We start from the raw sequence: 57011 nt of genomic DNA, 5'->3' as shown, positions 1-57011 counted from the left end.
CGCGCGTTCCCGACCTGGATCCGGCGGCCTCGGCCAGCGCCTGCTATCTCTACGTCGACGATGCCGACGCGCTGCACGCGGCGTGGCAGGCCGCCGGCATACAGGGGCGGCTGACCGCCGTCGCCGACACCCCCTACGGGCTGCGCGAGTTCGCCCATGTCGATCCGGACGGCAACCTGCTCCGGGTCGGCGCGCCCGCCGCTTCCCCCTCACGGTAGGGGCCGGCGGGGCGGCGGAGGACGGCGCCGGACGGGCTACCGGTTCCGGATGGGCGCGTCCGCCGCGCCGGCGGCGGCAAGCCCCGCGGCCCCGGCGCGCGCCGGGACGCGAAGCAGGCTCGCCAGGCCGCCCGCCAGGGTCAGGGCGGCCGCCACGGCGAGGCCGGTCCGGGGCGCGTCCACCGGGCTGGAAACCAGGGAAAAGAGCAGCGTCATGATCACCGCACCGGCGGTCTGCCCGACCAGCCGCGCTGTGCCCTGCATGCCGCCGGCCGCGCCGCTGCGCGCCTTGGGCACCGTGAGCAGCATGTTGCGGTTGTTGGGCGTCTGGAAGAGGCCGAAGCCGAAGCCGCTGATCACCATGAAGGCCAGGAGGGGCAGCGGGTCGCGCCCGAGCGGCCAGATCGCCGACAGAGCGAGCCCGGCGGCGAGCAGCACGCCGCCGGAGGCGCACAGCCAGCCGGTCGCCAGGCGATCGGAGAGCCGGCCGGCGATCGGTGCGGCGACGGCGGTCGCCAGCGGCCAGGGCACCAGGAACAGCCCGGCCGTGAAGGCGTCCTGTCCAAGCCCGTGCTGCAGGTAGAAGGGCAGCGCCACGGTGCTCGCCATCTGGCCGGTGAAGCAGAGGACGGACGCGACGACCGACAGGCGGAACGAGCGGTCCCGCAGCAGGTCGAGGGGGACCAGCGGCGCCTCCTGCCCGCGTTCCCGCCGGATCAGGCCGGCGAGGCACGCCGCCGCGGCGAGCATCAGCGCGGCGCCGAGCCCCAAGCGGGAGGCGATGGTCTCGGCCCCGATCACCAGGGCCGCGAAGAAGCCGGCGTTGAGGGCGACGCTGACCGGGTCGATGCGGCGCTCCATGCCCTCGACGGCCGGCAGGGCGCGGGCCGTCAGCAGCACGATGGCGCCGATCGGGATGTTGACGGCGAACAGGAACGGCCAGGGGGCGACCGCGAGGATGGCCGCCCCGACGGTCGGGCCGGCCGCCGAGGACAGCGCGATGACCAGGGCGTTCCAGCCGATGGCGGCCCCCAGCAGCCGCGGCGGGTAGACGAAGCGCAGCAGCGCGACGGCAAGCGCCATCACCGCAGCACCGCCGAGACCCTGCATCAGGCGCGCGGCGACCAGCCAGGGAAGGGTCGGCGCCAGGGCGCAGCCGGCCGAAGCGGCGGTGAACAGCAGCACGCCGCCGGCGAACACCGTCCGGTACCCCAGCCTTTCGCCGAGGGCGCCCGCCGGCAGGAGGGCGACCACGAGCGCCAACTGGTAGCCGGTGATGACCCAGACGGAGTCCGCCGGCGCGACGCCGAGGGTATCGGCGATGGTCGGCAAGGCGATGTTGGCGACGGCGCCGTCGAGGACGACCAGCACGATCGCCGTGAGGATGGACGCCACGGCCGCGATGCGGCGGCGGATCGGCAGAGCCTCCGACGGCGGGGAAGGGGGGGCGGCGGGTTGGGGCATGGCATGTCTCCACGGCTTGTCTGGAGGAAGTATGGCCAGCGTGGGACATGGCGGAAGACGCAGCCCATGCAGAGTATTCCTGCACCGGACGCCATGTGTTAGCGTTCGCACTCATGGCGGACCCCGATCTCAACCTCCTTCTGGCCCTCGACGCGCTGCTCGCGGAAGGCAGCGTGGTCATGGCCGCCCGGCGGCTCGGCCTCAGCGAGTCCGCCATGAGCCGCACCCTGGCGCGCCTGCGGGACGCCACCGGGGATCCGCTGCTGGTCCGGGCGGGGCGGGGGCTGGTCCCGACGCCCCGGGCCATCCTGCTACGGGAGCGGGTGCACGACCTTGCGGACGAGGTGCGTTCGGTGCTGCGTCCGGCCGCGGCGGTCGAGGTCGCCCGGCTGGAGCGCACCTTCACGCTGCGGGCCAGCGAGAGCTTCATCGAGGTCTTCGCCGCCCGGCTGGTGAGCCGGGTCACGGCCGAGGCTCCGGGCGTTCTGCTGCGGTTCGCGCCGCGGCCGGACCGGGACGTGCAGGCGCTGCGCGACGGGCGCATCGACCTTGAGATCGGCGCGCATGCGGAAACCGCCCCCGAACTGAAGGTGCAGGCGCTGTTCCGCGACCGGCTGGTCGGCGCCGTCCGGGACGGCCACCCGCTGTTGCCGGGCGACGCGGTGACGCCGGACCGCTATGCCGCCTGCGGCCATGTGGTCACCTCGCGCAGCGGGCGGGCGAGGGATCTGGCGGACGAGGCGCTGGACGCCCTCGGCCTCGCCCGCAGGGTGGTCGCGGTGGTGCCGAGCTTTCCGGCCGCCCTGGCGATCGTCCGCGCGTCCGACCTCGTCACCCTGGCCTCCGAGCGCCAGGTCGCCTCCGGGATCGCCGGGGTCACCACCTTCCCGCTTCCCCTTCCCATGGGCGAGGTCACGGTGACGCAGATGTGGCACCCGCGCCACGATGCCGACCCGGCTCACCGCTGGCTGCGCGGCCAAGTGCTCGCGGCCTGCCGCGGACCGGGCGACGGCGCCACGGACCTTCCTTCGGCCGGCGGCCTCAGGGGCGACTGAGCCCGGCCGGTCCGGCGGTCAGCCGTGCAGGCCCGGCGCCTCGTGCCCGGTGCGCGCCACATATTCCGTATAGCCGCCGCCATACTGGTGAATGCCGTCCGGCGTCAGCTCCAGCACCCGGTTGGAGAGCGCCGCCAGGAAGTGGCGGTCGTGCGACACGAACAGCATGGTGCCCTCGTAGGCGCCCAGAGCCGCGATCAGCATCTGCTTGGTGTCGAGGTCGAGGTGGTTGGTCGGCTCGTCCAGGACCAGGAAGTTCGGCGGGTTGAACAGCATGATCGCCATCACCAGCCGGGCCTTCTCGCCGCCCGACAGCACCCGGCACTTCTTCTCCACATCGTCGCCGGAGAAGCCGAAGCAGCCGGCCAGTGCCCGCAGCGAGCCCTGGCTGGCCTGCGGGAAATGCGCCTCCAGCGCTTCGAAGATGGTCTGGTCGCCGTCCAGCAGCTCCATCGCATGCTGGGAGAAATAGCCCATCTTGACGCTGCCGCCGACGGTGACGGTGCCGCTGTCGGGCTCGGTCGCCCCGGCGATCAGCTTCAGCAGCGTCGATTTGCCGGCGCCGTTGACGCCCATCACGCACCAGCGTTCCTTGCGGCGGATGGTCAGGTCCAGCCCCTGGTAGATGGACCGGCTGCCATAGCCCTTGTGGACGTTCTTCAGCACCGCGACGTCGTCGCCCGAGCGGGGAGCCGGGGGGAAGTCGAAGGTGACGACCTGGCGGCGGCGCGGCGGCTCGAAGCGCTCGATCTTGTCCAGCTTCTTCACCCGGCTCTGCACCTGGGAGGCATGCGAGGCGCGGGCCTTGAAGCGCTCGATGAACTTCAGCTCCTTCGCCAGCATCGCCTGCTGGCGCTCGAACTGCGCCTCCTGCTGCTTCTCCTTCAGCGCGCGCTGGCGCTCGTAGAAGCCGTAGTCGCCGGAATAGCTGGTCAGCGAGCCGCCGTCGATCTCGATGATCTTGGTGACGATCCGGTTCATGAACTCGCGGTCGTGCGAGGTCATCAGCAGGGCGCCCTCGTAGCCCTTAAGGAATCCCTCCAGCCAGATCAGGCTCTCGATGTCCAGGTGGTTGCTCGGCTCGTCGAGCAGCATGGCGTCGGGCCGCATCAGCAGGATGCGGGCGAGCGCCACGCGCATCTTCCAGCCGCCCGACAGCGCGCCGACGTCGGCGTCCATCATCTCCTGGCTGAAGCTGAGCCCGGCCAGCACCTCCCGCGCGCGCCCCTCCAGCTCGTAGCCGCCGAGCTCGTCGAAGCGCGCCTGGACCTCGCCGTAGCGCTCGATGATCGCGTCCATCTCGTCGGCGCGGTCGGGATCGGCCATGGCGGCTTCCAGCTCCGCCAGTTCCGCCGCCACGACGCTGACCGGCCCGGCCCCGTCCATCACCTCGGCGACCGCGCTGCGGCCGGACATCTCGCCGACATCCTGGTTGAAATAGCCGATGGAGACCTGCTTCTCGGTCGACACCTGCCCGGTGTCCGGCAGTTCCTCGCCCGTGATCATCCGGAACAGCGTCGTCTTGCCCGCGCCGTTGGGGCCGACGAGCCCGACCTTCTCGCCCCGGTTCAGTGCGGCAGACGCCTCCAGGAAGAGGATGCGGTGGCCGTTCTGCTTGCTGACATTCTCGAAGCGGATCATGTGATGCTGGGTTCCCGTGGCGTTGCCGGCCCCTTATGCCACAGGATGCGCGATGCGACAGAGTCCTGATCGGCCCGCCCCGGAAAACGCACGGCGTGCCCGGCACCACCGCAAAAATGGCGATCCGGGCCAATCCGCCGGCCGCCGCGCCACCTGTGGTGAGGATCCCGCATGGACGCGAGGGCGGCGGCGCTCCGGCATTTTCTTGCTTATCACAGCCTCGGATGCGCCTTCCCCGGTAAATAGCCGCGCGCTGCCTCTGGCAAGAGGTATGAGATATGTCATTCTCAATATAACCGGACCGGACCGCGCGCTTGACAGGACGTGGAAGGTCGGTTCTTGATCCTCTGTTTTCCCCGCCAGCGGAAATAATCAAGAATGCCCGCCATGTTTACGGACAAGAGCATGATCGACTCTCTCAGGTTCTTGGAAAATGGCGGGGAGATGAGCCGGCTGATCGCGGCGTTCGACTGGTCCTCGACGCCGCTTGGTCCGGCCGACCGCTGGCCGCACACGCTGCGCACCACCGTGGGCATCATCCTGCGGTCGCCGGTCCCCATCGTCACGCTGTGGGGGGAGGATGGCGTGATGATCTACAACGACGCCTATTCGGTCTTCGCCGGCGGCCGCCACCCGCGCCTGCTCGGCTCCAAGGTCCGCGAGGGCTGGCCGGAGGTCGCGGACTTCAACGACAACGTGATGAAGGTCGGCCTTGCCGGCGGCACGCTGTCCTACCAGGACCAGGAACTGACCCTGCACCGGACCGGCGCTCCGGAGCAGGTGTGGATGAACCTCGACTACTCGCCGATCCGCGACGGGCACGGGATGCCGATCGGCGTCATCTCCATCGTCGTCGAGACCTCGGCCAAGGTCCGGGCCGAACGCGGCCTGAACGCCGCCGTCGGCGCGCTGCAGGTGCAGACCGAGCAACTGCGCATCGTCAACGAGGCGGGCTCCGCGCTGGCCGCCGAGCTCGACGTCGGCCGGGTGACCCAACTGGTGACCGATGCCGGCGTGGCGCTCACCGGCGCGCAGTTCGGCGCCTTCTTCTACAACGTCCAGGACGAGGAGAACGGCAGCTACATGCTGTACACGCTCTCCGGCGTCGACGCCGCCACCTTCGCCGGCTACCCGATGCCGCGCAACACCGCCATCTTCGCGCCGACCTTCTCTGGCGAGTGCCTGGTCCGTTCCGACGACATCACCAGGGATCCGCGCTATGGCCGGAACAGCCCGCATGCCGGCATGCCGGAGGGGCACCTACCGGTGCGCAGCTATCTTGCGGTGCCGGTGAAATCGCGCGGCGGCGAGGTGCTGGGCGGATTGTTCTTCGGCCACTCCGAGCCGGGGCGGTTCGGGGCCGTGATCGAGGCGAGCCTGGTCAGCCTGGCCAGCCAGGCCGCCATCGCCATGGACAACGCGCGGCTCTTCCAGTCGGTGCAGCAGGAGAACCGCCGCCGGGCCGAGGCGGAAGCCGCCCTGCGCGACCTGAACGCCTCGCTGGAACAGGAGGTGGCGGAGCGCACCGCCGAGCGCGACCGCATGTGGAGGCTGTCGGCCGACATCATGCTGGTCGCCCGCTTCGACACCACCATCGCCGCCGTGAACCCGGCCTGGACGGCGCTGCTGGGCTGGGCCCAGGGCGAGCTGATCGGGCGGCCGCTGACGGATCTGGTGCATCCCGACGACCACGCCGCGACGCTGGCGGAGGTGCACAGGCTGAGCGACGGCAACACCACCTTCCGGTTCGAGAACCGCTGCCGCCGCAAGGACGGCGGCTACCGCAGGATCTCCTGGGCCGCGGTGCCGGAATCCTCGCACATCCACGCGGTCGGGCGGGACGTGACCGCCGAGAGGGAGGCGGCGGAAACGCTGCGGCGCACCGAGGCCGCGCTGCAGCAGGCGCAGAAGATGGAGGCGATCGGCCAGCTCACCGGCGGCGTCGCCCACGACTTCAACAACCTTTTGCAGGTGATCTCCGGCAACCTGCAACTCCTGTCGGCGGACGTCGCCGGCAACAGCCGGGCCGAGCGCCGGCGGGCCAACGCGCTGGCCGGCGCCCAGCGCGGTGCCAAGCTGGCCAGCCAGCTTCTGGCCTTCGGGCGCCGCCAGGCGCTGGAGCCGAAGGTCATCAACATCGGCCGCTTCGTGACCGGCATGGACGACATGCTGCGCCGGAGCATCGGCGAGGGCATCGAGATCGAGACCATCGTGTCGGGCGGCCTGTGGAACACGCTGGTCGATCCCACCCAGGTGGAGAACGCCCTGCTCAACCTCGCCATCAACGCCCGCGACGCCATGGAGGGGAACGGCAAGCTGACCATCGAGGTGGGCAACGCCTATCTCGACGACGCCTATGTCGCCCAGCATGCCGATGCCGTCGCCGGGCAGTACGTGATGCTCGCCGTCACCGACACCGGCAGCGGCATGCCGCCCGACGTGATGGCCCAGGTGTTCGAGCCCTTCTTCTCGACCAAGCCCGAGGGCAAGGGGACCGGCCTCGGGCTCAGCATGGTCTATGGCTTCGTCAAGCAGTCCGGCGGGCACGTCAAGCTCTACAGCGAAGCCGGCCAAGGGACGACGGTGAAGCTCTACTTCCCGCGGGCGATGGAAAGCGAGGACCGCATCACCGCGATCGACACCGGCCCGATCACCGGCGGGACCGAGACCATCCTGGTCGCCGAGGACGACGAGGCGGTGCGTGCGACCGTGGTCGAGATGCTGGGCGACCTGGGATACCGGGTGCTGCAGGCCAAGGACGCCGAGCGCGCGCTGGCGGTGCTGGAAAGCGGCGTCGCCGTCGACCTGCTGTTCACCGACGTGGTGATGCCGGGGCCGCTGAAGAGCGCCGAGCTGGCCCGCAAGGCGCGGGAGCGCCAGCCCGGCCTGGCGGTGCTGTTCACGTCGGGCTACACGGAGAACGGCATCGTCCATGCCGGCCGGCTCGATCCGGGCCTGGAGCTGCTGTCCAAGCCCTACAGCCGCGAGGCGCTGGCCCGCAAGCTGCGCCATGTGCTGGCGAACCAGTCCCAGCTCGCCCGGATCGCATCCCACGCGGCGACGCCCCCGGCACAGCCGGCGCAGGGACCCGCGCCGGTGTCCGGTGGCGCCGGGCCGAAAAGGGCAGGGCCGCAGGGGGGCGTCGCGGCGACGATCCTCCTGGTGGAGGACGATGCGCTGATCCGCATGAGCACCGCCGACCTGCTGCTCGACCTCGGCCATGCCGTGCTGGAGGCGTCGAGCGCGGAGGAGGCGCTGGCGCTGCTCCGGTCGTCGGCGGTCGACGTGGTGATCACCGACCTCGGGCTGCCGGGGATGTCGGGCGCCGAATTCGCCGGGCGGGCGCAGGCCCTGCATCCCGACCTCGGGATCGTCATCGCCACCGGCTCGGCCGAGATCCCGCAGCTCGGGACCGGCGCCGCCATGGTTCACCTGCTCAAGCCCTATGACAGCCACGGACTGGCGGCGGCCATCGATGCCGTGCGGGCGGCGCGCGCCGTCGCCGGCTAGGCAGGCGTCTCCAGGCCGGCGCTGGCCGCCGCCCCGGCAGCGGGGTTCAGGCCGCGTCCAGCGTCAGGATGGTTCCGCCCATGCGCTCAAGACCGGCCAGGTAGGCGGCCGGGTCGAGAAGCTGGTGGGGGAAATACAGCCCGGGCGGGGTCGGCGGCTGGCCGTCCAGCCCGGCCAGGCGGTCGAGCAGCATGGCGACGCCGAACCCGGTCAAGGGCATCTGGCCTTCGGGATGGATGACCGCGTGGCGGGTCCGGAGCGGCCGGCCCGCATGATCCTCCCCGGCGAGGTCGATGATGATCTCGGTCGACAGCGCCCCGCCCCGGCGGCGGCTGGAGCTCACCCCGACCGCGAGGTCGAACCGGACGTTCGGCGCGCCGGTGGCGTTCGCCAGGCCGAGGACGTCGTTGGGGGAGAGGGCCGACGCCTCCATCTCGGTGCCGTCGACGGCGCGGACCATCGAGCGGGCATCGTCGCCGGCCCGCCACAGATAGGCACCGTCACGGCGGGCGAGCGCGGCAGGCATCGTCCTGGTCTGCCGTTCCAGGTCGGCGGAGGCGGCCGGGCCGAAGGCGTCCTGCTCGTCCAGCACGGCGCCGATGGCGACGTCGCGAAGCCGGGCGAACCGCTTGGCGAATTCCAGCGCGGGAATGGTGGTGGCGCCGACGAGCCATTCGGTGCCGAGCACGACCGCCGAGGCGTCCGGGCGGTGGATGAAGCGCGCCACCTCCGGCCCGATCTCGATGAGGCCGGGAGAGATGCTGACATAGGGGACGCGGCGGGCCTGGGCGAAGCGCAGCCCGGCGACCCGCTCGTCGGTGAACAGGACGGCGACGGCGGCGACCGGGCGATTGCCGATGCCGAGGTCCTCGGCTGTCATGTCGATCGCCACGCCCTCGGCGCCGCCGATCTCCGCCGCGGCGCCGCGCGCCTTGGCGAGGTCGCGGCCGCCGATCAGCAGCGGCGTTCCGGGACGGGCGGCGCGGAGAAAGCGTGACGCCCAGCGGCCGACGATGCCGGAACCGCCGACGAGAAGGATGGGAGCCGATGACATTGCCGGGTCTCCTTGTCTCACTGCCCACGGTCCCGATTGCAGGGCCCGGTGTGCAGGGTCTTGATGTGCAGGGCGGCAGGCCGCGAGCAACCTACCATGAGTAGGTTTGAAATAGGCTACCGATGGTAGGTTTCAATGGCAGGGCAAGACGGCGCCCGCCGCGACGGCGTCCCGGCATCGGGAACGGCCATGCGCCGCCGGGGGCCTCCGGGGCCGCTGGAGGCTGCCACACCGGGGCTTCAGTTTTCCGCGTGCGTCCCCGGTCGGGCGATCACGCCTGCGCCGGTCACAATGTGGAGGGGGATTCGGTCCCGGGGGCCGCTGCCGGCAGGGCAAGGTGGCAGGCCCTGGGCTGGAGATGGGGAACGGCCGGCTTGCACTGGGCCTCCCGGTTCAGCAGTTCGGCGAGGTCGTCGGCCTTGTGGAAGGAAAGACCGTGCAGCGAGAGCCCGGCGGCCACGGCGACCAGATGGGTCCATCCATCGACCACCTGCCAGCCATCCTCGTCCTCGATGATGTAGTAGCGCAAGCCGATGCTCCCCGACGTCCGAGGAGGATCGTAGCAGCCCATGCAATCGACGGTCATCGATGAATTGGTGACACGATATTTCAGACACGAAACAATGCACCGCGAAGCGGCAAATCAAGGCGGCGGGCGCGTCTTGCCGTGCTCTGCCGCCGCCCGGCCGCAACTCCGAATACATCAAGACGCCGATGGTCGGGTGTTCGGATTGTGCCGTTCTTGGAATGACAAGAAAGATCGGGGCTGCCATACTTCTTTCGGTCAGGGAAAAGGGCTGCCGCCATGCTGGAATGGTTGAAGCGTAAATCGGCGGAACGGGCACAAGGGAAAACGGATTTCCAGGGGAAGCTGCGCGAGAACCGCGCCCGCGTGCGCGTTCCGGAATACCAGAAGACCAGCCAGTGGATGGCGGAAAAGGGCGGCACGACCACGTTCAACTGCACGTCCTTCGCGGAACTCCTGAACAAGGCGCGCTTCCGCCCCGGCCTGCGGGCACCCTTCCTCGCCAACCAGAACGACATCGTGCGCAAGCTTGCGCATGGCGGCGGCGAGGTCAGCTACCTGGTCGGCATGACGCGCAGCGACGACAGCGTGTTCGTCGTCTGGTGGGTCTGGCGCGACAAGTCCGGCAATTATGCCGGGCTCAAGCCTTATTACAGCCTCGGCGACGGCGAGAGCCCCAGCGACTACTGGGTCGACGCGCCGGACGCCATGTGAGCCCCGGCACCGCGCCGGGAATCAAGACCGCCTTCAGCAGGAAAGTCGCCGCCACATGCCGACAGTCGCGGACTTCACGTCCAACCCGGACAGCTTCCTCAAGAACAACATGTTCCTGCCGCTGTTCAGCCCGAACGATCCCGGTTACCGCGTCCCGTCGGCCCGCAGCTTCTGGCTGAACGCCGACGGCATGGAATGCAAGCGCAAGGGCACCGGCATCATCTCCAAGCACAAGGCCGACAAGGACGTCACGGTCTGGTCGATCCGCCCCCATGCACGGGGCGGCGGGAGCGAACTCAAGGCCTATTGGCTTCCCTACGAACAGAACCACCTGCACGTCGCCCAACTGCGCGACGAGGCGCAGATCATGTTCACCCCGCTGATGGACGGCTGTTCCTTCGGCTTCACCGAATTCAGGAACGGGGTCTGCACGGTGTCCCACGCCAACCTGCAGACGGAAGAGGGCCGCACCGACGAGGGGGAGATGCGCACGATGCTGCGCGGCGACACCCATTCGATGCACAAGTCCGACTACATGACCATGAACGGGCAGTTCCAGGACAATCTCCGCGTCTGCATGGTCGGCGTCCGGGCCAAGGGCAAATGGACCATCTATTTCCAGCAATTCATCGACAACCTCGGCAGCTACTACCTGCTGAAGGTCGGCAAGCTGGGGAAGACCGGGCCGGTGACGATCGGCTGAAGGCCGGCGTCAGCCGGCGCGCCCAAGATAGGCGCGCGGCGACGACCCGAGCACGCGCTTGAACATCGCCGTGAAGGCCGCGGGATTGTCGTAGCCGAGGTCGATGGCGACCGTGGTGATCGGGTCGCCTTCGACCAGCCGCGGCAGGGCGGCGGCGAGGCATGCCTGCTGGCGCCATTCGAGGAAGCTCAAGCCGGTTTCGTGGCGGAACAGCCGCGTGAAGGCGCGCCGGCTGACGCCCAGCGAGCCGCTCCACTGCGCGATCGTCTCGTGCACGGTCGGTGCCAGCAGGAAGCGCCGGCAGCGCTCGGCCAGGGCCGGATGGGACGGGAACGGCACGGACAGCGACTGGGCCGGCAGATGCAGCATCTCGTACCGGATCAGCGCCATCACCGCGCCGTCATGGCTGTCCGGATCATAGTCCGCCGGAACGTCCATGGCCCGCGCGATCAGGCTGCGCACCAGGGTCGACAGGCCGACGACCTGGCAGCGGTCCGGCATGGCCTCCGACAGGGACGGCTCCAGGTAGAGGCTGTGCGTCGTCACCATGCCGGACATCCTGACCTCATGCATGACGCCCGGCGGGATCCACAGGCCGAAGCCCGGCGGCACCACCCAGCGGCCCTGGGGCGTCGACATGATCAGCACGCCGCTGGCGCTGGAGATCAGTTGGCCGCGGCGATGCCGGTGGAGCGAGAGGCTGCCGCCGTCGGGATAATCGTGCCTGGTGGCGATCAGCGGCCGTGGGACGGCGTCGATCTCGTCAATGCGGACATTCCGGACCATGGCCCACTCGCGTAAGGAATTGGCCTAACCGCAGTGGCGGGCCGTTGTTGCCGACCCTAGGCTCGTGGTCCATGGAGCGCAACAGCATCGGGGCTCCCGGCCGGACCGGCCGCATCGGCGCCCCGCAAGCCAGAGAGAAAAGGGCCCGACCCCGTGACTGAGACCACCTTGAGCCGGCCGAGCCCCGGCGTGACGGCCTTTTCCGTTCTCGGCGCGATCAGCGCCTGCCATCTGCTCAACGACATGATCCAGTCGCTGCTGCCGGCGATCTACCCGATCCTGAAGGACAGCTTCGGCCTCAGCTTCTCCCAGCTCGGCCTGCTCACCCTGACCTACCAGGTGACGGCGTCGCTGCTGCAGCCCGTCGTCGGTCTCGTCACCGACCGCAGGCCGATGCCCTATTCGCTGGTCCTCGGCATGGGATCGACCCTGCTCGGCCTTCTCACCCTGGCTGCGGCGCCCGGCTTTCCGGCGCTGCTCGCCGGAGGGGTGCTGCTGGGCTTCGGGTCCTCCATCTTCCATCCGGAGGCGTCGCGCCTCGCCCGGATGGCGTCCGGCGGCGCCCATGGGCTGGCGCAGTCGCTGTTCCAGGTCGGCGGGAACCTGGGGTCGGCATTGGGGCCGCTGCTGGCGGCGTTCATCATCCTGCCGCATGGGCAGGGCAGCCTGGCCTGGTTCGCCTTCGCGGCGCTTGCCGGCATGGTGGTGCTGGCCCGGCTGGGGAGCTGGCACCGGCTCAACGGGAAGCCGCGGGCGCGGGGCGGTGCGGCGGTGCCGGGGAACGACCTGCCGGCCGGCCAGGTCGCCCGTGCCATCGCCATCCTGATCGCGCTGATCATTTCCAAGTACGTCTATCTCGCCAGCATCTCCAGCTACTACACCTTCTACCTGATGGAGCGCTTCGCGCTGTCCACCGGAACGGCGCAGCTCTGCCTGTTCGCCTTTCTGGCAGCCGTCGCGGCCGGGACGGTGATCGGCGGCCCGATCGGCGACCGGATCGGCCGCAAGACCGTCATCTGGGTCTCGATCCTCGGCATCCTGCCCTTCACGCTGGCGTTGCCCTATGTCGGCCTGACGGCGACGGTCGCGCTCAGCGTGGTGATCGGCCTGGCGCTGGCGTCGGCATTCCCGGCGATCGTCGTCTATGCGCAGGAACTGCTTCCCGGCCGGGTCGGCACGGTCTCCGGACTGTTCTTCGGGCTGGCCTTCGGGGTCGGCGGCCTCGGCGCCGCCGGGCTCGGCCTCGTGGCCGACCGGATGGGGATCGACTTCGTCTATGCGGCCTGCTCCTACCTGCCGCTGCTCGGCCTGCTGACCGCCCTCCTGCCCAACACCGAGGACCGGGCGCGGCGGGCGGCATAATGCCGGGGAGCCGGCCGCCGGTCTCCCGATCGGTGTTGTGCGGAAGGCAATAGCGGTTTTTCCCGACGCAAAACGGATTGAAGTGGCAGGCACGGCAGGCAACATTGGGAGTAATGAGCACCGAGAAAATCCGCACCCAATGCGCCGCACTGCCATACCGGTTCCTCGCGAACCGCGTCGAGGTGCTGTTGATCACGTCCCGTGAGACGCGACGCTGGATCGTTCCGAAAGGCTGGACCGAGAAGAAGGTCAGGCCGCGCGACATGGCCGCGCGGGAGGCGTTCGAGGAGGCCGGTGTCCGCGGCAAGGTCAGCAAGCATCCGGCCGGCACCTACCGCTACCAGAAGCGCCTGGCCGGCGATCGCTCCGTCGAGTGCGAGGTCGTCGTCTACCTGCTGGATGTCCGGGAGGAACTGGCGGAATGGCCCGAGCAGCACGAGCGGGAGCGCTGCTGGATGAGTCCGGAGCAGGCGGCGGAGGCCATCAGCGAAAGCGGGCTGGTGCCCCTGCTTCTGGATCTGGGAAATCCGGCGGCGTCGGTCACCGCCGGCTCCTGACGGCGCTTCATCCGGGGCTGCGTCGCCGGCGCCGCAGCGCTTGAGATTCCGGCCGGCCATGCGGATAGCTGTCTTCGCCGGCGGCGGCACCCTGCTATCATGGGCAAGCCCGTCCTGTCGGCGACAATGAGGATTTCGTGCTGGAAGCGAGCGTCAATGCCCGCACGCGTGTGCGATGACGCACGAGGATGATCTGACGGCCCGCATCCGGGAGCTGGAGGACGCCGTGCGTGCGCGCGATGACTTCCTGGCCATCGCCGCGCACGAGCTGCGCAACCCGATGTATGCCCTGAGCCTGATCCTGGACACCGTCGGCCGCATGGCGCAGGCGAGCGGCGACGGCGTCATGGTGGGCGCGATGGATCAGGCGGAGAAGGCCCTCAAGCGCTATGTGGAGCGTGCGACGACGCTGCTCGACGTGTCGCGCCTCAACGCCGGGCATGGCGAGATCCATGTCGAGCCGTTCGACCTGGCGGCCCTGGTCAGGCAGACCGCGGAAAGCTATGCGGCGGAGGCGGCGCATACCGATGCGACGCTCCGTCTCGACCTGCCGCGCACCCTGCCGGGGCGGTGGGACCGGCTTGCGATGGAGCAGATCGTCGGAAACCTGCTGTCCAACGCGATCCGGTACGGGGCGGGCGGCCCCGTCGACCTGTTGCTCGCGCGGGAGGGCGACGAGGCCCGCCTGACGGTGCGCGACCAGGGGCCGGGCATCCCGCCGGAGGCGCAGGACCGCATCTTCGGGCGCTTCGAGCAGGTCGTCTCCAGCCGGAAGCGGGCCGGGTTCGGGATCGGATTGTGGCTGGTCCGTTCGCTCCTGCAGGCGCATGGTGGTAGCATCGCCGTCGACAGCAGGCCGGGCGACGGGGCAGCCTTCACGATCCGGCTGCCGTTGGACGCAACACCGAAAGAACCGCAGAGCCCATGACAGACGACCGTCACAGCTTGGAACTCGAACGCGTCCCGAGCGGCATCGCCGGCCTGGACACCGTGCTGAGAGGCGGTTTCCTCAAAGGCGGGGTCTACATCATCCAGGGCGTTCCCGGGGCGGGCAAGACCATCCTGGCGAACCAGATATGCTTCAACCATGTCGCCGCCGGCGGGCGGGCCGCCTATGTCACGCTGCTTGCGGAATCGCACAGCCGCATGCTGCAGCACCTGCGGCCGATGCGTTTCTTCGACGAGACGATCATCCCCGACCGGCTCTATTACATCAGCGCGTTCAACACCCTGGAGGAGGACGGGCTTTCCGGGCTGCGCGACCTCCTGCAGCGCGAGATCCGGGCCCACCATGCGAGCCTGCTGATCCTGGACGGCCTGGTCGCGGCGGAGGAGCAGGCCGGCTCCGACCGCGAGTTCAAGAAGTTCGTGCATGAATTGCAGATGCATGCGTCGATGAACGACTGCACGGTCCTGCTGCTGACCAGCGGCAGCGCCGGGCCGGTCAGGGCCGAGCATACGATGGTCGACGGCCTGATCGAGCTGGACGACCGGCTTTTCGAGGTGAGGACGGAGCGCAGCCTGCAGGTCCGCAAGTTCCGTGGCAGCGCGTCGCTGCGCGGCCGCCACCCGTTCCGGATCACCGGCGACGGGCTGGTGGTCTATCCCCGCATCGAGGCCATGTACGCGGTTCCCGCCCATCCGGAACAGCCGCTCCGCACCCGTGTGGCGACCGGGATCGAGGGGCTGGACCCGCTCATCGGCGGCGGCATCCTGCAGGCGACCACCACCATCCTGGTGGGGCCGACCGGCATCGGCAAGACGACCTTCGGCCTCCATTTCCTGGCGCAGTGCAGCGAGGCGGAGCCGGGCCTGCTGTTCGGGTTCTACGAGACGCCGGTCCGCCTGCGCGACAAGGCGGCGTCCCTGGGGATCGACCTGGCGACGCTGGAGCGGCAGGGAAGCCTGGCGTTCGTCTGGCAGGCACAGGGCGAGAGCATCCTGGACGAGCTGGCGCACCGGTTGCTGGAAGCCGTCAGGAGCCGCGGCGTGCGGCGGCTGGTCGTGGACGGGCTGGACGGCTTCCTGGAATCCTCCATCCATCCCGACCGGATGAGCCGCTTCCTGTCGACCCTGTCGAACGAGCTGCGCGGGCTGGGCGTCACCTCCCTCTTCCTCTGGGAAATGCGCAACCTGATCGGCTCGGCGGTGCAGGTGCCGATCTATGGCGTCTCCACCCTGGTCGAGAACCTGATCATCCTGCGCTATGTCGAGGTCGAGGGCCGGATCAGGCGCCTGCTGTCGATCACCAAGATCAGGGACAGCGGGTTCGATCCCGCGCTGCAGGAGTTCCGGATCACGGACGCGGGCATCGGCATCCTCGGCCCGCTTCCCGGCTACGCTGTCACCCCCGATGCCCTGGCATCGTCCGGGCCGGTTTCCTCAGAACGGCCGTCGCCGCGGGAGTGATGCGTGAAAACCATCCTGCTGGTCGAAGACGAATTCGGGATCGCCGCCGTGCTCGGTTCCATCCTCGAAGAGGAGGGCTATCGGGTTCTGGTGGCGGCCAATGGCCGCCAGGCGCTGAACCGGCTGGCGGAGGAGGCGGTCGCCCCGGATCTGGTCGTCACCGATTTCATGATGCCGGTGCTGGACGGCATCGGGCTGGCCAGGGCGTTGCGTGCCGACCCGGCCTGGCAGGACATTCCGATCATCATGATGAGCGCCGTGCCCGAACTGACGGTCAAGCGGGATTTCACCGATTACGTCGCCTACCTGCGCAAGCCCTTCTCGGTCCCCCTCTTCCTCCACCGCGTGGCCGCGATCCTGTCGGAGGGATGAGGGCGGCGCCGGCGGGATCGCTCCAGGCCGGCTGCGACGGGCAGGACGGCGGCGGGCAGGACGGCGGCGTCAGCGGCCCACGACCGGCCCGGATGCCGACTCCGATCCCGGCCCCGGCCCCGATCCCGCAAGCTCCTGAATGGTGGCGGCGAGCTGTCGCGGCGTAACGGGCTTGTGGATGAGGTGCAGCCCGTGCCGCGAGGCTTCCCGCGCGACCTCGCCGTCGGTCTCGCCCGTCAGCAGGATACCGGGGAGGTCCGCGCCGTAGCGCCGACGAATCTTTAGGATCGTCTCGGTGCCGGTGCAATGCGGGAGGCTGAAGTCGCACAGGATGATGTCCGGCCGCCTTCCGGCGCCGGCCAGGCCGGCGAGCGCACGCTCGGCAGACGTGGCGGTCAGCACCCGATACCCCCAGTCCTCCAGCAGGGTCGTCAGGCCGAGCAGAACCATGGCGTCGTCATCGATGATGACGGCGAACCGGTTCCGGACGCCCGGTGGCGGTGCGAAGGACGCGGGTTCCGGCGCCGGGTCGGCCACCGCGGCCCCGAGCGGGATCGAAATGGTGAAGACGGAGCCCTGGTCCGGGGTGGACCGCACGTCGACGGGATGGTCGAGAAGGGCGGAAAGCCGCCGGACGATCGCCAGCCCCAGTCCCAACCCCTGGCTGCGGTCCCGCTCCTGATTGGCGACCTGATGGAACTCTTCCCAGATCCGGGCGAGATGGTCGGCCGGAATGCCGATGCCGGTGTCGCTGACCGCGATCCGCAGGCGGCCGCCATCCGCATGGCAGGTCACGCGGATCGCCCCGGCCCTGGTGTAGCGGACCGCGTTCTCCAGAAGGTTCCGGATCATCCGCGCCAGCAGCGTGCGGTCGCTGCGCACCGATGCCGAACAGGCGGTGGCCTCCAGCGCCAGCCCCTTGCTTCTCGCCACGCCGTCGTAGGCCGTGATGATCGGGCCGAGGATGGAGCCGACATCGAAATCCTCCAGCGTCGGGTCGACGACGCCGGCATCGAGCCGGGAGATGTCGAGGAGGCTGTCCAGCAGTTCCTTGAGGGCATCGAGCCCGCGCCCGAGATGGGCGAGCGCCTTCGCGCCCTGTTCGCCTTGCACATGCGGCTGGAGCACGCTCGCGAACAGCATCATGGACTGCAGGGGCTGACGCAGGTCGTGGCTTGCGGAAGCCAGGAACTTGCTCTTCGACAGGTTCGCCTGCTCGGCTTCCGCCTTGGCCTCCAGGGCGGCCCGGTGCTCCGCCGCGCGGGCCTCGTCGTGGCGGCGCAGCAGTTCGTGCGCGTCCAACAGCGCGCGGCCGAGCGCGTTGACCTCGCGGATGCGGGTCCGCCGGGGGGAAGGCGCCTCTCCGCGCCCAAGCGCCGTGGCCGCCACCGACGCATCGGCGACGTCCCGCGCGAGGCGCCCTGAGAACCATGCCGCGAGCGTCAGCCCGATGGCGACGAACGCAAGGCCACCCGAGACGATGAGGACGAGGGATTGCTTCAGGGGCGCCCAGTAGACGTCCTCGGGTACGCCGACCATCACCGTGACGTCCCAGGGCGCCACCTTGACGAACGCCCTCGTCAGGTTCGTGCCGTCGACCGACGGCAGGTCCAGGACACCCCGCCTGGCATGTTCCAGGACCTTGAGGAACGGTGCCGTCGCCTTGCGGCCGACGACCTCCTCCGGTGCCCGGTTCCGTGCCAGCACCGTGCCCTGGCGGTTGACGATCGCCGCGTACCAGCCTTGCGGCAGGTTCTCGGCATCGAGGACGGCGTTCAACGCCCTTACCGGCACGTTGAGCTGCAGGCTGTAGACGGTGCCGCCGGAAACCGTCACGGGCACGCCGATCGCCATCTTCAGGGAATTGCCGGTGGCACCCATGAAGACATCCGACAACTGCGGCTGCCCGGTGGCGAGAATCCGTTCCACCATCTCCGGCTGGCGGGTCGGCGCCAGGTCAGTGTCGAAGGCCGTCAGCGTATCGAACAGCGAATTGCCGAGCCGGTCGTTGAGGGAGATGCTGGCGATGTCGGGGTAGAGCTCCTTCATCCGGATCGCATGGTCGTACAGGCTGTGGACATCGCCGTTCAGGGCGGCGTCCGACCTCGCCAGGGTCATCAGCAGCGTCGACCAGCTCTGCAGGTGCTGGCGCACCGAACTCGCCGCGGCATCATTGCGCTGGACGAGGTTGGTGAGCGTCGCGTCCTGCTCCGCCTGCGCAAGACGGTACGTCGCATACCCGGCGAAGGCGAAAAGCGGAAGGGAGGTGAGCAGGGACAGGAGGAGAAGCCAGGCTCTCACGCCGAGGGTTGTCGTTGCCATCTATGAAGCCCGGCGTGCCCGTTGTTGGTCCTCCGCCCCATCCCTACGGAAGGGTTCGCAACAAGCCGCACATGTGGCGACTCCCGGCCCGGCCGACAAGACGTGCAACCCCGATGCCGCGGCGGCACCCATGCGAAAACGCCATTGCCGCCTCGGGAAACGGGCTTTATCGCGCCATTTCGACACGGTTCCGTCCGGCCCGCTTGGCCTCGTACAGGGCGGCGTCGGCTCGTGACAGGGCTGCGTCCAGGCCGTCGGCCCCGATCCCGGAGACCCCGATGCTGGCGGTGATGCGGAAGCTGTCGCCATCATGGTGGATGGTCGTCGCCTCGATCGCCGCCCTCACCCTGTCGGCGACGGCGACCGCCAGGTACGGGTTGGTTTCCGGCAGCAGGACGGCGAATTCCTCGCCGCCGAACCGGCCGAGCAGGTCGGTCGGCCGCAGCGCCGTTCCACAGGCTTCCACGAAGCGCTTCAGCGCCTCGTCGCCGCCGGCATGGCCGCGCGTGTCGTTCACCGACTTGAAATGATCGATGTCCAGCAGCAGCACCGACAGCGAGCGCTGGCGCCGCCCGGCATCGGCGACGGCGGTTTGGGCGCGTTCCAGGAAGCAGCGGCGGTTGGCCGCGCCGGTCAGCGGATCGGTTTCCGCAAGACGCATGATCCTGTTGCGCAGTTCGACGATGCGGGCACCGGCGCGAAGCCGGGCGACCACTTCGGCCGGGACCAGAGGCTTGCGGATGAAGTCGTCGGCCCCACCGTCCAGCGCCTGGATCAGGCTGTTCTGGTCGCTGCGCCCGGTCACCAGGATCAGGTGGCCGTAGCTGGTTCTCGGGTGCTCCTTCAGTTCACGGATGACCTCCATGCCGGTCAGCTTCGGCATTTCCCAATCGAGGACCGCGATGTCGAACCCACCCTGGAACGCGATGTCCAACGCTTCCGCGCCGTCCTGCGCGACCACCGGGGTGAAGCCCATGGTTTCCACCCAACTGGACAACATCATGCGCATGACGATGGTGTCGTCAGCAATCAGGACACGCATTTCACCCTCTTGCGCTGTCGGACGCCTGTGACCGCTCCCCTGGATGCGCGGGCAACCGATAGCACGCCGCGGTTAAAGTGTCGTGAACCGCCCGTACTTGAACCGCCCCGACTGCGCGCCGGACTTCCGGCAGGGGCGGCCGGCGCATCGCGCCCGCCTCATTGCAGGCTGCCCCAGCGGCGGGTGGCCGGTTCCGCCAGCGCCCATTGCCAATGGCCGTCCTTGCGCTGGCAGATCGTCGTGACGGTCAAGTCTGGTGCGTCGTCGACGGTGAAGACCACGTCCTTGCACGGGATGGCGGCGCCGAAGGTCCGGGCCACCTCGACGGTCCCGGACTTCCCGCTCATCGGCAGCTTCTCCTCCACCCGCCATGCCGCCGATTGCCCGACGCCCAGCGGCCCGGCCGCCGCGGCGACCGCATGGTGGACATTGTCGGTGATGCGGCGTTCCGCATATTTCACGCCCTGGTCGATGCCGTAGCTGGCGCCGGCGCCGGCGATCAGGCCGAGGATGGGGCTGGCGGTCGCCGACCCCACGGTGGCGGCGACGCCGGCGGTGGTGACCCCGGTCACCGCGGATCCGACGCTGGAGCAGCCGGCCAAGCCGAGGATCGCGGCGGCAAGAATCGGCCGGGCAAGGATCTGGCGGGCAAGGATCTGGCGGGTGGAGCGGAAATGGCCGGGGCGGGCGGTCATCGGGCAGGGCACTTGTCGCTTGGCTTCGTTCCTGGTTGGCCGCACCCTATCCCTTCGGGTCCGCGCCGCGCCCGTGGCCAATGCGTGACCTTGGCCGTTCCGGCCGCCTCAGCTCGCCGGGGCCAGTGCCCTGGTGAACGCCGCCAGATTGTGCCGCATCATGTCGACATAGGTGGCGGCAGGCCCGTCGGGGGGCGACAGGGCGTCGGAATAGACCCGGCCGCCGATGCGTGCGCCTGTCTCGCGGGCGATCTGCTCCAGCATGCGGGGGTCGGCGATGGATTCGACGAAGACCGCCCTGATCCTCTCCTTCCGGATCTGGCGGATCAGCCGGGCGATGCCGCCGGCCGCAGGTTCCGCCTCGGTGGACAGGCCGACCGGGGCGAGGAAGGTGACGCCGTAGGCATGGCCGTAATAGCCGAAGGCATCGTGCGAGGTGACGATCTTGCGGTCCTTGCGCGGGATGGCGGAGAGCCCGGTCCGGATCTCCGTCTCCAGGGCGTCGAGCGTCGCCGCGAAGGCGGCATGGTTGGCGCGCAGCGTGCCGGCCATGCCCGGATCCGCGGCAGCCATGCCTTTCAGGATGTTGCCGGCATAGATCCGGGCATTGGCCACCGACTGCCAGGCATGCGGGTCGACGGCGTCGTGCTCATGGTTGTGGCCGTGCCCGTGCCCGTGGTCCTCTCCGGCGGCGGCAAGCGGCTCGACGCCCGTGCTGGCGACCGTCACAGGCCCCTTGTAGCCGGACGCCGTCACCAGCCGGTCGATCCAGCCCTCCATCCCCAGGCCGTTGACGATGACGAGGTCGGCGCCGGCGATGGCGCGGGCATCGGCCGGGGTCGGTTCGTAGACGTGGGCGTCGCCGTCGGGACCAACCAGCGTCGTCACCGACACCTCGTCGCCGCCGATTTGGCGGACCATGTCGCCGAGGATGCTGAAGGTTGCGACGACCTTCAGCGGGGCGGCGGTGGCCGGCAGGGCGGCCAGGGCCAGCGCCGCCGCGAGTGCGGCGCCGAACAGGTGTTTCATGACGATGACTCCTTTTCCGGAAAGGGTGGCCGGATCAGGCCGCCAGATGGCGGCGCGGGAACCAGCGCACCCGCAGGCTGCCCACCGGCCCGACGGCCAGCGAGAGCAGGTAGGCGCCGCCGGCCGCCAGGACGATGGCGGGACCCGACGGCAGGTCGAGGTGGAAGGACAGCAGCAGGCCGCCGACACCGGACGCGAAGGCGACCGCCATGGCGGCCAGGGCCAGCGTCGCCACCCGCTCCGCCCAGAAGCGGGCTGCCGCGGCCGGAAGCATCATCAGCCCGACCGCCATCAGCGTTCCCAATGCCTGGAAGCCGCCGACCAGATTGAGGACCACCAGCACCAGGAACAGCAGATGGCAGGCGGCACCTGGCCCGCGGCCGCCGACGGCCTGCAGGAAGCCGGGGTCGAAGCTCTCCACCACCAGCGGCCGATAGAGCAGGGCCAGCGCCAGCAGCGTGAGGGTGGCGACGCCGGCGACCAGGAGCAGCCCGCCGTCGTCGACGGCGAGGATGGTGCCGAACAGCACATGCATCAGGTCGAGGTTGCTGCCGCGCGTCGACACGATCAGCACGCCGGCGGCCAGCGATATCAGGTAGAAGGCGGCAAAGCTGGCGTCCTCGCGCAGCGGGGTGGCGCGCGACACCAGACCGGCCAGCAGCGCCACCGCCAAGCCGGCGACGATGCCGCCGATGCTCATCGCCCACAGCGACAACCCGGCGGCCAGGAAGCCGACGGCGGCTCCCGGCAGGACCGCATGGGACAGGGCGTCGCCCATCAGGCTCATCCGCCGCAGCACCAGCAGCACCCCGACGGGTCCGCAGCCAAGCGACAGGGCGAGGCAGGCGGCCAGCGCGCGGCGCATGAAGCCGAACTCCAGGAATGGGGCGGCGACCAGCTCGTACGGTGTCATGGCATCCCCCGGCGGCAGGGGCCTGCGCGCTCGTCCCAGGACTCGGCCATCGCGCGGGCACGGGCGAGGTTGGCGGAGGTCAGCGTATCGACGGTGCGGCCCCAGGCGACGGGCTCGCGGGCCAGCAGCAGCGTTTCGGGGAAGTGGGCGCGCACCTGCTCGAAATCATGCAGCACCGCGACCACGGTCCGCTGTTCACCATGCCAGCGCCGCACCACTGCCAGCAGGTCGGCGGTGGTGCGGGCGTCGATGGCGGTGAAGGGCTCGTCGAGCAGGATCAGCCGGGCGTCCTGCAGCAGCATGCGGGCGAACAGCGCGCGCTGGAACTGGCCGGCGGACAGCGCGGCGATCGGGCGTCGCTCGAAGCCGGACAGGCCGACCAGTGCCAGCGCCTCCTCCGCCTGGGAGCGCAACTCCTGGCCGACGGCGCGGAAGGGTCCGACCCGGCGCCAGTGGCCGAGCAGGATGGTGTCGATCACGTCGATCGGGAAGCTGCGGTCGACCTCGGCCTGCTGCGGCAGATAGGCGATGTCGCGGGCGGTCAGCCCCTGCAGCGCAACCCGCCCGTCCAGCGGTTTCAGCGCACCGGAGATGGCCTTCAGCAGCGTGCTTTTGCCGGCCCCGTTGGGGCCGACCACGGCGGTCAGCGACCCGTCGGCGAAACCGCCCGACAGATGGTGGACCGCCGGATGGCGGCGGTAGCCGAGCGTCAGGTCGGTCAGGCGGACTGCGGCGCTCACGGCAGAGTGCCCCAACCCGGCGCCCAATCCGGCGCCCAGTCCAGTGCCCAGGCGACGGTGAGCCAGAGCAGCGCGCAGAGCAGCAGCGCGCCGGCAATGCGGGTCAGGGCGGAGGCGGCGAGCGCCGAACGGGCAGGGAGAGTGCGGTGGAGCATGCGCGGTCTCGGATGGGCGGAGCCGCGATAGTAATGTTATAACGTAACGTCTCTGGCAAGCGGAAATGACCGGGCGGAGGAACTTGGCGGTCTTGGGGCATGCATGCCCCCTCCCCGACCCTCCCCCGCCGGTGGCGGGAGAGGGAGAGTGGGGGCTGCTATTCGGCGCCCTTAGTCGCCGTCACTGTGCCGGCAGGGCCGGCACGCCGTCCTTCCACTGGTCCCAGTGGCCGACGATGTGGTCGACCATGCGGGAGCCGACCAGTTCCACGTTCTCCACCGTTTCGGCGAAGCCGCCGGCGGTTTCGCCCGGCTTGGGGTCGAGATGCTGCAGGGTGGTCTCGTTCGGGTTGCCTTGGTCGAAGTTGACCGCGCCGCGCAGGCTCATCACCCGGTCGGAGCCCTGGAGGCGCTTGATCACCAGCGTGATCGCGGCCGCTTCCATCTCGGTGATGACGTAGTCGTCGGCGCCGTAGAGCTTGGCGATGTACTGCGCCTGTTCGGACATGCCGGGGCCGTGGAAGAAGGTGTCGCCGGTCATGTGCGTGCCGGTGCCTACGAAAGGAGCACGTTGCGCGGTTTCCTGCGGATAGCGCTTGCGGTAGGCACGGGCGGAGTCGCTGTCCTTCAGCGGCGTGTCGGCGGTCAGCCGCATCGCCCAGGAGACCAGCGCCGGGTTCAACTGGAACAGCCGCACCGCTTCATAGCCCTTGCGCGGCATGAAGGTCGGCTCGCCCGGCTTGTTCTCCTCCGGCGCCCAGCGGTGGCCGAGGTCGTAGTCGACCAGCCAGGTCGCCCAGCTCACCTCGCCGATGGTGCCGCGCGACGGCGGGGTTCCGGCGACGCCGGTGACCAGGAAATAGGCTTGCGACAGGTCGAGCTGCGGGTTCAGCAGGATCGCCTGCATCGAGGCCGAGGAGCTGACCTTGCCCATGCCCAGCACCGAGCCGCACACGCCGTCGGCGTTGCAGTAGACCGGGTTCAGCGCACCCTTGACGGTGATTGGCTCGGCGGTCTGCCAGTAGCGCTCGTACCAATGCTGGAACTCGCCCGCGCGGTCGCCGGTGTTCTTGCCGATCTCGAACATCGAGCCGACGAACACCTTGACCTTCACCGGCTCCGCGGCCTGGAGGGACCCGCCCAGGCCGAGCAGGAGCAGGGCCGACAGGGCAGCGCCGCGGCAGCAGGAGAACAACGACATCTGACTTCAACTCCGTGAGACAAATTGGCACACGGGAGTATGCAACAGTCGCGCCACGCCGTCTGCCCCCGTCTGAGCCGGAACGCAAAACGCCCCGCACCGGCCGGTGCAGGGCGTCTCGTGGTCGGGGGGTGCCCGGGATCAGGCGGCGACGCGCTCGTCGTCCTCGGCCGGCGCCTCGACCGGCGGTACCCAGGCGACCAGTTCGCGGCCGGTGTTGGCCAGGCGCCTGGGCTCGATGCGGCCGATGACGCGCGTGCCCTCATGGGCGATGCGCAGGATGTCGCCGTCTTCCGGCACCAGCGCGCGCTCCACCCCGCAGGCGCGGGCCAGGCGGGCATGGGCCTCCAGATGGTCGATGGTGCCGTGGACCGGGACGGCGAAGCGCGGGCGCACCAGCTCGTACATGCGGGCGAGGTCGTCGCGCTTGGGGTGGCCGGAGACGTGCACCGGCGCGTCGGCCGGTGTGATGATCTCGACCCCCATGCCGTGCAGGTGCTCGTGGATCTCGGCCAGGGCCTCCTCGTTGCCGGGGATGGCACGGGCGGAGAAGATCACGGTGTCGCCGGCTTCCAGCCACAGCTCGCGGTGCTCGTTGCGGGCGAGGCGGCTCAGCGCCGCACGCTCCTCGCCCTGGCTGCCGGTGCACAGGAACACCAGGTTCTCGCGCGGCGTCCAGGAGGCTTCGCGCACATCCATGAAGTCCGGCACATGGTCGAGATAGCCGCAGGCCTGCGCCGCCTTCTCCATGCGCAGCATGGAGCGGCCGACCAGGACCACCTTGCGGTCGACGGCGGCGGCGGCCTCGGCCACCGCGGTCATGCGGGCGACGTTCGAGGCGAAGCCGGTCACCGCGATGGCGCCCCGCCGCCCCGCGAATGCGGCGATCAGGCCGGTGCGGGCATCGGCCTCCGACCCGGTCGAGCCGGGGACGTCGGCGTTGGTGCTGTCGCACATCATGGCGAGCAGCCCTTCGTCGCCCAGCCGCTTCAGCGCGGCGACGTCGGTGGTGCGGCCGACCAGCGGGGCCGGATCGAACTTCCAGTCACCGGTGTGCAGCACCGTGCCGGCCGCCGTGCGGATGGCCAGCGACATCGGTTCGGGGATCGAGTGGGTGACCGCGATGGTTTCGATCCGGAACGGGCCGATGCTCAGCGTGTCGCCGATGTCGAAGGTCTGGACCTTGGCGGCCCGGTGCGCGCCCTTCTCCTTCAGCCGCTCGCGGATGATGTGCGAGGCGAAGGGGCTGGCGTAGATCGGGCAGCGCAGGCGCGGCCACAGGTGGTGGATGGCGCCGATATGGTCCTCGTGGGCGTGGGTGACCACCAGCCCGACGACGTCCTGCATCCGCTCCTCGATGAAGGCAGGATCGGCCATCAGGCTGTCGATGCCCGGCGCCTCGTCGCCCATGAAGGCGACCCCGGCGTCGACGATCAGCCATTTGCCGGCATGGCCGTAGAGGGCCATGTTCATGCCGATGCGCGAACAGCCGCCGAGCGGAAGGAACAGGATCTCGTCCTTGCCCGGAACCGGGCCGGCGGCGGGGCCGCCGCCATGGATGCTGCCTTGGGCGATGGTGCCGCCGTTGCGGCCACCGAAATCATCACGAACCCGTGCATTGCGGGCACGCTTGTTCGGCGCCATGCGGCGCCGCTTGCTGTCAAACGTCATACCTCGGTCGTACTTCTCAAAGATAGGCCGGCATTCGACGCTGCCGGACGGGCGTGCATCGCTCGTCGATGCGGATTCCGTCGGATTGGGGTGGAACGCCTGACCGGAGGCGCCGATGAGGCGGCCGTCGGACGGTCTGGCGGGGGTTGGGACCTGCAGCGGCGGGGGAGCGCCGGCGATCCTCGGGTGGTGTCGACACTGCCTTATGTGGGCAAGACGGGGGGCAGGTCAAGGGCGGTGGTGGAAAGTCACCGGAATATCGCGGGCAGGGCTGGGGTGCGTGGGGGCGTGGACGCACTGTTCGCCCCCTCCCCGCCCCTCCCCCGCTCTCGCGAGAACGGGGGGCGGGGAGGGGGAAAGCCGTCACCCACCCGCCGCCTCGCGGTAGGTGCGGGCGAGGCCGGCGTAGTGGCGGACATCGAAGGCGATGAACTCGACCTCGGCGTCGCTGACGTCCCGCAGGGGACGGGCCGGGCTGCCGGCCCAGAGCTGCCGGGACGGGATGCGCTTGCGCGGGGTCAGGACCGCCCCGGCGGCCAGCATGGCGTTCTTCTCCACCACCGCGCCGTCCAGCACGATCGAGCCGATGCCGATCAGGCAGCCCTCCTCCAGCACGCAGCCGTGCATCCGCACGCCGTGGCCGATCACCACGTCGGCGGCGATGACGGTGGGGTACTCGTTCAGCATCACGTGGATGATGGTGCCGTCCTGTATGTTGGTGCGTGGCCCGACCGTGATGCTGTGGTCGTCGCCGCGCAGGACGCAGCCGTACCAGACGCTGGCCGCCGCCCCGATCTCGACGTCGCCGACCACCACCGCGCCGGGGGCGACGTAGGCGTCCGGGGCGATGCGCGGCCAGATCCCCTTGAAGGGCTGGATGATGGCGCCGGGGTGGCGCTTCAGCAGGGCCTCGCCGGTCTCGAAACCGGTGTCGGTCGCACTCTCGGCGGTCATGGTGTCGTTCCCTTGTCCCTATGGCCCCGGCGGTCCTACGACGCGAGCCGCTCGGCCTCCGGTTCCTGCACCGGGGCCGCATCGGTCACCACGCCGGCCGCCGCCAGGCGGTCGATGTCGTCCCCACTGTACCCCAACTCGGCGAGAAGCGCCGCCGTCTGCGCCCCGACCGGGGCCAGGGCCATCCGTGGGCCGAGCCGCCGGCCGTCCAGCGTCAGCGGCAGCAGCGGGACGCGCGTCTGCCCGCCGGTCTCGGTGGTGATCGGCACGAGGCCGCCGCTCTCGTTGAGGTGCGGGTCGTCGAACAGCTCCTCCGGCCGGTTGATCGGGGCGTAGGGCAGGCCGTTGCGCTCGAAGATCCCGGCGATCTCGGCCTTGCCGTAGGTGGCGAGACGCCGGCGGATCTCCGGCAGCATCCAGTCGCGGGCCTGGCAGCGTTTGGTGTTGCCGTCGAGCTGCGGGTCGGCCAGGAGGTCGTCGAAGCCGAAGGCGGTGCAGAAGGTCTTCCACTGCACGTCGCTGACCGCGCCGAGGAAGATTTGCTCGCCGTCCTTGACCTCGAAGGTGTCGTAGATGCTGAAGGCGGCGATGCGCTCGGGGAAGGGGGGAGGCGGCTCGCCGGTCACCGCGAACTGCTGCATGTGCTGGGCCGACAGCAGGACGCAGGTCTCGAACAGGCCGGACTGGATGTCCTGGCCGCGGCCGGTGGCGTCGCGGGTGCGCAGCGCCGCCAGGATGCCGATCACCCCGAACATGCCGCCCATGATGTCGTTGACCGAGCTGCCGGCGCGCAGCGGCCGGCCGGTGGGGCCGGTCATGTAGGCGAGCCCGGCCATCATCTGCACCACCTCGTCGAGCGCGGTGCGCTTCTCGTAGGGGCCGGGCAGGAAGCCCTTCAGCGACAGGTAGACGATGCGCGGGTTGCGCGCGGCGAGGCTGGCATAGTCGAGGCCGTAGCGCGTCATCAGGCCGGGACGGAAATTCTCCAGCACCACGTCGGCGGTGTCGACCAGCTTGTGGATCGCCGCCAAGCCGTCCGGGCTGTTCAGGTCGACGGCCAGCGACTTCTTGTTGCGGTTGAAGGTGCGGAAGAAGCCGGCGGCGGCCCCCGGCAGGCAGCGGGTCTTGTCGCCGGTCACCGGCTCCACCTTGATGACCTCGGCGCCGAGGTCGCCGAGGATCATGCCGCAGCTCGGCCCCATCACCATGTGGGAGAACTCGACGACGCGGATGCCGGCCAGCGGCAGGGCGGGCGTCTCGGTCTGGGCGGCGGTCTGGTCAGGCATGGACGGGACTCCGGAAGGATTTGGGAAGCCCGGCGGCGGCGATCTTGCCGTGGAGCGGCTGGCCGGGAAGGATGGCGGCGAGCAGGCGCTGCGCCTCGATCAGCGCCTCGAGGTCGATGCCGGTATCGAAGCCCATCGACTCCAGCATGAAGGCTAGATCCTCGGTGGCGACGTTGCCGCTGGCGCCGGGGGCGTGCGGGCAGCCGCCGAGCCCGCCGAGCGAGCTGTCGAACTCGCGGATGCCGAGGTCGAGCACCGCCAGGACGTTGGCCAGTCCCAACCCGCGGGTGTCGTGGAAATGGGCGCCCTGCAGCCGGTCGCCGGCGACCGCCTTGACGCGCGTGTAGAGGCGCCGGACCTGGGCCGGGTCGGCATAGCCGACGGTGTCGGCCAGTGCCACGCGGTCGGCCCCGGCCTCCAGGCAGGCCTCGCAGAGGCGGACCACCTCGTCCTCCGGCACCTCGCCCTGGATGGTGCAGCCGAAGGCGGTGGAGATGCCGGCGTCGATGCGGGCCGCATGGCCGCCCCCCCGGACGCTCTCGTCACGGGCGCGGCAGACGCGGGCCAGTTCCTCCACCGACTCCTCGCGGGACTTGCGGATGTTGGCGCGGCTGTGCGCCTCGCTGGCCGACAGCGGCAGGACGATGACGTCCGACCCGGCGGCGAGCGCCGCGGCGGCCCCCTTCAGGTTGGGGGCCAGCGTGTGGACGACGGTGCCCGGCAGCGCGCGGGCGCCGGCCACCACCGCGGCGGCGTCGGCCATCTGCGGCAGCAGCTTCGGCGGGACGAAGGAGGCGGCCTCGAAGCGGCGGACGCCGGCGCGGTGCTCGGCGGCCAGCCATGCCAGCTTGTCGGCGGTCGGCACCACGCGGTCGAGGATCTGCAGCCCGTCGCGCAGGCCGACCTCGACGATGGTCACGGGATCTCTCATGGCATCGATCCTCGGCAAAGGGGCGCCGTTCGGGCGCGCGGCATAGGCGCGCCCGCCGGGCGAGGGGTAGGGAAAAATGGAAGGGGCGCGGCCGGGGCCGGCGGTCAGGTGCCGAAGCCGGCGACCTGCGGCAGCCACAGCGACAGCGCCGGGAACAGCCAGATGATGAAGAGGCCGGCCATCATCAGCAGCACGTAGGGCAGGGCGCCGCGGGTGACCTCGCCGAGGGACGAGGCGGTGATGCCCTTGATGACGAACAGGTTCATGCCGACCGGCGGGGTGATCAGCGCCAGCTCCAGGTTGATCATCAGCATCACGCCGTACCAGATCGGGTTGATGCCGAGCGCGGTCATCACCGGCAGGATGATCGGCGTGGTGATCAGGATGATGGCGATCGTCTCCAGGAACATGCCGAGGATGAAGATCGCGAACATCACCGCCAGGATGAAGCCGGCTTGCGACAGGCCGAGCGCCGCCACCGTCTCCATGATCTGGGCCGGCAGGCGGATGATGGTGATGGCATGGCCGAACATGCCGGCGGCGGCGATGATCATGAACAGCATCACGCTGGTCCGCATCGTCTGCACGCCGCAGTCCAGCAGGTCGGCGAGCGAGACGTTGCGGTAGGCGAACAGCGCCACCGCCAGCGCATAGACGGCGCCGACCGCCGCGGCCTCGCCCGCCGTGAAGACGCCGAGATAGATGCCGCCGAGGATGAGCGGCGGCATCAGCACCGCCCAGATCGATTTGCGGAAGGCGGCGGCGATGGCGCCGAAGCCCGGCCAGGGCTGGGCCTGGACGCTGTCCAGCCGCTTGGCCTGCAGCCAGCTATAGCCGGCGAAGATCACCGCCATCAGCAGGCCGGGGATGATGCCGGCCAGGAACAGGGCGCCGATCGAGGCGTCGGTGACGATGGCGTAGAGGATCATCGGCCCGGACGGCGGGATCAGGATGCCGAGCGTGCCGCCGGCGGCGATCAGCCCGTAGGTGTCGCGCTGGCGGTAGCCGTAGCGCTTCATCTGCGGGATGGAGATCGAGCCGATGGTCAGGGCGGTGGCCACCGACGAGCCGGAGATGGTCGAGAAGATGGTGCAGGACAGGATGGTGGCGAAGCTGAGCCCGCCCTTGATGTGGCCGACCAGGGTGTTCGACATCTCGTAGAGGTCGTCGACCACCTTGGCCTTGATCATGATGTGGGCCATGAAGGCGAACATCGGGATGGTGGCGAGCAGCGGGTTGTTCAGGCTGGCGAACACCGCGTCGGCCATGCCGTCGATGCTGCCCTCGAACAGCGCCAGCACGCCGATCGAGGTGAGGGCGAGCGCCGCGAAGATCGGCATGCCGCTCATCAGCAGGAGCAACAGCAGCGCGAGGATCAGGAGCGTCATCAGTGGCCTCCCGTCCGCTCTAGGGTGGGGTCGCCGGCCAGGGTGCGGACAAGCTGGCACAGGGCGACGAGGCCCAGCAGGGCGGCGCCGACCGGCAGCGCCGCCTGCGGAATCCACAGCGGCAGTTCCAACTGGCCCGACGAATAGGCTTCGAACTCGTAGGAGAACAGGGCGGTGTGCCAGCCGGTCCGGACCAGCAGGACGGCGAAGACCAGCACCGCCAGGTGTGCCCAGGCGTCGAGCCAGCGCCGGCCGCGCGGCCCGACGGCGCCGAGCAGCAGGTCGATGCGGATGTGGTGCCCGGTCCGCAGCGCCTCGGCGGCGCCGGCCATCACCATGGCGACGACTAGGTAACCGCAGGCCTCGTCGATGCCTTCCAGCGGGTGGCCGGCGACGTAGCGGGCGACCACGCCGGCCGTGGTCAGGGCCAGCACGACGACGATCAGCAGGACGCTCAGCGCGCCGCCGAGGCGCGACAGCGCCGATGCCGTTCCGGTCAGCAGGCGCAGCGCGCCGTTCGCCGTTCCCTTGCCGTCGCTGGGCGACAGCGCGTCGGGGGTGGACATGCTGCTCATGGCGCTCCCCCGTTACTGGATCTTCTGGACGAGGTCGAGCAGCTTGCGGCCGTCGGCGCCGGTCTCGTCGGCGAAGCCTTCGGCGAAGGCCGGCGCCATCGCCGCCTTGAAGGCGGCATTCTCCTCCGGCGTCGCGACGTGGACCTTGATGCCCTTCGATTCCAGCTCGGCCGGGGCATTGGCCGCGGCCTCCTGCGAGGCTTCGATCGCCCAGATGGAGGCCTCGTCGCCGGCCTTCTTCAGGGCGGCCTTGTCCTTGTCGCTCAGCTTGTTGTACCAGGCCGGGTTGACGTAGCCGTGCATGTAGGCGGCCAGCACCGGCACCACCGTCATGTGGTCCTGCACCTCGAAGTATTTGCGCGACCAGGCGGCGGCGACGTCGGTGATGGCGGCGTCGATCACGCCGGTGGCCAGCGCCTGATAGACCTCGCTGCCGGGGATCGCCACCGGCGTGGCGCCCATCGCCTTCAGCCCGCGGTCGAAGGCGGGGCCGATGCCGCGCATCTTGAGCCCCTGGAAATCCTCGGGCTTCAGCAGAGCCTTGCCCTTGGAGGTGAAGACGCTGGTGTTGGTCTGGAACATCCAGGCGACGTTCTTCACGCCCTTCTTCAGCAGCCGTTCCTCAAGGAAGGCGGCGGCCTCGGAGTCCGGCCATTTCTTCCACGCCTCGATCGAGGACATGGTGTAGGGGCCGACGGTGACGTTCATCAGCGGCAGCGTCTTGCCCCACTGGAAGTTCAACGAAAAGGCACATTCGATGTCGCCCTTGGCGACGGCCAGGATGTTGTCGTTGGCCTTGATCAGGCTGTCGGCGCCGAAGACCTGGACGTCGAGATTGCCCTCCGACAGCGTCTTCACCTCCGCCGCCCAGCGCTCGATGACCTTGGAAATATGGTGAGGGGGCGGCAACTGGTGGCTGCAGCGCATGCGCGTCGCCGCTTCCGCCGTCCCTGCCGGCAGCGCCATCAGCGCCGCGGCGGAAGCGGCGGCGAACAGCGCCGCCCTGGTCATGGTGAAGCCCCGGCTGGACGTCGTGGTGGGCATCATGTCCTGCACCTCCCGGTGATTGTTCGTTGCGGCGGTCCGGAGACGGGCGACGGCAGCGCCGGATGCGGAGCCGGGCCAACTGCGGGCATCCGGATTGTTTGTGTGCGCAGCAGAACAGCATGCCGGGGGAGGGTCGTAAAATACAAAGACCAGAAGCGAGCTATCTGGTTTCGAGATAGCTGTCGCGCCACCGGCCGGGCCAGCGGCCGCTGGCATGCGCCTCGCGCACCACGTCGACCATCAGCCGCCGGGCTTCCACCACCGCACGCGAGGCGGTCTTGATGCGTGACGACACCAGGAACAGGGTACGTCCCATGGATGGATTCACCACCGGGCGGGCGACCAGCTCGCCGCGGGCGATCTCGTCGCCGGCCAGCGCCGCCGACTGGACGGTCACGCCCAGCCCGGCGCTCACCGCCCGCTTCAGCGGAATGGCGGATTCGATCTCCAGATAGACCTTGTCGGCGATGGCGCGGCGGACGCCGGCGTCGCTGGCCAGCGCCTGGAGGACGGCGGTACGGCCGGGCATGATCAGCGGCAGGCGCAGCACCTCGGCCAGGTCGATGGGGCCACCGTCGCCGATCATCTCCCGGGTGCCCAGGCAGACCAGCTCCTCGTCCAGCAGCGGCACCGCCTCCAGGCGGTCGTCGCCGGGAGGCACCAGGGTCAGGGCGAGGTCGGCCTGGCCCGACAGCATCCACTCATGCATGATCTCGCTGTGCGCCTCGATCACGCGCAGCTTCACCTCGGTCAGGGTGGCGGCGACGCGGCGGATGAAGGGCAGGCCGATCGCCTCCATCGCCGTGTAGTTGAAGCCGACCATCACCGGCCCGACCGCCGCCCGTGCCAGCGACAGCACGTCCAGTTCCGCCTGCTCCAGCGCATGCAGCACGCCCCGCGCATGGGCGTGGAGCCGGTCGCCGGCCTCGGTCCGGCTGACGCCGCGCGGCTGCCGCACCAGGAGCTGGACGCCGAGATCCTCCTCCAGCGTCGCCACATGCTGGCTGAGCGCGGACTGGGCGACGTTCAGGAACTCGCTGGCCTTGGAGAAGCTGCCGAGCTCGCAGACGGCGGCGAAGTAGCGGAGGCGGCGGAAATCCAGCTTCGAGGACATGCGGCGTAACCCGTGGGTGAGGAGCGGTCCGCCTGCGCGGCACCGTCTCCGCGGATCGTAGCGCCCGCCCCGCGGAAACGCGACTGCCGCAGGTCCGCCGCCCTCCTCCCGTCCCCTCTGGCGCTCCTCAATGGTTGTCGCGCGGGATCCCCATGGTCCGGGCGACGCGCTGGTACTTGACCGCCGGCTTCAGCACCATGCCCTTGTCCAACTGGTCGACCATGCCGCGCTGGATTTCCTGCCAGGGCGTCTGGGACGGCGGGGCGGGATAGCCGCCGGCGGCCTCCAGGGCGGCGCGGCGCTCGGCCAGCTCGGCGTCGGGGATCAGCAGGTCGGCGCTGCCGCGGCGCAGGTCGATCCGGATCCGGTCGCCGGTGCGCAGCAGGGCCAGCCCGCCGCCGGCCGCCGCCTCGGGGGCGGCGTTCAGGATCGACGGCGAGCCCGAGGTGCCTGACTGGCGGCCGTCGCCGATGCAGGGCAGGGAATGGATGCCCTGTTTGATCAGTTCGGCGGGCGGGCGCATGTTCACCACCTCCGCGGCGCCCGGATAGCCGATGGGGCCGGTGCCGCGGATGACCAGGATGGTGTAGGCGTCGATGCCGAGATCCGGGTCGTCGATGCGGTGGTGGTAGTCCTCCGGCCCGTCGAAGACGACGACCCTGCCCTCGAACGCCTCGGGGTCGTCGGGGTTGGACAGGTAGCGCTCGCGGAAGCCGTCGGAGATCACGCTGGTCTTCATGATCGCGGCGTCGAACAGGTTGCCGCGCAGGACGACGAAGCCGGCGTTGATCCGGAGCGGCTGGTCGATCGGGTAGATCACGCGGGTGTCGAGGATCTCGCGGTTGCGGCAGTTCTCGCCGATGCTGCGCCCGTTGGCGGTGGGGGCGTCCTCGCGGATCAGGCCCTTGGTCATGAGCTGCGAGACCACGGCCGGGACGCCGCCGGCGCGGTGGAAGTCCTCGCCGAGATACTCGCCGGCCGGCTGGAGGTTGACCAGCAGCGGCACGCCCAGCCCGTGGGTCTGCCAGTCGTCCACCGTCAGCTCGACGCCGATGTGCTTGGCGATGGCGTTGATGTGGATCGGCGCATTGGTCGAGCCGCCGATGGCGGAGTTGACGACGATGGCGTTCAGGAAGGAGTCGCGGGTCAGGATGTCGGACGGCTTGATGTCCTGGTGGACCATCTCGACGATGCGCTTGCCGGTCTCGTAGGCGGCCTGCTGGCGCTCGCGGTAGGGGGCCGGGATGGCGGCCGAGCCCGGAAGCTGCATGCCCAGCACCTCCGCCAGCGAGTTCATGGTGGAGGCGGTGCCCATCGTGTTGCAGTAGCCGGTCGAGGGGGCCGACGACGCCACCAGCTCGATGAAGCCCTGGTAGTCGATCTCGCCGGCCGCCATCATCTGGCGCGCCTTCCAGACGATGGTGCCCGACCCGGTGCGCTCGCCGCGGAACCAGCCGTTCAGCATCGGCCCGACCGACAGCGCGATGGCCGGGATGTCGACGGTGGCCGCCGCCATCAGGCAGGCCGGCGTGGTCTTGTCGCAGCCGATGGTCAGCACCACCCCGTCCAGCGGGTAGCCATAGAGCACCTCGACCAGGCCGAGATAGGCGAGGTTGCGGTCGAGCGAGGCCGTCGGCCGCTTGCCGGTCTCCTGGATCGGGTGGACGGGAAACTCGATGGCGATGCCGCCGGCGCTGCGGATGCCCTCGCGCAGCCGTTCGGCCAGCACCAGATGGTGCCGGTTGCACGGGCTGAGGTCGGAGCCGGTCTGGGCGATGCCGATGATCGGGGCGCCGGACTGCAGCTCCTCGCGCGTCAGCCCGTAGTTCAGGTAGCGCTCGAGGTAGAGCGCGGTCATGTCGGGGTTGTCGGGATTGTCGAACCACGCGCGCGACCGCAGCCGCCGGCCCGTACCGGAAGAGTTCTGGGGGGAGGTGGGCTTCGTATCGGTCATGTCGGACACCGTTTCATGGTGGGGCGCTTGGCTTACCAGTGGAAGGCATCGGTGGTGCGCCAGCGCCCGACAAGGCAGGCGTCGGCGACCAGATGCAGCGGGCGGGCGTCGATGTCGCTCGCACCGTCCAGCATCAACCGATGGAAGTGGCGATAGATCCGTTGGTATTCGCTGTCGGGCTCGGCCATTGCCGGCACGCCGTCCACGATCAGCCGCGTGCCGCCGTGGGTGAGGTCGAGGCGGCTGCCGTCGGCGGTCTCGATGGCGATCGACCAGGTCTGCTCGCCCTGCTGGAGGAAATCGAAGTCGGCGGTCACGACGCCGACCGGCGCGCCGGGAGCGGCGCGCATCTCCAGCATCGCCCTGATAGGGGTGTCGCGGTTGGCGGGGACATGCAGCTCGGCGCTGCGCACGAAGACCGGGGCCGGCAGGACGGCGGTCAGGATCGACAGCGCGTTGATGCCGGGATCGAAGACGCCAAAGCCGCCGGCCGCGAAAATCCAATCCTGGCCCGGATGCCAGCGCCGCACATCCTCCTTCCAGGTGATGGCGACGCTGCGGACCGTCGCGTCGGCCAGCCGCTGCCGCGCCTCCTCCACCGCCGGATTGAAACGGGAATGCCAAGCGGTGAGCAGGGTGCGCCGGGCGGCCTGCGCCTGCGCGGCGATGTCCTGCATCTCCGACAGGGTGGCGGCGGGCGGCTTCTCGATCAGCACATGCTTGCCGGCGCGCAGCGCCTCCACCGTCAGGCCGTGGCGGACGGCGGGCGGCGTGCAGATCGCCATGGCGTCGAGGCCGGGCAGGGCCGCCAGCATTTCGGCCTGGCTGCGGAAGCAGGGCACGCCGCCGGTGCCGGCGCTGTCGCCGTCCGGGCTGACCACGGCCGCCAGCTCGAACAGGCCGGTCGCGGCGATGGCGGGGATGTGCTGGTCGCGGGCGATCTTGCCCAGGCCGACCAGGCCGAGAGTGGGCAGGCCGGTGGTGGGCAGGCCAGGGGTAGGGAGCGTCATGGTGGCGTTCCTGCAGGCGGCGTCCCGACCCGGACGCGGCCCCAAGCCGGGCAGGGCGTCAGGCCTTGCCCTTGTTGTAGACGTCGAAGCAGACGGCGGCGAGCAGCACCAGGCCCTTGATCACCTGCTGCCAGTCGATGCCGATGCCGAGGATCGACATGCCGTTGTTCATCACGCCCATGATGAAGGCGCCGATCACCGCACCCGTCACCCGGCCGACGCCGCCGGAGGCCGACGCGCCGCCGATGAAGCAGGCGGCGATGACGTCCAGCTCGAAGGAGACGCCGGCCTTCGGCGTGGCGGTGTTGAGCCGCGCGGCGAAGATCAGGCCGGCCAGCGCCGCCAGCACGCCCATGTTGACGAAGGTGTAGAAGGACAGGCGGCGGGTATCGATGCCCGACAGCTTGGCGGCCTTCTCGTTGCCGCCAAGCGCGTAGATGCGCCGGCCGATGGTGGTGTCGCGGGTGACGAAGGCGTAGAGGCCGACCAGCAGCGCCATGATGATCAGGACGTTCGGCAGCCCCTTGTAGGAGGCGAGCAGCCAGCCGAGATAGGCGACCACCGCGAACAGCCCGGCGCTCTTCAGCAGGAACAGCGGCAGCGGCTCCTGCTCGATGGCGAAGCGGTGGCGGCGGATGCGGGTGGCGACGCTGAGGCCGATCATGACCGCCGGCGTCACCAGGCACAGCAGCAGCGTCGTCAGGTGGAACCCCGCCGTCCCGGCCAGCGGCCCGAACGGGTCGGGGATGAAGCCGGAGCTGAGGCGCTGGAATTCCACCGGGAAGGGGCCGACCGACTGGCCGGCGAGCAGGGCGAGGCTGAGGCCGCGGAAGACCAGCATGCCCGCCAGCGTCACGATGAAGGACGGGATGCGGAAGTAGGCGACCCAGTAGCCCTGGGCGGCGCCGATGGCGGCCCCGGCGATCAGGCTGACGATGGCCGTCGGGATGAAATGCCAGTGGAACTGCACCATCAGGATGGCGGCGAGCGCGCCGATGAAGCCGACGATCGAGCCCACCGACAGGTCGATGTGCCCGGCGACGATCACCAGCAGCATGCCCAGCGCCATGATGACGATGTAGCTGTTCTGCAGGACCAGGTTCGTGAGGTTCAGCGGCTGCAGCAGCGTGCCGTTGGTGACGTACTGGAAGAAGGCGACGATCGCCAGCAGCGAGATCAGCATGCCGTAGTCGCGCATGTGGCTCTTCAGGAACCTGGCCATCGACTCCTGGCGCGGTTGCCGGGCCGGCAGATTCAGTTCGGCGCTCATTGCAGATACTCCCGCGTCGCCGTGCCGCCGGCGGCAGACGACATGATGGCGTGCATGATCTTTTCCTGGCTGGCCTCCGCGGCCGGCATCTCGGCGACGATCGCGCCTTCGTTCATCACATAGATGCGGTCGGCGACGCCAAGCAGCTCCGGCAGCTCCGACGAGATCAGGATGACGCCGCGGCCTTCGGCCACCAGTTGGTTGACGATGCTGTAGATCTCGTACTTGGCGCCGACGTCGATGCCGCGGGTCGGCTCGTCGAGGATCAGCACCTGAGGGTCGGCGAACAGCCACTTGCTCAGCACGACCTTCTGCTGGTTGCCGCCCGACAGGTTGACCGTCTCCTGGAAGACGCTGGAGCAGCGGATGCGCAGGCGGCGGCGGAAGTCGTTGGCGACCTCGATCTCGCGCTCGTGGTGGATGACGCCGCGCCTGGCGACGCCGTCGAGGTTGGCGAGCGTCACGTTGTGGCGGATGTCGTTGTCGAGCACGAGGCCGTAATGCTTGCGGTCCTCGGTGGCGTAGGCCAGCCCGCCGTCCATGGCGCGGCGGATGGTGGAGACGTCGATCTCGCGGCCGCCCAGATAGGCGTTGCCGCGGATGTTGCGGCCCCAGCTTCGGCCGAACAGGCTCATGGCGAACTCGGTGCGGCCAGCGCCCATCAGGCCGGCGATGCCCACCACCTCGCCGCGGCGGACGTGCAGGTCGATGTCCTTGACGACCCTGCGGCCGGGATGGATGGGGTGGTCGGCGCTCCAGCCCTTCACCTCGAACAGGATCTCGCCAGGCCGGACCTCCCGCTTGGGGTAGCGGTCGGCGAGGTCGCGGCCGACCATGCCCTTGATGATGCGGTCCTGGCTGATCGGCCCGTCGTGGCAGTCGAGCGTCTCCACCGTGCTGCCGTCGCGCAGGATGGTGACGCGGTCGGCGACCTTGGCGATCTCGTTCAGCTTGTGCGAGATCAGGATGGAGGAGATGCCCTGCTCCTTGAAGCGCAGCAGCAGCGCCAGCAGGGCGTCGCTGTCGCTCTCGTTCAGGCTGGCCGTCGGCTCGTCGAGGATCAGCAGCCTGACCTGCTTCGACAGCGCCTTGGCGATCTCCACCAACTGCTGCTTGCCGACGCCGATGTCGGTGATCAGGGTGTCCGGCGGATCGCTCAGCCCGACCATCCGCAGGAGCTCGCGCGCCTTGGCGGTCGCCGCCGTCCAGTCGATCACCCCGCGCCGCGCCTGCTCGTTGCCGAGGAACAGGTTCTCGGTGATCGACAGCAGCGGCACCAGCGCCAGTTCCTGGTGGATGATGATGATGCCGAGCTTTTCGCTGTCGGCGATGCCGCGGAAGGCGACGGGCTGGCCGCGGAAGCGGATCTCGCCGTCGAAGCTGCCTTGCGGGTAGACGCCGCTCAGCACCTTCATCAACGTCGATTTGCCGGCTCCGTTCTCGCCGATCAGCGCGTGGATCTCTCCCTCGCGGACGGAAAGATTGACGTCGTCGAGCGCCTTGACGCCCGGGAACGTCTTGGAGATGCCGCGCATCTCGAGAATGCTGTCCATGGATGCCTCCGCCCTGCCGCCTCCTCGCCGTTACTTGATCTGCGACTCCTTGTAGTAGCCGCCGTCGACCAGCACCTGCTTCCAGTTGGAGGCGTCGACGCTGACCGGCTTCAGCAGGTAGGAGGGAACGACCTTCTTGCCGTTGTCGTAGGTCTTGGTGTCGTTGACCTGCGGGGTTCGGCCGGCCAGCAGGTCGTCGACCATGCCGACGGTGACCTTCGCCAGTTCGCGGGTGTCCTTGAAGACGGTGGAGCGCTGCTCGCCGGCCAGGATCGACTTCACCGACGGCACCTCGGCATCCTGGCCGGTCACCACCGGCATCGGCTGCGACGGCGAGCCGTAGCCGACGCCCTTCAGCGAGGAGATGATGCCGATGCTGAGCCCGTCATAGGGCGACAGCACCGCGTCCAGCTTCTTGTCGCCGTAATAGGCGCTCAGCAGGTTGTCCATGCGCGACTGGGCGACAGCGCCGTCCCAGCGCAGGGTGGACACCTTGTCCATGCCGACCTGGCCGCTCTGCACCTTCAGCTTGCCGGCGTCGATGTAGGGCTGCAGCACCGACATGGCGCCGTTGTAGAAGAAATAGGCGTTGTTGTCGTCGGGCGAGCCGCCGAACAGCTCGATGTTGAAGGGACCCTTGCCCTCCTTCAGTCCCAGCGCCTTCTCGATGTAGGAGGCCTGGAGGACGCCGACCTGGAAATTGTCGAAGGTGGCGTAGTAGTCGACGTTGGCCGAGCCGCGGATCAGGCGGTCATAGGCGATGACCTTCACCCCCTGCTCCGACGCCTTCTGCAGCACGTCGGTCAGCGTCGTCCCGTCGATGGCGGCGATCACCAGAACCTTGTCGTTCTTGGTGACCATGTTCTCGATCTGGGCAAGCTGGTTGGGGATGTCGTCCTCGGCATATTGCAGGTCGGTCTTGTATCCCTTCTCCTGGAAATACTTGACCATGTTGTTGCCGTCGTCGATCCAGCGCGCCGAGGACTTCGTCGGCATGGCGATGCCGACGGTGGGCTTGTCCTGCGCCAGGGCCGGGACGGCGGCGGTGCCGGTGAGGGCGAGAAGGCCGAGCGCGAGGCCGGCCAGCTTGGCCTTCATCGGTTTGGCGGCAGCCGGTTTGGTGGCCACCGATTTGGCGGTTAAGGACGGGATGTAGGAAAACATGGACCGGAAACCTCCCCATTTTTCCGCGCCGCGCGGTCTCCGCCTCTCTGCGTGTGCGGCAGACAGTGGGGCGCCTTACTGTTCGCTATAATAGCAATCCGCCGATTTGAAATAACTGTCAAATACGATTATCGGCGGGATCCATGTGCATTTTGATATCGGTGGAGGGGCGGGCGCTCGCGTCCTCCGTCCCCGCCTTCATCTTCCGTTCGGATGCCGCGCGGATCGCGGTCAGCACGGTGCGGGCGCCCGGCGACAGCGACCGGTCGCGCAGCCGGAAGATGCCGTAGGGCTCGACGCTGAAGCGCTTGTGGAACGGCATGATCGTGCAGCAGCCGCTGGGTGAGAACACCTGGGCGAGCGCACGGGCGAAGACGGTGATGGAGTCGCTTTCCGCCACCATCGCCATCGAGATGACGGCGGAGGCGCTCTCGATCACCCGCTGCGGCGGCGGTTCGCCTTCGCCCCGGAACAGGGCCTCGACGCGCTCGCGCAGCAGGGAGCCGGCCGGCTGCAGGATCCAGGTGGCGTCGGCGAGGTCGGCCGCGGTCAGCGGGCGGCCCAGCCGCAGCAGCGGATGGCCGTCGCGGCAGATGAAACACAGCTCCTCGCTGCTGATCTCCTGGTAGTCGAAGGTCGCCGGATCGCTGCGGACCGGCAGGCGGCCGATGGCGAAGTCCATCACGCCCTGCTGCACCCGCTCGACCAGCACGTCGCTGGTCTCCACCGCCACCGCGATCTTCAATGCCGGGTGTTCGCGCGACAGCGCGCCGACCACCGGCACCACCAGCTCTACCGCCGGGGCCGTCACGGTGCCGATCGACACCCGGCCGCTGTGCCCGGCCAGCAGGGCGTTCAGCTCCTCGCCGGTTTCCTGCAGCTCGCTGAGGATCATCCGGGCATGGCGGATCATCAGGCTGCCGTACCAGTTCGGCTCGATGCCGCGGCCGTGGCGGTCGAAAAGCTCGATTCCCAGCGTCTCCTCCAGGTCGCCCAGCAGCTTGGAGGCGGCGGGCTGCGACATGCCCAGGCTGGCGGCGGCGCGGTGCAGGTTGCGGTGCTCGTCCAGTGCCGCGAAGAGCTGGAGATGGCGCAGCTTCAGCCGTGCCTTCTGGAACCAGTCGGGGGACAGGCGGTGCGGGGTCACGGTCGGAGGCCTCCGGTCGGGCGGTGGCACGGAGATACGGAATTCTGTATCGTCGGGAGCGATCTTCGTATTGGACGGCTATCAAGAGCCTCCTTATCGTTCGTGTCGTCAACAAAATTCACGGCGGCTGCCGCCGCCGGCGAGGGAGACGGAACGGCATGCCGCAGGAAGCGCGTTGTGTATGGGCCGCCCGGGCGACGCTGGGCGAAGGGCCGCTGTGGTCGCCGGGGCAGGGCGCCGTCTTCGCCGTGGACATCCGCGGCGGGCGCATCCTGCGCCACGGCCTGTCCGACGGCACGCAGACGGAATGGGCACTGGGGGACGCCGCCTGCTGGCTGGTGGAGGCCGCCGACGGCGACGGCTTCATCGCCGGGCTGCGCTCGCGCCGGGTGGTGCGGCTGCGCCCCGGTCCGGACGGGGTGGAGATCGCCGGCGAGCTGGCGCGGCTCGACCCGGACCGGCCGGGCAACCGGCTGAACGACGCCAAGGCCGACGCGCTGGGCCGGCTGTGGGTCGGCAGCATGCATGACGCGGAGAGCGATCCGGCCGGCGCGCTGTTCCGCATCGATCCCGACGGCACCGTGACGCGGGTCGACGAGGGCTATGTCGTCGCCAACGGCCCGGCGCTGTCGCCGGACGGCCGCACGCTCTACCACACCGACAGCGCGGCGCGGACGGTCTACGCCTTCGACCTCGGGGCGGACGGCGTCCTGTCGGGCAAGCGCGTCCATATCCGCTTCGCCGAGGCGGACGGCTATCCCGACGGCATGACCTGCGACGCCGAGGGCGGGCTGTGGATCGCCCATTGGGACGGCGGCCGGGTCAGCCGCTTCCGTCCCGACGGCACGCTCGACCGCGCGATCCCGCTGCCGGTTTCCCGCGTCACCTCCTGCGTGTTCGCCGGGCCGGATCTCGACCGCCTGTTCGTCACCACGGCCGCGCACGGCCGTCCGGAGGAGCCGCTGGCCGGCGGGCTGTTCGAGTGCGATCCCGGCGTCCGCGGCCTGCCCTGCGGCCGTTTCGGGCGCGGAGTCGCGTAAGCGCCGAGGCAGTGCAAGGCGCTGAATCTCCCCCTCCCAGGCTCCTGATGCATGGATGTTGCGACACGGGAGATAATTCCTTCTCCCCTCCGGGGAGAGGGTCGGGGTGAGGGGGCAGCATGGGAGAACGCCCATGCCAGGGGATGGCGAAGGGGCAGTATGCCCCTTTGCGGCGCGCCTCCGCGCGCCGTCCCCCTCACCCTCCCCAGGGGGGCGAGGGCTTTTCCCGTAGCTACGCAACATCTGTACATGCCGTAGCGTGAGAGTGGAGGAGGGATGGGGAGGGGAACGGCGATGCATCGGTGCCGTGGGAACGCCGCTCCCTCACTGGACGTTGCACAGAAGCTCAGACATTATCCGGCCCTGGAGCATTCCCGTCGATTGACCATTGCCGGGATGGAGCGATGAGCAACGCTGCCCGTTAGCCGGGGAACGCCGTGGAACGTCTCGGGTCAGAGCAGGGGGGGTGGCGGCGGCTTGTTCTCGCCGTGACCGCCTGCGCGCTGATCATCCAGGGCTTCCTGTTCGGAGCGGTCGGGCCGAAGACCCTCGCCTGGAAGGCCGATTTCCAAGGCGTCGTTCATGAGCGGGCTGGGCATTCCGCCCATGATGCCGGCCATCCCGGCCATGGCGGCGACCGGCCGGGAAAGCCGGCGGGGGACCAGTCGCACGATACGCTCTGCGCGCTCATCTGCTCGCTGAGGGCGGTTGCGTCCGGACCGGCGCTCCTGCCGGCGGTGACGGTGCCGGATGCGCCGGCGCCGGCGCTGGCCCAGCCGCTGTTGCCGGTGTCGGCCATCGTCCTCCAGGCCCGGTCGATGCTGCCGATCGGGGCGCGGGGGCCGCCGGTCCGGGGCTGATCACTCCTGCAATCACCGATTTTTGCGATGACAGCGCCGCCGTGCCGTTCCACGGGACGGCGCGGCCGGCGCTTGCACGAGGGTCACCCCATGGTGAACACGACCTTATCCGCCGCAGGAGCCGCAAGCCGCTCCTCGGACCTGTACCGTGCCGTCTGGCGCTGGCACTTCTATGCCGGCCTGATCGCCCTGCCGTTCCTGATCCTGCTGGCCCTGACGGGAGCCCTCTACCTGTTCCGCGACGAGATCGACGGCTTCGTCCACCGCGACGTGATGACGGTGGAGGCCCGGACCTCCGCGCCGGCCGCGCCGACCGTGCTGGTCGCCGCAGCGCTGGCGGCGCATCCCGGCACCGTCTTCAAGTATGTGCCGCCGGCCCGTCCGACCGCTTCGGCCGAGGTCGGCATCAAGACGCCGGCCGGCGAGAAGATGTCGGTCTTCGTCGATCCCTACGACCGCCGGGTCCTCGGCGAGATCCCGGACAAGGGCACCGTGATCTGGATCGTCCGCCAACTGCACAGCCTGTCCTATTTCGGGCCGGTGGCGAACGGGGTGATCGAGATCGTCGGCGGCTGGACCATCCTTCTGGTCGGCACGGGCGTCTATCTCTGGTGGCCCCGCCGGCAGGCCGGGGACCGGCAGGGCGGCGGCGTGGTGTCGGTGCGCGGCAGGCCAACGCAGCGCGTCTTCTGGCGTGACCTGCACGCCGTCGCCGGCATCTTCGCCGGGGCCTTCATCCTGTTCCTGGCGGTGACCGGGATGCCGTGGTCGGTCTTCTGGGGCAGCTATGTCAACAAATGGGCGAACGGCACCAACTACGGCTATCCGGCCGGCGTCTATGTGGATGTCCCGATGTCGGACCTCCGCCTGAGCGAGGGCGGACCGACCTCCTGGTCGCTGGAGCAGGCTCAGGTCCCGCAATCCTCGGCCCCCGGCGCGGCCCATGGTTCCGGCCATGAGTCCGGGCATGGCTCCGGCCATGAGGCCGCACATGGTTCCGGCCATGAGGCCGTACATGGCGGGGCGGGTGGAGGCGCCGCCGGCGCCGGGGCGATCGACCTCGATGCCGCCGTCGCGATCTTCGACCGGCTGGGTTTGGCGAAAGGCTATGCGGTCAACCCGCCCGCCGGGCCGACGGGCGTCTATACCGGGACCGTCTATCCGGACGATCTCTCCCGCCAGCGCGTCGTCCATCTCGACCAGTACAGCGGCAAGCCGCTGATCGACATGAGCTATGCGGATTACGGCCCCTTCGGCAAGGCGCTGGAATGGGGCATCAACGTCCACATGGGCCAGGAGTTCGGCGTCGCCAACCAGGTGGTGATGCTCGCCGTCTGCGTGGCGATCGTGCTGATGGCGGTTTCGGCGGCGGCCATGTGGTGGAAGCGGCGGCCGAACGGCTCCCTCGGCGTCCCGCCGATGCCGCGCGACCGCGGTGTGATGCGCGGCATCCTTGCCATCCTGGCGGTCGGCGGCATCGTCTTCCCGCTGGTCGGCGCCTCGCTGCTCGTCATGCTCGCCTTCGACTGGCTCGTCATCCGGACACCGCGCACGCGGCGGGCGTGACCTGCACCCGGCCTGGGCGGCCGGGCCGGGCAACCGGCATGGCCAACCGGCATGGCGGGTGCGAAGCCCGCCATGCCGATTCCGTTATCGCCTCGGCCGATAATCGTATTGGACAGTTATTGTTGTGGGGACGTAAAGTGGGCATGGCTGACAAATAAAACCGGATGCCCGAATCAGGGGTGCCGCACCGCGCCGGGCCTGCAGCCCGCCGGTCCTCCCGTCCGGTCCGGTGCAAGACCACGGCAGAACCCAGGGAGTGAAACGAATGTCCAGGAACCGGCTGATCTCCGCCGCCATGGCGGCCCTGTTCATCGGATTTGGCGGGTCGGGTGCCGCCGATGCCGCCGGCGACAAGCTGGTGGTCGGCTTCTCGCAGATCGGCTCGGAATCGGGCTGGCGCGCCGCCGAGACCAAGACTGCGAAGGCGGAAGCGGAAAAGCGCGGGATCGACCTGAAGATCTCCGACGCCCAGCAGAAGCAGGAAAACCAGATCAAGGCGGTGCGGTCCTTCGTCGCCCAGGGGGTGGACGCCATCTTCATCGCCCCCGTCGTGGCCACCGGCTGGGATTCGGTGCTGAAGGAGGCCAAGGAGGCGAAAATCCCCGTCGTCCTGCTCGACCGCCAGATCGAGACCAAGGATCCAAGCCTCTACATGACCGCCGTCACGTCCGACACCGTGCACGAAGGCCGGGTCGCCGGGGAATGGCTGGCCAAGCAGACCGGCGGCAAATGCCCGGTGGTGGAGCTGCAGGGCACCGTCGGCTCCTCGCCCGCCATCAACCGCAAGAAGGGCTTCGACGAGGTCGTCGCCAAGAATCCGGGGATGAAGATCATCCGCACCCAGTCCGGCGACTTCACCCGCGCCAAGGGCAAGGAGGTGATGGAGAGCTTCATCAAGGCAGAGAATGGCGGCAAGGGCATCTGTGCCGTCTACGCCCACAACGACGACATGGCGGTCGGCGCCATCCAGGCGATCAAGGAGGCCGGGCTGAAGCCGGGCAAGGACATCCTGGTGGTCTCCATCGACGGCGTCCCCGACATCTTCAAGGCGATGGCCGAGGGTGAGGCGAACGCCACGGTAGAGCTGACGCCGAACATGGCCGGCCCGGCCTATGACGCGCTGATCGCCTACAAGAAGGACGGCAAGGAGCCGCCGAAATGGATCCAGACCCAGTCGGCGCTGTTCACCCCCGACACCGCGAAGGCCGAGTACGAGCGCCGCAAGGACGCCTACTGACCGGCGCCTGTCGATCCTCATCCCGACCCCAGGGTCCGACCCCAGGGCCCGACCCCAGGGCCCGACCCCAAGGGCCGGCCGCGGGAGCTCCGTCATGACGGCACCCAGTCCAGACGCCTCGCCGCCGCTGCTGGCGATCCGTGGCCTGTCCAAGGCATTCCTCGGCGTCCAGGCGCTCGACGGCGTGGACTTCACCCTGCACCACGGCGAGGTCCATGCGCTGCTCGGCGAGAACGGCGCCGGCAAATCGACGCTGATCAAGACGCTGACCGGCGTCTACCAGCGCGACGCCGGCCTGGTGGCGCTGGAGGGGCGGGAGATCGCCCCCCGCAGCGTCGACGAGGCGCAGCGCCTGCACATCGGCACCGTCTTCCAGGAGGTGAACCTGCTGCCGAACCTGTCGGTGGCGGAGAACCTGTTCCTCGGCCGCCAGCCGACGCGCTTCGGCTTCGTCGACCGCCGGGCCATGAACCGGCGCGCGCGTGCGGTGCTGGTGCCCTACGGGCTGGCCATCGACGTGACGGCGCCGCTGGGGCGCTTCTCGGTGGCGACGCAGCAGATCATCGCCATCGCCCGCGCCGTCGACATGTCCGCCAAGGTGCTGATCCTGGACGAGCCGACCGCCAGCCTCGACGCGCAGGAGGTGGCGGTGCTGTTCACGGTGATGCGGACGCTGAAGGCACGTGGCATCGGCATCGTCTTCGTCACCCATTTCCTCGACCAGGTCTATGCGGTGTGCGACCGCATCACCGTGCTGCGCAACGGCCGCCTGGTCGGCGAGCGGCGGACGGCGGAGCTGCCCCGCCTCGACCTCGTCGCCATGATGCTGGGGCGCGAGCTGGAGGAGGCGGCGCACCGGATCGAGTTGGGACCGGCCGGCGGGGACGACCGGGCACCGCTGGCCCGGTTCCGCGGCTACGGCAAGGCGCGCAGCGTCGAACCCTTCGATCTCGACATCCGCCCCGGTGAGGTGGTGGGTCTGGCCGGGCTGCTGGGATCGGGCCGCACCGAGACGGCGCGGCTGGTCTTCGGCATGGACCGCGCCGACCGCGGCGAGGCGACGGTGGACGGCCGGCCCGTGCGCCTGCGCGACCCGCGCACGGCGATCCGGCTCGGCTTCGGCTTCTGCCCGGAGGACCGCAAGAAGGAGGGCATCGTCGGCGAGCTGTCGGTGCGCGAGAACATCATCCTGGCGCTCCAGGCCCGGCAGGGCTGGCTGAAGCCGCTGCCGCGCCGCCGGCAGGAGGAGATCGCCGACCGCTTCATCCGCCTGCTCGACATCCGCACCCCCGACGCCGAGCGGCCGATCCAATTGCTGTCGGGCGGCAACCAGCAGAAGGCGCTGCTGGCGCGCTGGCTGGCGACCGAGCCGCGGCTGCTGATCCTGGACGAGCCGACGCGCGGCATCGATGTCGGCGCCCATGCCGAGATCATCCGCCTGATCGAGCGGCTGTGCGCCGACGGCATGGCCCTGCTGGTCGTCTCGTCGGAGCTGGAGGAGATCGCCGCCTACAGCCGCCGCGTCGTGGTGCTGCGCGACCGCCGCCATGTGGCGGAATTGAGGGGAGAGGAGGTCACCGTGGAGCGGATCGTCGCCGCGATCGCGGCGGAACCGGGGGCAAAGGAACCGGGGGCAAAGGAACCCGGGGCAACGGCACCCGGGGCAACGGCACCAGGCGGGGCGCCGCGATGACGCCGCCGGCCCGCACATCCGCCGCCGGCATCCCGCGCGCCCTGCCGCAATATGGCGCGCTCGTCGCCGTGCTGCTGGCGAACTGGCTGCTGTTCCCCGATTTCTTCACCATCCGCCTCCAGGACGGCCGGCTGTTCGGCAGCCTGATCGACGTGCTGAACCGCGGGGCGCCGGTGGCGCTGCTCGCCATCGGCATGACCATGGTCATCGCCACCCGCGGGGTCGACCTGTCGGTCGGCGCGGTGATGGCGATCTCGGGTGCGGTGGCCGCCACCATGACCGGCGCCGGCTGGGGTCTCGCCCCGGTGCTGGCGACCTCGCTCGCCGCCGGGCTGCTGTGCGGCCTGTGGAACGGACTGCTGGTGGCGGTGCTGCGCATCCAGCCGATCATCGCCACCCTGATCCTGATGGTGGCCGGGCGCGGCATCGCCCAACTGATCACCGAGGGGCAGATCGTCACCTTCACCAGTCCGGGCCTCGCCGCCGTCGGCAGCGGCTCCGTCCTGACCGTGCCGATGCCGGTGGCGATCACGGTGGCGGTGCTGGCGGTGACGGGACTGCTGGTGCGGCGGACCGCGCTGGGGCTGATGATCGAGGCGGTCGGCGTCAACCGGCTGTCGAGCGCCGGGGCCGGCGTCAACACGCCGGTGGTGCTGGTGGCGGTCTACGCCTGGTGCGGGCTGTGCGCCGCGGTGGCCGGGCTGATCGTCACCGCCGACATCCGCGGCGCCGATGCCAACAATGCCGGCCTGTGGCTGGAACTGGACGCCATCCTGGCGGTGGTGGTCGGCGGCACCTCCCTGCTGGGCGGGCGCTTCGGCCTGGTGCTGTCGCTGGTGGGGGCGCTCATCATCCAGGCGATGAACACCGGCATCCTGCTGAGCGGCTTCAAGCCGGAATTCAACCTGATCGTCAAGGCGGTGGTGCTGATGATCGTCCTGCTGCTGCAGTCCCCGGCGCTGACGCTGTTCCTGCCGCGCCCCGGAAGCCCGCGCTCCGGAAGCCCGCACCCGCGTACGCCGCGGCCGGCCGAGCCCCCGGTGAAGTCTGGCAGCGTGAAGTCTGGCGGCGTCAAGTCCGGCGGCATCAAGCCGGGCGCGGGGGCATGAGGCCATGATCCAGCGATTTCTTCCCCTGATCGTCACCAGCGCGGTGCTGGTGGTCGGGTTCCTGCTGTGCGCCGCCCAGTTCCCCAACTTCGCCTCGCTGCGGGTGGTCGGCAACCTGCTGACCGACAACGCCTTCCTCGGCATCACCGCCGTCGGCATGACCTTCGTCATCCTGTCCGGCGGCATCGACCTGTCGGTCGGGGCGGTGATCGGCTTCACCACGGTGCTGCTGGCGGTGCTGATCGAGCAGGCGGGTTGGCATCCGGCCGCCGCCTTCGCCGCAGCGCTGGCGGTGTCCACCGGCTTCGGTGCCGCCATGGGGCTGGTCATCCACGTCTTCCGGATGCCGCCCTTCATCGTCACGCTCGCCGGCATGTTCATCGCCCGCGGCATGGGCTTTGTCCTGACCACCGATTCGATCCCGGTCAACCACCCGCTCTACGGCGTGCTGAACGACGTGGCACTCCGCTTCGACGGCGGCGGCCGGCTGAGCCTGCCGGCGATGCTGATGCTGGCGGTGTTCGCGCTGGCGGTGGTGCTGGCGCACTGGACCCGCTTCGGCGCCAACCTCTACGCGCTGGGCGGCAACCGCCAGTCGGCGGAGCTGATGGGCGTGCCGGTGGGGCGGACCACCGTGCTGGTCTACGCCCTGTCGGGCGGGCTGGCCGGCCTGGCCGGGATCGTCTTCTCGCTCTACACCGGCGCCGGCTATTCCCTGGCGGCGACCGGCGTCGAGCTGGACACCATCACCGCCGTGGTGATCGGCGGAACGCAGCTCACCGGCGGCTACGGCTACGTCGCCGGCACCTTCGTCGGCGTGCTGATCCAGGGGCTGATCCAGACCTACATCACCTTCGACGGCAGCCTGAGCAGTTGGTGGACCAAGATCGTCATCGGCGCCCTGCTGTTCATCTTCATCCTGCTGCAAAAGGGGCTGCTGGCGGTGTGGACCGGCCGCGGCGGCGAAACCGCGGAGGCCTGATGCCGATCCGATCCTTCCTGTTCGACAGCCTCGACGGCCAGCCGGTCGAAGGCTTCATCCTGTCCGCCGGCGGGCTGGAGGCGACGGTGATCGCCCATGGCGCCCGCCTTACCCGCCTCCTGGTGCCCGACCGCGACGGCCGCCGGGCCGATGTCGTGCTCGGGTTCGACCGGCTGGCGGACTACCTGGCCAGCGACGCCTATTTCGGCGCCACCTGCGGCCGCTACGGCAACCGCATCGGCGGTGCCGCCTTCACGCTGGACGGCGTGCGCCACGCCCTGAGCGCCAACGAGCCGCCGAACCAACTGCATGGCGGCGTCGAGGGTTTCGACCGCCGGCTGTGGCGGGCGTCGGTGGACGAGGGCGCCGACGCCGTCGGCTTCGCGCTGGTCTCGCCGGACGGCGACCAGGGCTATCCCGGCCGGCTGAGCGCCGGCGTGCGCTACCGGCTGGCCGGCGACGGCGTGCTGGAGATCACCATGACGGCCGATACCGACCGGCCGACCGTGGCCAACCTGGTCCATCACAGCTACTGGAACCTTGCCGGGCAGGGGGAGGGCGACCTGCGCGACCACCGCCTGACGGTGGCGGGTGGTTTCGTCACCCCGGTTGGTGCCGGCCTGATCCCGACCGGGGAGGTGCGGCCGGTCGAGGGCACCCCCTTCGACCTGCGCGGCGGCCCGCGGCTGGGTGATGCGCTGGCGGCGGTCGGCGGCATCGGCTTCGACCACAACTGGTGCCTGGACGGGCCGGCCGGGGACCTGCGCCCGGTCGCCCGGCTGGAGCATCCGCCGTCGGGCCGCCGGATGGAGCTGTCCACCGACCAGCCGGGGTTGCAGGTCTACACCGGCGGCTATCTCAGCGAGCGCGTGGTCGGCAAGGGCGGCCGGCCCTACCGGCCCTTCGCCGGGATCGCCCTGGAATCGCAGCGTTTTCCCGACAGCCCCAACATCGGCCACTTCCCCTCCGCCCGGCTCGACCCAGGGCAGTCCTACGAGCACCGCCTGCGCCTGCGCTTCAGCGTGGACTGAACGGCAGCGGACAGGGGGGCGGACAGGGAACCGCATCCTCCCTCCGGGGTTCATCCCTGGGTGCAGCGGCCGAGCCGCTGCCAGTGCCAGGGCTGCAATCCGCAGGAAGGAGATCGACATGGCCGCGATGCTGGACGATACCGGACCGGCAGGCCGGAGCCCCCAGGCCTCCGCGGTGCTGGTGCCCGGCCGGACCTGCTGGCGGATCGAGCGGGCCGGCCGCATGGCGGTCATCATCGACGCGGCCGCCTATTTTTCCCTGATCAAGCAGGCGATCCTCGGTGCCCGCCATACCGTCATGCTGATCGGCTGGGACTTCGACACGCGGATCAAGCTGCAGCCGGACGACCCGATCCCCGGCGTGCCGGACGAGCTGGGCGCCTTCCTGTCCTGGATCGTGCGCGAGCGGCCGGAGCTGACCATCTACCTGCTGAAATGGGATCTGTCGGTGCTGAAGCTGGCAGTGCGCGGCGGCACGCCGCTGGCCCTGCTGGAGTGGATGACCAGCCGGCGCCTGCGCTTCCACCTCGACTCGGCCCATCCGCTCGGCGCCTGCCATCACCAGAAGATCGCCATCATCGACGACGCCCTGGCCTTCTGCGGCGGCATCGACATGACGACGGACCGCTGGGATACGCCGGCCCATCGCGACGAGGACCCCCGCCGCATCCGTCCGGGCGGGGATCCCTACGGCCCCTTCCATGACGTCACGACCGCCGTCGACGGCGACGCGGCGCGTGCGCTCGGCGACCTGGCCAGGGAGCGGTGGAGGCGGGCGACGGGCGAGGTGCTCGTGCCGCCGCCGCCGACCGAACCGCACTGGCCGTCCGACCTGTCCGTGGACTTCCGCGACATCCCCGTCGCGATCGTGCGCACGGACCCGATGGCGGCGGACAAGGAGGGCGGGGATGGGACCGGCGTTCGCGAGATCGAGCAGCTCTATCTCGCCGCGATCGCCTCCGCCCGGCGGTTCATCTACCTGGAAAGCCAGTATTTCGCGTCGGAGCGGATCGCGTCGGCGATCGCCGCCCGGCTGCGGGAGGCCGAAGGCCCGGAGGTGGTGGTGATCAACCCGGAGCGCACCACCGGCTGGATCGAGGAGGAGGCGATGGGCTGCGCCCGCTCGCTGCTGCTCGAGCGGGTGCGCGAGGCCGACGGCCACCGGCGGTTCCGCATCCTGGCGCCGGTGACCGAAGGAGGCCAGGGCATCTATGTCCATGCCAAGGTGCTGGTGGTCGACGACCGCTTCCTGCGCGTCGGATCGTCCAACATCAACAACCGCTCGCTGGGTCTCGACACCGAATGCGACCTCGCGGTCGAGGCGCCGGAGGAGGGCGGCGACCCGGCGGTCCGTGCCGCCATCCGCGCCGTCCGCACCCGGCTGATGGCCGAGCATCTCGGCAGCACCGTCGAGGAGGTCGAGAGGCTGGAGGAGGAGAGCGGGTCGATCCTCGCCATGCTCGACCGGCTGAGGCGGCCGTCGGGCCGGAGCCTCATCCCGCTGGAGCCGAAGCCGCTCACCGACCTCGAACGCGAGATGGTCGAGACGCATCTGCTCGATCCCGACCGGCCGGAGCCGATGGCCAAGATGATCCTGCGCGGCGCGACGCTGTTCGAGGACGTGAACCGGCGGACGGTCCGCACCGCCGCCTGGATCGCGGCCGGGGCGGGACTGGCGTTCGGGCTGGGCGCCTGGGCTTGGCAGCGTCGTCGTCGGCAGGACGCCTGAGCCGTCGCGGCCGGCTGGGGAAAGTTTTTTTCGATCGGGTGAATTCTCCGCTTGTGCGGGGAGCGGCCGGGGGCTATACAGCCGCTCCCCGCACCACCCAAGCGGTGCAGGGGAAGCGCTCGTGGCGGAACTGGTAGACGCGCTAGGTTCAGGTCCTAGTGGCCGCAAGGCCGTGGGGGTTCGACTCCCTCCGAGCGCACCAACATCTCGGTGTTGGTGAAGAGGAAGCAGAAGTATAGTGGGGCCATAGCTCAGCTGGGAGAGCGCTACAATGGCATTGTAGAGGTCAGGAGTTCGATCCTCCTTGGCTCCACCACTTCTGAAGTCCGGGTTTGTCTATCGGGGTGTCGCCTTGTGAAAGGTGCCGCTCCATTGTGCGGGTGTAGCTCAGTTGGTTAGAGCGCCGGCCTGTCACGCCGGAGGCCGCGGGTTCAAGTCCCGTCACTCGCGCCACATTGCGGGCGTAGCTCAGGGGTAGAGCACAACCTTGCCAAGGTTGGGGTCGAGGGTTCGAATCCCTTCGCCCGCTCCAGTTTCGGAGCGACAGTTCCGGGTTCCCGTGGTCTCGTAGCTCAGCGGGAGAGCACTACGTTGACATCGTAGGGGTCACTGGTTCAATCCCAGTCGGGACCACCATTCTGAAGGCCGCCGACCGGAACGGGTCGGCGGCCTTCGCCATTTCCGGGGTCCGAAGATAGCCCCGCTCTCCTTCCGCCAACCGCCTCGTGCCGGATGGACGCCGCATGGGCGCCGCCGATCCGGTTCCGCCGGTGGTGCCACCTGCTGTCCCGGCGCCATCGGCCCGGGAAAAGAAACAGCCCCTCAGTAATCGATAATTGCGGTCCGGAAGCCGTCATCCGCCGTCATCGGAGGCCCGAAAGCGGAAAACGAACAGCATATGGCGGCTTCATGAGGATCTTCCCGGCCATGTGTTTCAGTTTTTACTAACTATTTCAGCGACAAAATCTTCATGTTCCATTCTGGATATATGGAGAAATAGAAAATGACTTACAAAGAATTTTGTTGTTGTCTTGCGGAAATCTTTTTGTCGGTGGTGCGCAGCATCGTTCCGCTTGTGCTGCTCACTCTTTTCGTTGCAAGCCCGGCACTGGCGGACGATGCCGACAAGGTGATCCTGACCGTTGCTGGAAAGGCGGACCGCCCGGCACGCTTCACGCTTGCCGATCTGGACGCGCTGCCGCAGGCGGAAATCAGGACCTCGACTCCCTGGCATGACGGGGTGAAGCGGTTCACCGGCCCCTCCCTGGCAGAGCTGCTGCGCAAGGTGGGGGCGACGGGGAGCGAACTGGCGGTGACGGCGCTGAACGACTATTCCGTCAGGCTTCCGGCCTCCGATGCGGCCGAGAGCGGTCCGATCCTCGCCACCCGGATCGACGGCCAGCCGATCGCCGTCCGGGCGAAGGGGCCGATCTTCATCATCTATCCCTTCGACGCCAAGCCGCAACTGCGGATCGAGACGATCTACAATCGCTCGGTCTGGCAGGTGAAGCAGATCGACGTCCAGTGACCAGCCGAGCCGACCGATGCCTTTAGCGGTGATCAAGGCGAAGCGGACCGCCGCGCGGCGGCGCAACCGTCTGCGCCTGTATGCCCTGGTCGGTCTGCTGGCGGCCATCACCGCGGCGACGGCGATCCTCGTCACCATCGTCCTGCAGGGTGCCGTCGCCGAGAGCCGACTGCAATCGGTGCATGCGCCGGAGAACCTGTCCTGGGCCGTGTACCAGGTCCAGTCGGAGCACCAGAAGCTGGAGCTGGCCCTTCTGCATGCCGCGGCGACCGCCGACGGCGAAGGGTCGCTGGACACGCTGGTGCTGCGCTACGACATCCTGCTCAGTCGGCTGCCGACCCTGCGCCGGCAGCTCGACTCCCAGTCGGACGAGGTCGCCGACCGGATCCGGTCGATGCTGGTACCGATCGAGACGACCGTCCTCGGCTGGGAAAAGGATCTGGCCGCCCTCGACGCCGCCGACCCGGCCCTTCCCGCCACCCTGATCGCGCTCGAGCGGCAGGTGGAGGACCTCGGGCCGCGCCTGCAGCAGACGGTCATGGCCGTGGTCACGCTGGTGAGCGAGCGGGCCACGGAATCACGCATCGGCCTGCGTGAGCGGCTCGGCACTCTGGCCGGATTCCTGGTTTTGCTGTCCGCCTGCGTGGCGGCGGTCGTGGCGCTGATGATCTGGCAGCTCGTGAACGAAAGCCGTGCACGCGATTGTGCCGAAATATTGGCCGACAGCCTCGATCGCGCCAGGGAGCAGGCCGAGAACGCCAACCGCGCGAAGAGCCAGTTCCTGGCGGCGATGAGCCACGAGATCCGCACGCCGATGAACGGAGTGCTCGGCACGGCGTCGATCCTGCTGGACGATGACCGGCTGGGCGAGGAGCAGCGCCGCTATGTCGGCGTCATCCGCAACTCCGCCTCGGCCCTGCTGGCGGTGCTCAACGACATCCTGGACTTTTCCAAGATGGAGGCCGGCAAGTTCGAGATCATCGCCGACGCCTTCGACCCGGTGGCGACGATCGACGAGGTGGTCGACGTCTTCGCCGCTCCCGCGCACGAGAAGGGGCTGCGCTTCGACCTGCGGATCGCCGGCGACGTCCCGCTGGCCGTCATCGGCGACGCCGGCCGTATCCGCCAGATCCTGGTCAACCTGGTCAGCAACGCCGTCAAGTTCACCGACAGGGGCGGCATCGGCCTGCGGGTGGAGTGCCGGTCCGGCGCCCGGCCCGGACAGGTGGCGCTGACGATGACGGTGCATGACAGCGGGATCGGCATTCCGGCGGACAAGATCGGTCAGCTCTTCCGCGAATTCTACCAGGCGGACCAGAGCGACCGGCGCCGCTTCGGCGGCACCGGACTGGGCTTGGCCATCAGCAGCACGCTGGCCGGTCTGATGGGGGGGCGCATCGCGGTGGAGAGCGAGGAGGCCAAGGGCTCGTGCTTCTCGCTGACCCTCGACCTTCCGGTCGCGGATGCCACGCCCTGGACCCGCGCGCTGAGGCAATGGCCGGGCCGCGACGCCGTTTGCCTGATACCCGATGATCTGGACTTCACCGCCGCCGGGGCGGCGCTGGACAGGCTCGGCATCCAGGCGCGGCGGGCCGGCGGCATCGACGAGGCGTTGTCGCTGCTGTCGGCGCCCGCGGCCATGGAGGGGGCGGCCATGAATGGCCGCCGGCTGCTGGTGGCCAGCCGTGAGGGGATGGCTGGCGATGCCGCCGGGCGGCTGATGGCGTCAGGCCACGGTGATGCCGCCGCCGTCCAAATCATCATGCTGTCGGCGAACCTGCAATCCGGCCAAGAGGGCACGGCGCTGCACTGCATGCTGCCCGTGCGCGCCCGCACCCTGGCGGGCCTGCTTGCCGATCAACGACCGGATGCGCGGCGCGCCCGGCCGGCGGCGAGCGCCGGTACCGATGTCCGGCCGGCGGCGGACGTGCTGTCGATCCTGGTGGCGGAGGACAATCTCGTGAACCAGATGGTGATCGACGGCCTGCTGCGCCGCCTGGGGCACCGGGTCACCATCGTCGGCGACGGGATCGCCGCGGTGCAGGCCGCCCGCGACGGCGGCTTCGACCTTCTGCTGATGGACATGCAGATGCCGGGCCTCGACGGGATAGAGGCGGCGAAGAGGATCCGCACCCTGCCTGGACCGGTCGGGAGGATCCCGATCGTCGCGCTGACGGCCAACGCGATGAAGGAGCATCGCGACGCCTGTGCGCAGGCCGGCATGACCGGCTTCATCGCAAAGCCGGTCAACCAGCGCATCCTGGCCGGCGCCATCGAAGCGGTCGGCCTGACGCCCGCCCCATAATCCCGTTGCCGGCCGTCCCTGCGCAGCGGCGTGTGCCGGGGCGTCCGTCGGGGCTGCCGTGCGCATCGGAAAAAAGCGCTTGCGTGGCTCGTCCAAGCGGCCTATATACCCGCTCCCACGACGCCGGGCTGCGGATGACGCAGAAACGGCGGAAGGGAAAAGGGTGGTTGCAGCAAGTAAGTGCCGAACGCTTCGAAAAAAAGCGGTTGACAGCGAAAGTAAAACCTCCTAGAAAAAGCGAACAAGACGCGGCGTTCTGAACGAAGACGCCGACGAGTTGTTCGGGCGGTGCCGATAAGGCGCTGCGGGTTCTTTGACAAGTTTATACCGTGTTGTGAGAAGGGATGCGCAGGCGGCGGCAGTTGGTAGCCGTTGCGGCCTGGGTGGTGCTGGTTCTGG

The 57011-nt window shown here is 69.5% G+C and carries 48 protein-coding genes and 5 tRNA genes (1 of these 53 running past the window's edge); 26 read left to right on the top strand and 27 right to left on the bottom strand.

The window, feature by feature from the left end; genetic code table 11:
• On the top strand, positions 1–218 hold the 3' portion of the coding sequence (locus J2850_RS11990; protein ID WP_209981881.1) for a bleomycin resistance protein. 166 nt of this gene lie to the left of the window's left edge; the window shows 218 of its 384 coding nt (coding positions 167–384); the start codon falls outside the window, past its left edge; the stop codon is at positions 216–218.
• Positions 219–254: 36 nt separating this feature from the next.
• Here J2850_RS11990 and J2850_RS11985 read toward each other — a convergent pair whose 3' ends face one another.
• The gene (locus tag J2850_RS11985) at positions 255–1682 is read right to left on the bottom strand and encodes an MFS transporter (protein WP_209981879.1); all 1428 of its coding nucleotides are present in this window, start codon (positions 1680–1682) and stop codon (positions 255–257) included.
• Between the two features lie 113 nt (positions 1683–1795).
• On the opposite strand from J2850_RS11985, the gene J2850_RS11980 reads away from it, so the two are divergent.
• On the top strand, positions 1796–2737 hold the full coding sequence (locus J2850_RS11980) for a LysR family transcriptional regulator (RefSeq protein WP_209981877.1): 942 nt from the start codon (positions 1796–1798) through the stop codon (positions 2735–2737).
• Positions 2738–2755: 18 nt separating this feature from the next.
• Here the strand turns inward: J2850_RS11980 and J2850_RS11975 are convergent, their stop codons facing one another.
• Entirely contained in the window at positions 2756–4378 is a 1623-nt protein-coding gene (locus J2850_RS11975; protein ID WP_209981875.1) for an ABC-F family ATP-binding cassette domain-containing protein, read from the bottom strand.
• 405 nt (positions 4379–4783) lie between these two features.
• Here J2850_RS11975 and J2850_RS11970 point away from each other — a divergent pair, with 405 nt between their 5' ends.
• On the top strand, positions 4784–7888 hold the full coding sequence (locus tag J2850_RS11970; RefSeq protein WP_209981873.1) for a hybrid sensor histidine kinase/response regulator: 3105 nt from the start codon (positions 4784–4786) through the stop codon (positions 7886–7888).
• Between the two features lie 46 nt (positions 7889–7934).
• Here the strand turns inward: J2850_RS11970 and J2850_RS11965 are convergent, their stop codons facing one another.
• Together J2850_RS11965 and J2850_RS11960 are read right to left on the bottom strand one after the other, a co-directional pair.
• A complete protein-coding gene (locus tag J2850_RS11965; protein WP_209981870.1) occupies positions 7935–8942 on the bottom strand; it encodes a hypothetical protein in 1008 nt (335 codons plus the stop codon).
• 286 nt (positions 8943–9228) lie between these two features.
• A complete protein-coding gene (locus tag J2850_RS11960; RefSeq protein ID WP_209981868.1) occupies positions 9229–9528 on the bottom strand; it encodes a hypothetical protein in 300 nt (99 codons plus the stop codon).
• A 219-nt stretch (positions 9529–9747) separates the two neighbouring features.
• Here J2850_RS11960 and J2850_RS11955 point away from each other — a divergent pair, with 219 nt between their 5' ends.
• Positions 9748–10182 carry a hypothetical protein gene (locus J2850_RS11955; protein ID WP_209981867.1) on the top strand — a complete coding sequence of 145 codons (435 nt, stop codon included), beginning with the start codon at positions 9748–9750 and terminating at the stop codon, positions 10180–10182.
• 55 nt (positions 10183–10237) lie between these two features.
• The gene (locus tag J2850_RS11950) at positions 10238–10885 is read left to right on the top strand and encodes a hypothetical protein (protein WP_209981865.1); all 648 of its coding nucleotides are present in this window, start codon (positions 10238–10240) and stop codon (positions 10883–10885) included.
• Between the two features lie 9 nt (positions 10886–10894).
• On the opposite strand, the gene J2850_RS11945 is transcribed toward J2850_RS11950, so the two are convergent.
• Entirely contained in the window at positions 10895–11671 is a 777-nt protein-coding gene (locus J2850_RS11945) for an AraC family transcriptional regulator (RefSeq protein ID WP_209981863.1), read from the bottom strand.
• Between the two features lie 153 nt (positions 11672–11824).
• On the opposite strand from J2850_RS11945, the gene J2850_RS11940 reads away from it, so the two are divergent.
• The 5 genes from J2850_RS11940 to J2850_RS11920 all read left to right on the top strand — a co-directional run bounded on the left by J2850_RS11940 (position 11825) and on the right by J2850_RS11920 (position 16371).
• The gene (locus J2850_RS11940) at positions 11825–13033 is read left to right on the top strand and encodes an MFS transporter (RefSeq protein ID WP_209981861.1); all 1209 of its coding nucleotides are present in this window, start codon (positions 11825–11827) and stop codon (positions 13031–13033) included.
• A gap of 113 nt (positions 13034–13146) precedes the next feature.
• A complete protein-coding gene (locus J2850_RS11935; RefSeq protein WP_209981859.1) occupies positions 13147–13590 on the top strand; it encodes an NUDIX hydrolase in 444 nt (147 codons plus the stop codon).
• A 175-nt stretch (positions 13591–13765) separates the two neighbouring features.
• Positions 13766–14518 (top strand): sensor histidine kinase, encoded by a 753-nt coding sequence (locus tag J2850_RS11930; protein ID WP_209981857.1) that lies wholly within the window; start codon positions 13766–13768, stop codon positions 14516–14518.
• The gene (locus J2850_RS11925; RefSeq protein WP_209981855.1) at positions 14515–15999 is read left to right on the top strand and encodes an ATPase domain-containing protein; all 1485 of its coding nucleotides are present in this window, start codon (positions 14515–14517) and stop codon (positions 15997–15999) included. The genes J2850_RS11930 and J2850_RS11925 overlap by 4 nt, the downstream gene beginning before the upstream one ends.
• Positions 16000–16002: 3 nt before the next feature.
• A complete protein-coding gene (locus tag J2850_RS11920) occupies positions 16003–16371 on the top strand; it encodes a response regulator transcription factor (RefSeq protein WP_209981853.1) in 369 nt (122 codons plus the stop codon).
• Positions 16372–16440: 69 nt separating this feature from the next.
• Here the strand turns inward: J2850_RS11920 and J2850_RS11915 are convergent, their stop codons facing one another.
• The 22 genes from J2850_RS11915 to J2850_RS11810 all read right to left on the bottom strand — a co-directional run bounded on the left by J2850_RS11915 (position 16441) and on the right by J2850_RS11810 (position 41532).
• Entirely contained in the window at positions 16441–18693 is a 2253-nt protein-coding gene (locus J2850_RS11915) for a hybrid sensor histidine kinase/response regulator (protein WP_246513008.1), read from the bottom strand.
• 166 nt (positions 18694–18859) lie between these two features.
• Entirely contained in the window at positions 18860–19735 is an 876-nt protein-coding gene (locus J2850_RS11910) for a GGDEF domain-containing response regulator (protein ID WP_209981851.1), read from the bottom strand.
• A 158-nt stretch (positions 19736–19893) separates the two neighbouring features.
• On the bottom strand, positions 19894–20430 hold the full coding sequence (locus J2850_RS11905) for a hypothetical protein (RefSeq protein WP_246513007.1): 537 nt from the start codon (positions 20428–20430) through the stop codon (positions 19894–19896).
• 108 nt (positions 20431–20538) lie between these two features.
• Entirely contained in the window at positions 20539–21459 is a 921-nt protein-coding gene (locus tag J2850_RS11900; protein WP_209981849.1) for a metal ABC transporter substrate-binding protein, read from the bottom strand.
• 34 nt (positions 21460–21493) lie between these two features.
• Positions 21494–22372: a metal ABC transporter permease gene (locus J2850_RS11895; RefSeq protein WP_209981847.1), complete on the bottom strand. Its 879-nt coding sequence runs from the start codon at positions 22370–22372 to the stop codon at positions 21494–21496.
• A complete protein-coding gene (locus J2850_RS11890) occupies positions 22369–23112 on the bottom strand; it encodes a metal ABC transporter ATP-binding protein (protein ID WP_209981845.1) in 744 nt (247 codons plus the stop codon). Before J2850_RS11890 ends, J2850_RS11895 begins: the two co-directional genes overlap by 4 nt.
• Positions 23109–23267, bottom strand: coding sequence for a hypothetical protein (locus J2850_RS11885; RefSeq protein WP_209981843.1), 159 nt, complete (start codon positions 23265–23267; stop codon positions 23109–23111). Before J2850_RS11885 ends, J2850_RS11890 begins: the two co-directional genes overlap by 4 nt.
• Before the next feature lie 181 nt (positions 23268–23448).
• Positions 23449–24468: a purine-nucleoside phosphorylase gene (locus J2850_RS11880; RefSeq protein ID WP_209981842.1), complete on the bottom strand. Its 1020-nt coding sequence runs from the start codon at positions 24466–24468 to the stop codon at positions 23449–23451.
• A gap of 141 nt (positions 24469–24609) precedes the next feature.
• Positions 24610–26139 carry a ribonuclease J gene (locus tag J2850_RS11875; RefSeq protein ID WP_246513006.1) on the bottom strand — a complete coding sequence of 510 codons (1530 nt, stop codon included), beginning with the start codon at positions 26137–26139 and terminating at the stop codon, positions 24610–24612.
• A gap of 363 nt (positions 26140–26502) precedes the next feature.
• Positions 26503–27093, bottom strand: coding sequence for a gamma carbonic anhydrase family protein (locus J2850_RS11870; RefSeq protein ID WP_209981840.1), 591 nt, complete (start codon positions 27091–27093; stop codon positions 26503–26505).
• Positions 27094–27128: 35 nt separating this feature from the next.
• The gene (locus J2850_RS11865) at positions 27129–28379 is read right to left on the bottom strand and encodes a CaiB/BaiF CoA transferase family protein (RefSeq protein WP_209981838.1); all 1251 of its coding nucleotides are present in this window, start codon (positions 28377–28379) and stop codon (positions 27129–27131) included.
• Positions 28372–29310: a hydroxymethylglutaryl-CoA lyase gene (locus J2850_RS11860; protein WP_209981836.1), complete on the bottom strand. Its 939-nt coding sequence runs from the start codon at positions 29308–29310 to the stop codon at positions 28372–28374. The genes J2850_RS11865 and J2850_RS11860 overlap by 8 nt, the downstream gene beginning before the upstream one ends.
• Positions 29311–29414: 104 nt before the next feature.
• Entirely contained in the window at positions 29415–30698 is a 1284-nt protein-coding gene (locus tag J2850_RS11855) for a TRAP transporter large permease (RefSeq protein WP_209981834.1), read from the bottom strand.
• Entirely contained in the window at positions 30698–31273 is a 576-nt protein-coding gene (locus J2850_RS11850) for a TRAP transporter small permease (protein ID WP_209981832.1), read from the bottom strand. Before J2850_RS11850 ends, J2850_RS11855 begins: the two co-directional genes overlap by 1 nt.
• A gap of 12 nt (positions 31274–31285) precedes the next feature.
• Complete coding sequence (dctP, locus tag J2850_RS11845; protein WP_209981829.1) at positions 31286–32320, bottom strand: TRAP transporter substrate-binding protein DctP; 1035 nt, start codon at positions 32318–32320, stop codon at positions 31286–31288.
• Positions 32321–32480: 160 nt separating this feature from the next.
• On the bottom strand, positions 32481–33434 hold the full coding sequence (locus tag J2850_RS11840) for a LysR family transcriptional regulator (protein ID WP_209981827.1): 954 nt from the start codon (positions 33432–33434) through the stop codon (positions 32481–32483).
• 127 nt (positions 33435–33561) lie between these two features.
• A complete protein-coding gene (locus J2850_RS11835; RefSeq protein ID WP_209981825.1) occupies positions 33562–35388 on the bottom strand; it encodes an IlvD/Edd family dehydratase in 1827 nt (608 codons plus the stop codon).
• 32 nt (positions 35389–35420) lie between these two features.
• Entirely contained in the window at positions 35421–36398 is a 978-nt protein-coding gene (locus J2850_RS11830; RefSeq protein ID WP_209981824.1) for a Gfo/Idh/MocA family protein, read from the bottom strand.
• 58 nt (positions 36399–36456) lie between these two features.
• The gene (gene mmsB, locus J2850_RS11825; protein WP_209981822.1) at positions 36457–37668 is read right to left on the bottom strand and encodes a multiple monosaccharide ABC transporter permease; all 1212 of its coding nucleotides are present in this window, start codon (positions 37666–37668) and stop codon (positions 36457–36459) included.
• On the bottom strand, positions 37665–39221 hold the full coding sequence (mmsA, locus tag J2850_RS11820) for a multiple monosaccharide ABC transporter ATP-binding protein (protein ID WP_209981820.1): 1557 nt from the start codon (positions 39219–39221) through the stop codon (positions 37665–37667). The genes mmsB and mmsA overlap by 4 nt, the downstream gene beginning before the upstream one ends.
• 30 nt (positions 39222–39251) lie before the next feature.
• The gene (gene chvE, locus J2850_RS11815) at positions 39252–40385 is read right to left on the bottom strand and encodes a multiple monosaccharide ABC transporter substrate-binding protein (RefSeq protein ID WP_425514132.1); all 1134 of its coding nucleotides are present in this window, start codon (positions 40383–40385) and stop codon (positions 39252–39254) included.
• Between the two features lie 118 nt (positions 40386–40503).
• The gene (locus J2850_RS11810) at positions 40504–41532 is read right to left on the bottom strand and encodes a LysR family transcriptional regulator (RefSeq protein WP_209981818.1); all 1029 of its coding nucleotides are present in this window, start codon (positions 41530–41532) and stop codon (positions 40504–40506) included.
• A 158-nt stretch (positions 41533–41690) separates the two neighbouring features.
• Between J2850_RS11810 and J2850_RS11805 the strand changes: the two genes are divergently transcribed.
• The 16 genes from J2850_RS11805 to J2850_RS11730 all read left to right on the top strand — a co-directional run bounded on the left by J2850_RS11805 (position 41691) and on the right by J2850_RS11730 (position 56612).
• On the top strand, positions 41691–42572 hold the full coding sequence (locus J2850_RS11805) for an SMP-30/gluconolactonase/LRE family protein (protein WP_209981816.1): 882 nt from the start codon (positions 41691–41693) through the stop codon (positions 42570–42572).
• 437 nt (positions 42573–43009) lie between these two features.
• A complete protein-coding gene (locus J2850_RS11800) occupies positions 43010–43432 on the top strand; it encodes a DUF2946 family protein (protein ID WP_209981814.1) in 423 nt (140 codons plus the stop codon).
• Between the two features lie 90 nt (positions 43433–43522).
• Positions 43523–44998 (top strand): PepSY-associated TM helix domain-containing protein, encoded by a 1476-nt coding sequence (locus J2850_RS11795; RefSeq protein ID WP_209981812.1) that lies wholly within the window; start codon positions 43523–43525, stop codon positions 44996–44998.
• 265 nt (positions 44999–45263) lie between these two features.
• Entirely contained in the window at positions 45264–46235 is a 972-nt protein-coding gene (gene ytfQ / locus J2850_RS11790; protein WP_209981809.1) for a galactofuranose ABC transporter, galactofuranose-binding protein YtfQ, read from the top strand.
• Between the two features lie 94 nt (positions 46236–46329).
• Positions 46330–47928 carry a galactofuranose ABC transporter, ATP-binding protein YtfR gene (ytfR, locus tag J2850_RS11785; protein ID WP_246513005.1) on the top strand — a complete coding sequence of 533 codons (1599 nt, stop codon included), beginning with the start codon at positions 46330–46332 and terminating at the stop codon, positions 47926–47928.
• Complete coding sequence (locus J2850_RS11780; protein WP_209981808.1) at positions 47925–49037, top strand: ABC transporter permease; 1113 nt, start codon at positions 47925–47927, stop codon at positions 49035–49037. Before ytfR ends, J2850_RS11780 begins: the two co-directional genes overlap by 4 nt.
• Positions 49038–49041: 4 nt before the next feature.
• Positions 49042–50019, top strand: a complete 978-nt coding sequence (gene yjfF, locus J2850_RS11775; protein WP_209981806.1) for a galactofuranose ABC transporter, permease protein YjfF — start codon at positions 49042–49044, stop codon at positions 50017–50019.
• Positions 50019–51050 carry an aldose epimerase family protein gene (locus J2850_RS11770; RefSeq protein ID WP_209981804.1) on the top strand — a complete coding sequence of 344 codons (1032 nt, stop codon included), beginning with the start codon at positions 50019–50021 and terminating at the stop codon, positions 51048–51050. The genes yjfF and J2850_RS11770 overlap by 1 nt, the downstream gene beginning before the upstream one ends.
• A gap of 118 nt (positions 51051–51168) precedes the next feature.
• Entirely contained in the window at positions 51169–52779 is a 1611-nt protein-coding gene (locus J2850_RS11765) for a phospholipase D-like domain-containing protein (RefSeq protein ID WP_209981802.1), read from the top strand.
• Between the two features lie 115 nt (positions 52780–52894).
• Positions 52895–52981 (top strand) — tRNA-Leu (locus J2850_RS11760).
• A gap of 38 nt (positions 52982–53019) precedes the next feature.
• Positions 53020–53095, top strand: a tRNA-Ala gene (locus tag J2850_RS11755).
• Positions 53096–53155: 60 nt separating this feature from the next.
• A tRNA-Asp gene (locus tag J2850_RS11750) sits at positions 53156–53232 on the top strand.
• Between the two features lie 4 nt (positions 53233–53236).
• Positions 53237–53311, top strand: a tRNA-Gly gene (locus tag J2850_RS11745).
• 29 nt (positions 53312–53340) lie between these two features.
• A tRNA-Val gene (locus J2850_RS11740) sits at positions 53341–53415 on the top strand.
• A 367-nt stretch (positions 53416–53782) separates the two neighbouring features.
• On the top strand, positions 53783–54307 hold the full coding sequence (locus J2850_RS11735) for a putative pterin-binding protein (protein ID WP_209981800.1): 525 nt from the start codon (positions 53783–53785) through the stop codon (positions 54305–54307).
• A 16-nt stretch (positions 54308–54323) separates the two neighbouring features.
• Positions 54324–56612 (top strand): ATP-binding protein, encoded by a 2289-nt coding sequence (locus J2850_RS11730; protein ID WP_209981798.1) that lies wholly within the window; start codon positions 54324–54326, stop codon positions 56610–56612.
• Positions 56613–57011 lie beyond the last annotated feature (399 nt).

It is taken from the genome of Azospirillum picis, assembly GCF_017876115.1.
GTDB lineage: Bacteria > Pseudomonadota > Alphaproteobacteria > Azospirillales > Azospirillaceae > Azospirillum > Azospirillum picis.
This window is presented reverse-complemented; position numbering and strand designations above follow the sequence as displayed.

Bases quoted from the DNA above. Each gene is read 5' to 3' on its own strand.
- J2850_RS11985 (WP_209981879.1), bottom strand. From the start codon at position 1,682: ATGCCCCAACCCGCCGCCCCCCCTTCCCCGCCGTCGGAGGCTCTGCCG.
- J2850_RS11980 (WP_209981877.1), top strand. From the start codon at position 1,796: ATGGCGGACCCCGATCTCAACCTCCTTCTGGCCCTCGACGCGCTGCTC.
- J2850_RS11975 (WP_209981875.1), bottom strand. From the start codon at position 4,378: ATGATCCGCTTCGAGAATGTCAGCAAGCAGAACGGCCACCGCATCCTC.
- J2850_RS11970 (WP_209981873.1), top strand. From the start codon at position 4,784: ATGATCGACTCTCTCAGGTTCTTGGAAAATGGCGGGGAGATGAGCCGG.
- J2850_RS11965 (WP_209981870.1), bottom strand. From the start codon at position 8,942: ATGTCATCGGCTCCCATCCTTCTCGTCGGCGGTTCCGGCATCGTCGGC.
- J2850_RS11960 (WP_209981868.1), bottom strand. From the start codon at position 9,528: ATGACCGTCGATTGCATGGGCTGCTACGATCCTCCTCGGACGTCGGGG.
- J2850_RS11955 (WP_209981867.1), top strand. From the start codon at position 9,748: ATGCTGGAATGGTTGAAGCGTAAATCGGCGGAACGGGCACAAGGGAAA.
- J2850_RS11950 (WP_209981865.1), top strand. From the start codon at position 10,238: ATGCCGACAGTCGCGGACTTCACGTCCAACCCGGACAGCTTCCTCAAG.
- J2850_RS11945 (WP_209981863.1), bottom strand. From the start codon at position 11,671: ATGGTCCGGAATGTCCGCATTGACGAGATCGACGCCGTCCCACGGCCG.
- J2850_RS11935 (WP_209981859.1), top strand. From the start codon at position 13,147: ATGAGCACCGAGAAAATCCGCACCCAATGCGCCGCACTGCCATACCGG.
- J2850_RS11930 (WP_209981857.1), top strand. From the start codon at position 13,766: ATGACGCACGAGGATGATCTGACGGCCCGCATCCGGGAGCTGGAGGAC.
- J2850_RS11925 (WP_209981855.1), top strand. From the start codon at position 14,515: ATGACAGACGACCGTCACAGCTTGGAACTCGAACGCGTCCCGAGCGGC.
- J2850_RS11915 (WP_246513008.1), bottom strand. From the start codon at position 18,693: ATGGCAACGACAACCCTCGGCGTGAGAGCCTGGCTTCTCCTCCTGTCC.
- J2850_RS11910 (WP_209981851.1), bottom strand. From the start codon at position 19,735: ATGCGTGTCCTGATTGCTGACGACACCATCGTCATGCGCATGATGTTG.
- J2850_RS11905 (WP_246513007.1), bottom strand. From the start codon at position 20,430: ATGACCGCCCGCCCCGGCCATTTCCGCTCCACCCGCCAGATCCTTGCC.
- J2850_RS11900 (WP_209981849.1), bottom strand. From the start codon at position 21,459: ATGAAACACCTGTTCGGCGCCGCACTCGCGGCGGCGCTGGCCCTGGCC.
- J2850_RS11895 (WP_209981847.1), bottom strand. From the start codon at position 22,372: ATGACACCGTACGAGCTGGTCGCCGCCCCATTCCTGGAGTTCGGCTTC.
- J2850_RS11885 (WP_209981843.1), bottom strand. From the start codon at position 23,267: ATGCTCCACCGCACTCTCCCTGCCCGTTCGGCGCTCGCCGCCTCCGCC.
- J2850_RS11880 (WP_209981842.1), bottom strand. From the start codon at position 24,468: ATGTCGTTGTTCTCCTGCTGCCGCGGCGCTGCCCTGTCGGCCCTGCTC.
- J2850_RS11875 (WP_246513006.1), bottom strand. From the start codon at position 26,139: ATGACGTTTGACAGCAAGCGGCGCCGCATGGCGCCGAACAAGCGTGCC.
- J2850_RS11870 (WP_209981840.1), bottom strand. From the start codon at position 27,093: ATGACCGCCGAGAGTGCGACCGACACCGGTTTCGAGACCGGCGAGGCC.
- J2850_RS11865 (WP_209981838.1), bottom strand. From the start codon at position 28,379: ATGCCTGACCAGACCGCCGCCCAGACCGAGACGCCCGCCCTGCCGCTG.
- J2850_RS11860 (WP_209981836.1), bottom strand. From the start codon at position 29,310: ATGAGAGATCCCGTGACCATCGTCGAGGTCGGCCTGCGCGACGGGCTG.
- J2850_RS11855 (WP_209981834.1), bottom strand. From the start codon at position 30,698: ATGACGCTCCTGATCCTCGCGCTGCTGTTGCTCCTGCTGATGAGCGGC.
- J2850_RS11850 (WP_209981832.1), bottom strand. From the start codon at position 31,273: ATGAGCAGCATGTCCACCCCCGACGCGCTGTCGCCCAGCGACGGCAAG.
- dctP (WP_209981829.1), bottom strand. From the start codon at position 32,320: ATGATGCCCACCACGACGTCCAGCCGGGGCTTCACCATGACCAGGGCG.
- J2850_RS11840 (WP_209981827.1), bottom strand. From the start codon at position 33,434: ATGTCCTCGAAGCTGGATTTCCGCCGCCTCCGCTACTTCGCCGCCGTC.
- J2850_RS11835 (WP_209981825.1), bottom strand. From the start codon at position 35,388: ATGACCGATACGAAGCCCACCTCCCCCCAGAACTCTTCCGGTACGGGC.
- J2850_RS11830 (WP_209981824.1), bottom strand. From the start codon at position 36,398: ATGACGCTCCCTACCCCTGGCCTGCCCACCACCGGCCTGCCCACTCTC.
- mmsB (WP_209981822.1), bottom strand. From the start codon at position 37,668: ATGAGCGCCGAACTGAATCTGCCGGCCCGGCAACCGCGCCAGGAGTCG.
- mmsA (WP_209981820.1), bottom strand. From the start codon at position 39,221: ATGGACAGCATTCTCGAGATGCGCGGCATCTCCAAGACGTTCCCGGGC.
- chvE (WP_425514132.1), bottom strand. From the start codon at position 40,385: ATGTTTTCCTACATCCCGTCCTTAACCGCCAAATCGGTGGCCACCAAA.
- J2850_RS11805 (WP_209981816.1), top strand. From the start codon at position 41,691: ATGCCGCAGGAAGCGCGTTGTGTATGGGCCGCCCGGGCGACGCTGGGC.
- J2850_RS11795 (WP_209981812.1), top strand. From the start codon at position 43,523: ATGGTGAACACGACCTTATCCGCCGCAGGAGCCGCAAGCCGCTCCTCG.
- ytfQ (WP_209981809.1), top strand. From the start codon at position 45,264: ATGTCCAGGAACCGGCTGATCTCCGCCGCCATGGCGGCCCTGTTCATC.
- ytfR (WP_246513005.1), top strand. From the start codon at position 46,330: ATGACGGCACCCAGTCCAGACGCCTCGCCGCCGCTGCTGGCGATCCGT.
- J2850_RS11780 (WP_209981808.1), top strand. From the start codon at position 47,925: ATGACGCCGCCGGCCCGCACATCCGCCGCCGGCATCCCGCGCGCCCTG.
- yjfF (WP_209981806.1), top strand. From the start codon at position 49,042: ATGATCCAGCGATTTCTTCCCCTGATCGTCACCAGCGCGGTGCTGGTG.
- J2850_RS11770 (WP_209981804.1), top strand. From the start codon at position 50,019: ATGCCGATCCGATCCTTCCTGTTCGACAGCCTCGACGGCCAGCCGGTC.
- J2850_RS11765 (WP_209981802.1), top strand. From the start codon at position 51,169: ATGGCCGCGATGCTGGACGATACCGGACCGGCAGGCCGGAGCCCCCAG.
- J2850_RS11735 (WP_209981800.1), top strand. From the start codon at position 53,783: ATGACTTACAAAGAATTTTGTTGTTGTCTTGCGGAAATCTTTTTGTCG.
- J2850_RS11730 (WP_209981798.1), top strand. From the start codon at position 54,324: ATGCCTTTAGCGGTGATCAAGGCGAAGCGGACCGCCGCGCGGCGGCGC.